At 67.5% G+C, this 54,927-nt stretch carries 52 protein-coding genes, 2 tRNA genes and 2 pseudogenes (1 of these 56 only partly in view); 23 read left to right on the top strand and 33 right to left on the bottom strand.

The window, feature by feature from the left end; all coding sequences use genetic code 11:
- Window positions 1–1,579, bottom strand: the 5' portion of a protein-coding gene (locus KBY66_RS10005; RefSeq protein WP_255089236.1) for a cation-translocating P-type ATPase. Its footprint begins 1,184 nt before the window's first position; 1,579 of the gene's 2,763 nt are visible here — the first part of the coding sequence; the start codon lies at window positions 1,577–1,579; the stop codon falls past the left edge of the window.
- 44 nt (window positions 1,580–1,623) lie between these two features.
- Between KBY66_RS10005 and KBY66_RS10000 the strand changes: the two genes are divergently transcribed.
- Window positions 1,624–2,784: a cation:proton antiporter gene (locus KBY66_RS10000; RefSeq protein ID WP_255089235.1), complete on the top strand. Its 1,161-nt coding sequence runs from the start codon at window positions 1,624–1,626 to the stop codon at window positions 2,782–2,784.
- 67 nt (window positions 2,785–2,851) lie between these two features.
- Window positions 2,852–4,258 carry a potassium transporter TrkG gene (locus tag KBY66_RS09995; RefSeq protein ID WP_255089233.1) on the top strand — a complete coding sequence of 469 codons (1,407 nt, stop codon included), beginning with the start codon at window positions 2,852–2,854 and terminating at the stop codon, window positions 4,256–4,258.
- Here the strand turns inward: KBY66_RS09995 and KBY66_RS09990 are convergent.
- From KBY66_RS09990 to KBY66_RS09980, 3 genes are read right to left on the bottom strand one after another with little or no spacing between them, the layout of a single operon-like run.
- Window positions 4,255–5,094, bottom strand: coding sequence for a metal ABC transporter permease (locus KBY66_RS09990; RefSeq protein WP_255089231.1), 840 nt, complete (start codon window positions 5,092–5,094; stop codon window positions 4,255–4,257). The genes KBY66_RS09995 and KBY66_RS09990 overlap by 4 nt on opposite strands.
- Window positions 5,091–5,873, bottom strand: a complete 783-nt coding sequence (locus KBY66_RS09985) for a metal ABC transporter ATP-binding protein (protein WP_255089229.1) — start codon at window positions 5,871–5,873, stop codon at window positions 5,091–5,093. The genes KBY66_RS09990 and KBY66_RS09985 overlap by 4 nt, the downstream gene beginning before the upstream one ends.
- Before the next feature lie 53 nt (window positions 5,874–5,926).
- Window positions 5,927–6,859, bottom strand: a complete 933-nt coding sequence (locus KBY66_RS09980; protein ID WP_255089228.1) for a metal ABC transporter solute-binding protein, Zn/Mn family — start codon at window positions 6,857–6,859, stop codon at window positions 5,927–5,929.
- 150 nt (window positions 6,860–7,009) lie between these two features.
- Between KBY66_RS09980 and KBY66_RS09975 the strand changes: the two genes are divergently transcribed.
- Window positions 7,010–7,435 carry a Fur family transcriptional regulator gene (locus KBY66_RS09975; RefSeq protein ID WP_255089227.1) on the top strand — a complete coding sequence of 142 codons (426 nt, stop codon included), beginning with the start codon at window positions 7,010–7,012 and terminating at the stop codon, window positions 7,433–7,435.
- 6 nt (window positions 7,436–7,441) lie between these two features.
- On the opposite strand, the gene KBY66_RS09970 is transcribed toward KBY66_RS09975, so the two are convergent.
- Complete coding sequence (locus KBY66_RS09970; RefSeq protein WP_255089226.1) at window positions 7,442–8,107, bottom strand: Fe2+-dependent dioxygenase; 666 nt, start codon at window positions 8,105–8,107, stop codon at window positions 7,442–7,444.
- 207 nt (window positions 8,108–8,314) lie between these two features.
- Here KBY66_RS09970 and KBY66_RS09965 point away from each other — a divergent pair, with 207 nt between their 5' ends.
- The 3 genes from KBY66_RS09965 to KBY66_RS09955 all read left to right on the top strand — a co-directional run bounded on the left by KBY66_RS09965 (window position 8,315) and on the right by KBY66_RS09955 (window position 11,424).
- Complete coding sequence (locus KBY66_RS09965) at window positions 8,315–8,542, top strand: hypothetical protein (protein ID WP_255089225.1); 228 nt, start codon at window positions 8,315–8,317, stop codon at window positions 8,540–8,542.
- A gap of 165 nt (window positions 8,543–8,707) precedes the next feature.
- A complete protein-coding gene (locus tag KBY66_RS09960; protein WP_255089223.1) occupies window positions 8,708–10,303 on the top strand; it encodes an iron uptake porin in 1,596 nt (531 codons plus the stop codon).
- Between the two features lie 221 nt (window positions 10,304–10,524).
- Window positions 10,525–11,424, top strand: coding sequence for a YdcF family protein (locus KBY66_RS09955; protein WP_255089221.1), 900 nt, complete (start codon window positions 10,525–10,527; stop codon window positions 11,422–11,424).
- Here the strand turns inward: KBY66_RS09955 and KBY66_RS09950 are convergent.
- The 3 genes from KBY66_RS09950 to KBY66_RS09940 all read right to left on the bottom strand — a co-directional run bounded on the left by KBY66_RS09950 (window position 11,319) and on the right by KBY66_RS09940 (window position 13,394).
- Window positions 11,319–12,023, bottom strand: a complete 705-nt coding sequence (locus KBY66_RS09950; RefSeq protein WP_255089220.1) for a phytochelatin synthase family protein — start codon at window positions 12,021–12,023, stop codon at window positions 11,319–11,321. The genes KBY66_RS09955 and KBY66_RS09950 overlap by 106 nt on opposite strands.
- Window positions 12,024–12,106: 83 nt before the next feature.
- A complete protein-coding gene (locus KBY66_RS09945; RefSeq protein WP_255089219.1) occupies window positions 12,107–12,427 on the bottom strand; it encodes a chaperone modulator CbpM in 321 nt (106 codons plus the stop codon).
- Window positions 12,420–13,394, bottom strand: a complete 975-nt coding sequence (locus tag KBY66_RS09940) for a DnaJ C-terminal domain-containing protein (protein WP_255089218.1) — start codon at window positions 13,392–13,394, stop codon at window positions 12,420–12,422. Before KBY66_RS09940 ends, KBY66_RS09945 begins: the two co-directional genes overlap by 8 nt.
- Window positions 13,395–13,618: 224 nt before the next feature.
- Between KBY66_RS09940 and KBY66_RS09935 the strand changes: the two are divergent.
- Window positions 13,619–14,171, top strand: a pseudogene (locus KBY66_RS09935) (class I fructose-bisphosphate aldolase).
- Window positions 14,172–14,204: 33 nt separating this feature from the next.
- Here the strand turns inward: KBY66_RS09935 and KBY66_RS09930 are convergent.
- Window positions 14,205–14,612: a thiol-disulfide oxidoreductase DCC family protein gene (locus KBY66_RS09930; RefSeq protein WP_255089216.1), complete on the bottom strand. Its 408-nt coding sequence runs from the start codon at window positions 14,610–14,612 to the stop codon at window positions 14,205–14,207.
- Between the two features lie 13 nt (window positions 14,613–14,625).
- The gene (locus tag KBY66_RS09925) at window positions 14,626–14,841 is read right to left on the bottom strand and encodes a Nif11-like leader peptide family natural product precursor (protein ID WP_255089215.1); all 216 of its coding nucleotides are present in this window, start codon (window positions 14,839–14,841) and stop codon (window positions 14,626–14,628) included.
- A 270-nt stretch (window positions 14,842–15,111) separates the two neighbouring features.
- Here KBY66_RS09925 and KBY66_RS09920 point away from each other — a divergent pair, with 270 nt between their 5' ends.
- On the top strand, window positions 15,112–16,059 hold the full coding sequence (locus KBY66_RS09920; RefSeq protein WP_255089214.1) for an SHOCT domain-containing protein: 948 nt from the start codon (window positions 15,112–15,114) through the stop codon (window positions 16,057–16,059).
- Between the two features lie 13 nt (window positions 16,060–16,072).
- Here the strand turns inward: KBY66_RS09920 and KBY66_RS09915 are convergent, their stop codons facing one another.
- From KBY66_RS09915 to folD, 4 genes are read right to left on the bottom strand one after another with little or no spacing between them, the layout of a single operon-like run.
- Window positions 16,073–17,497 (bottom strand): AAA family ATPase, encoded by a 1,425-nt coding sequence (locus KBY66_RS09915; protein ID WP_255089278.1) that lies wholly within the window; start codon window positions 17,495–17,497, stop codon window positions 16,073–16,075.
- A 20-nt stretch (window positions 17,498–17,517) separates the two neighbouring features.
- Entirely contained in the window at window positions 17,518–18,066 is a 549-nt protein-coding gene (locus KBY66_RS09910; RefSeq protein WP_255089213.1) for a divergent PAP2 family protein, read from the bottom strand.
- Window positions 18,063–18,959: a geranylgeranyl diphosphate synthase CrtE gene (gene crtE, locus KBY66_RS09905; protein WP_255089211.1), complete on the bottom strand. Its 897-nt coding sequence runs from the start codon at window positions 18,957–18,959 to the stop codon at window positions 18,063–18,065. Before crtE ends, KBY66_RS09910 begins: the two co-directional genes overlap by 4 nt.
- 52 nt (window positions 18,960–19,011) lie before the next feature.
- Entirely contained in the window at window positions 19,012–19,908 is an 897-nt protein-coding gene (gene folD / locus KBY66_RS09900; RefSeq protein ID WP_255089210.1) for a bifunctional methylenetetrahydrofolate dehydrogenase/methenyltetrahydrofolate cyclohydrolase FolD, read from the bottom strand.
- A gap of 88 nt (window positions 19,909–19,996) precedes the next feature.
- Between folD and KBY66_RS09895 the strand changes: the two genes are divergently transcribed.
- The 3 genes from KBY66_RS09895 (at window position 19,997) to KBY66_RS09885 (ending at window position 23,844) form a co-directional block, all read left to right on the top strand.
- Complete coding sequence (locus tag KBY66_RS09895; RefSeq protein ID WP_255089209.1) at window positions 19,997–22,081, top strand: HDIG domain-containing metalloprotein; 2,085 nt, start codon at window positions 19,997–19,999, stop codon at window positions 22,079–22,081.
- Window positions 22,082–22,136: 55 nt separating this feature from the next.
- Window positions 22,137–23,273: a sirohydrochlorin chelatase gene (locus tag KBY66_RS09890; protein WP_255089208.1), complete on the top strand. Its 1,137-nt coding sequence runs from the start codon at window positions 22,137–22,139 to the stop codon at window positions 23,271–23,273.
- A 328-nt stretch (window positions 23,274–23,601) separates the two neighbouring features.
- Window positions 23,602–23,844 (top strand): DUF2811 domain-containing protein, encoded by a 243-nt coding sequence (locus KBY66_RS09885; RefSeq protein WP_255089206.1) that lies wholly within the window; start codon window positions 23,602–23,604, stop codon window positions 23,842–23,844.
- 135 nt (window positions 23,845–23,979) lie between these two features.
- Here KBY66_RS09885 and KBY66_RS09880 read toward each other — a convergent pair whose 3' ends face one another.
- On the bottom strand, window positions 23,980–25,656 hold the full coding sequence (locus KBY66_RS09880; protein ID WP_255089276.1) for a GMC oxidoreductase: 1,677 nt from the start codon (window positions 25,654–25,656) through the stop codon (window positions 23,980–23,982).
- A gap of 140 nt (window positions 25,657–25,796) precedes the next feature.
- A tRNA-Met gene (locus tag KBY66_RS09875) sits at window positions 25,797–25,873 on the bottom strand.
- Window positions 25,874–25,982: 109 nt separating this feature from the next.
- Between KBY66_RS09875 and KBY66_RS09870 the strand changes: the two genes are divergently transcribed.
- Window positions 25,983–27,002: a DUF475 domain-containing protein gene (locus tag KBY66_RS09870; protein ID WP_255089205.1), complete on the top strand. Its 1,020-nt coding sequence runs from the start codon at window positions 25,983–25,985 to the stop codon at window positions 27,000–27,002.
- Between the two features lie 2 nt (window positions 27,003–27,004).
- On the opposite strand, the gene KBY66_RS09865 is transcribed toward KBY66_RS09870, so the two are convergent.
- From KBY66_RS09865 to KBY66_RS09850, 4 genes and pseudogenes are all read right to left on the bottom strand, one after another.
- A complete protein-coding gene (locus KBY66_RS09865; protein WP_255089204.1) occupies window positions 27,005–27,976 on the bottom strand; it encodes an asparaginase in 972 nt (323 codons plus the stop codon).
- 13 nt (window positions 27,977–27,989) lie between these two features.
- The gene (locus tag KBY66_RS09860; protein WP_255089202.1) at window positions 27,990–28,493 is read right to left on the bottom strand and encodes a CGLD27 family protein; all 504 of its coding nucleotides are present in this window, start codon (window positions 28,491–28,493) and stop codon (window positions 27,990–27,992) included.
- A gap of 31 nt (window positions 28,494–28,524) precedes the next feature.
- Window positions 28,525–28,881: pseudogene (gene rsfS, locus KBY66_RS09855) on the bottom strand (ribosome silencing factor); the annotation flags it as partial.
- Window positions 28,874–29,509 (bottom strand): DUF3318 domain-containing protein, encoded by a 636-nt coding sequence (locus tag KBY66_RS09850; RefSeq protein ID WP_255089201.1) that lies wholly within the window; start codon window positions 29,507–29,509, stop codon window positions 28,874–28,876. The gene KBY66_RS09850 and the pseudogene rsfS, both read right to left, overlap by 8 nt.
- Window positions 29,510–29,623: 114 nt before the next feature.
- Here KBY66_RS09850 and carB point away from each other — a divergent pair, with 114 nt between their 5' ends.
- Both carB and KBY66_RS09840 read left to right on the top strand, forming a co-directional pair.
- On the top strand, window positions 29,624–32,929 hold the full coding sequence (gene carB, locus KBY66_RS09845; protein ID WP_255089200.1) for a carbamoyl-phosphate synthase large subunit: 3,306 nt from the start codon (window positions 29,624–29,626) through the stop codon (window positions 32,927–32,929).
- A gap of 26 nt (window positions 32,930–32,955) precedes the next feature.
- A complete protein-coding gene (locus KBY66_RS09840) occupies window positions 32,956–33,678 on the top strand; it encodes a DUF3386 domain-containing protein (RefSeq protein WP_255089196.1) in 723 nt (240 codons plus the stop codon).
- A gap of 40 nt (window positions 33,679–33,718) precedes the next feature.
- Here the strand turns inward: KBY66_RS09840 and KBY66_RS09835 are convergent, their stop codons facing one another.
- Together KBY66_RS09835 and KBY66_RS09830 are read right to left on the bottom strand one after the other, a co-directional pair.
- On the bottom strand, window positions 33,719–33,949 hold the full coding sequence (locus KBY66_RS09835; RefSeq protein WP_255089194.1) for a DUF6447 family protein: 231 nt from the start codon (window positions 33,947–33,949) through the stop codon (window positions 33,719–33,721).
- A 77-nt stretch (window positions 33,950–34,026) separates the two neighbouring features.
- Window positions 34,027–35,766 carry an ABC transporter ATP-binding protein gene (locus tag KBY66_RS09830; RefSeq protein WP_255089192.1) on the bottom strand — a complete coding sequence of 580 codons (1,740 nt, stop codon included), beginning with the start codon at window positions 35,764–35,766 and terminating at the stop codon, window positions 34,027–34,029.
- A gap of 49 nt (window positions 35,767–35,815) precedes the next feature.
- Here KBY66_RS09830 and KBY66_RS09825 point away from each other — a divergent pair, with 49 nt between their 5' ends.
- The 4 genes from KBY66_RS09825 (at window position 35,816) to KBY66_RS09810 (ending at window position 38,541) form a co-directional block, all read left to right on the top strand.
- Window positions 35,816–36,001 carry an RNA-binding S4 domain-containing protein gene (locus KBY66_RS09825; RefSeq protein WP_255089191.1) on the top strand — a complete coding sequence of 62 codons (186 nt, stop codon included), beginning with the start codon at window positions 35,816–35,818 and terminating at the stop codon, window positions 35,999–36,001.
- A gap of 31 nt (window positions 36,002–36,032) precedes the next feature.
- Window positions 36,033–36,773 (top strand): triose-phosphate isomerase, encoded by a 741-nt coding sequence (gene tpiA, locus KBY66_RS09820; protein WP_255089274.1) that lies wholly within the window; start codon window positions 36,033–36,035, stop codon window positions 36,771–36,773.
- A gap of 85 nt (window positions 36,774–36,858) precedes the next feature.
- A tRNA-Ser gene (locus tag KBY66_RS09815) sits at window positions 36,859–36,943 on the top strand.
- Window positions 36,944–37,047: 104 nt separating this feature from the next.
- The gene (locus tag KBY66_RS09810; protein WP_255089190.1) at window positions 37,048–38,541 is read left to right on the top strand and encodes a bifunctional orotidine-5'-phosphate decarboxylase/orotate phosphoribosyltransferase; all 1,494 of its coding nucleotides are present in this window, start codon (window positions 37,048–37,050) and stop codon (window positions 38,539–38,541) included.
- Here KBY66_RS09810 and pyrC read toward each other — a convergent pair.
- The gene (pyrC, locus tag KBY66_RS09805; protein ID WP_255089188.1) at window positions 38,524–39,633 is read right to left on the bottom strand and encodes a dihydroorotase; all 1,110 of its coding nucleotides are present in this window, start codon (window positions 39,631–39,633) and stop codon (window positions 38,524–38,526) included. The genes KBY66_RS09810 and pyrC overlap by 18 nt on opposite strands.
- A gap of 122 nt (window positions 39,634–39,755) precedes the next feature.
- Here pyrC and KBY66_RS09800 point away from each other — a divergent pair, with 122 nt between their 5' ends.
- Genes KBY66_RS09800 through KBY66_RS09785 form a run of 4 tightly spaced genes read left to right on the top strand, consistent with a single transcriptional unit; the run spans window position 39,756 to window position 43,822 of the window.
- On the top strand, window positions 39,756–40,823 hold the full coding sequence (locus KBY66_RS09800) for an amino acid ABC transporter substrate-binding protein (protein WP_255089187.1): 1,068 nt from the start codon (window positions 39,756–39,758) through the stop codon (window positions 40,821–40,823).
- A 54-nt stretch (window positions 40,824–40,877) separates the two neighbouring features.
- On the top strand, window positions 40,878–41,864 hold the full coding sequence (locus KBY66_RS09795) for an ABC transporter permease subunit (protein WP_255089185.1): 987 nt from the start codon (window positions 40,878–40,880) through the stop codon (window positions 41,862–41,864).
- The gene (locus tag KBY66_RS09790; RefSeq protein ID WP_255089184.1) at window positions 41,864–43,075 is read left to right on the top strand and encodes an amino acid ABC transporter permease; all 1,212 of its coding nucleotides are present in this window, start codon (window positions 41,864–41,866) and stop codon (window positions 43,073–43,075) included. Before KBY66_RS09795 ends, KBY66_RS09790 begins: the two co-directional genes overlap by 1 nt.
- A gap of 3 nt (window positions 43,076–43,078) precedes the next feature.
- On the top strand, window positions 43,079–43,822 hold the full coding sequence (locus KBY66_RS09785) for an amino acid ABC transporter ATP-binding protein (RefSeq protein ID WP_315855501.1): 744 nt from the start codon (window positions 43,079–43,081) through the stop codon (window positions 43,820–43,822).
- 30 nt (window positions 43,823–43,852) lie between these two features.
- Here the strand turns inward: KBY66_RS09785 and chrA are convergent, their stop codons facing one another.
- The 7 genes from chrA to cysK all read right to left on the bottom strand — a co-directional run bounded on the left by chrA (window position 43,853) and on the right by cysK (window position 50,687).
- Complete coding sequence (chrA, locus tag KBY66_RS09780; RefSeq protein ID WP_255089182.1) at window positions 43,853–45,244, bottom strand: chromate efflux transporter; 1,392 nt, start codon at window positions 45,242–45,244, stop codon at window positions 43,853–43,855.
- The gene (locus KBY66_RS09775; RefSeq protein ID WP_255089181.1) at window positions 45,244–45,411 is read right to left on the bottom strand and encodes a hypothetical protein; all 168 of its coding nucleotides are present in this window, start codon (window positions 45,409–45,411) and stop codon (window positions 45,244–45,246) included. Before KBY66_RS09775 ends, chrA begins: the two co-directional genes overlap by 1 nt.
- 23 nt (window positions 45,412–45,434) lie before the next feature.
- Window positions 45,435–47,174, bottom strand: coding sequence for a cysteine desulfurase (locus tag KBY66_RS09770; RefSeq protein WP_255089178.1), 1,740 nt, complete (start codon window positions 47,172–47,174; stop codon window positions 45,435–45,437).
- Window positions 47,161–48,090, bottom strand: coding sequence for a family 2A encapsulin nanocompartment shell protein (locus KBY66_RS09765; protein WP_261346947.1), 930 nt, complete (start codon window positions 48,088–48,090; stop codon window positions 47,161–47,163). Before KBY66_RS09765 ends, KBY66_RS09770 begins: the two co-directional genes overlap by 14 nt.
- A gap of 113 nt (window positions 48,091–48,203) precedes the next feature.
- Window positions 48,204–48,953 carry a serine O-acetyltransferase EpsC gene (gene epsC / locus KBY66_RS09760; RefSeq protein WP_255089175.1) on the bottom strand — a complete coding sequence of 250 codons (750 nt, stop codon included), beginning with the start codon at window positions 48,951–48,953 and terminating at the stop codon, window positions 48,204–48,206.
- Window positions 48,954–49,208: 255 nt separating this feature from the next.
- Window positions 49,209–49,673: a rhodanese-like domain-containing protein gene (locus KBY66_RS09755; RefSeq protein WP_255089173.1), complete on the bottom strand. Its 465-nt coding sequence runs from the start codon at window positions 49,671–49,673 to the stop codon at window positions 49,209–49,211.
- Window positions 49,674–50,687, bottom strand: coding sequence for a cysteine synthase A (gene cysK, locus KBY66_RS09750; protein WP_261346946.1), 1,014 nt, complete (start codon window positions 50,685–50,687; stop codon window positions 49,674–49,676). It lies immediately after the preceding gene.
- A 384-nt stretch (window positions 50,688–51,071) separates the two neighbouring features.
- On the opposite strand from cysK, the gene KBY66_RS09745 reads away from it, so the two are divergent.
- Window positions 51,072–51,308: a hypothetical protein gene (locus KBY66_RS09745; protein ID WP_255089172.1), complete on the top strand. Its 237-nt coding sequence runs from the start codon at window positions 51,072–51,074 to the stop codon at window positions 51,306–51,308.
- A gap of 644 nt (window positions 51,309–51,952) precedes the next feature.
- Here KBY66_RS09745 and KBY66_RS09740 read toward each other — a convergent pair.
- From KBY66_RS09740 to KBY66_RS09730, 3 genes are read right to left on the bottom strand one after another with little or no spacing between them, the layout of a single operon-like run.
- Window positions 51,953–53,095 carry a homoserine O-acetyltransferase gene (locus KBY66_RS09740; protein WP_255089170.1) on the bottom strand — a complete coding sequence of 381 codons (1,143 nt, stop codon included), beginning with the start codon at window positions 53,093–53,095 and terminating at the stop codon, window positions 51,953–51,955.
- A 26-nt stretch (window positions 53,096–53,121) separates the two neighbouring features.
- The gene (locus tag KBY66_RS09735; protein WP_255089168.1) at window positions 53,122–54,414 is read right to left on the bottom strand and encodes a bifunctional o-acetylhomoserine/o-acetylserine sulfhydrylase; all 1,293 of its coding nucleotides are present in this window, start codon (window positions 54,412–54,414) and stop codon (window positions 53,122–53,124) included.
- Complete coding sequence (locus KBY66_RS09730) at window positions 54,411–54,743, bottom strand: rhodanese-like domain-containing protein (RefSeq protein ID WP_255089161.1); 333 nt, start codon at window positions 54,741–54,743, stop codon at window positions 54,411–54,413. Before KBY66_RS09730 ends, KBY66_RS09735 begins: the two co-directional genes overlap by 4 nt.
- Between the last annotated feature and the right edge of the window lie 184 nt (window positions 54,744–54,927).

Here is a 54,927-nt window from a genome sequence, read left to right as displayed (position 1 = left end):
AGGCGGCGAGGCTCCGCCCCTGCTCCACCCACCACTGCCGCTGGGAATCGCTGAGCCCCTCAACACCGGCGCCCCCGACCCAGCGGTCGCAGCTGCCGAGGATCACCTCCGGGGCCCCCTTGGTGATCAGCAGGGTGTGGGAACCAGTCGCCACGTCCCCGAGGGGGAGTTGGAGGGTGCCTTCGCTGTCTTGCACCCACACCGCCATCAGCTGGCGCTCCGAGCTGAAGGGAATTTCGGCCGTTCGCTTGTACTGGCTGCGCAGGGCGAAGCCATCCAGCTGGGCCTTGCCGGCGGCCACCACCAGGGCACCTTCGGTGGGATCACCCAGCACATCCCAGCTGCCGTCCTCCGCTTTCTTGAGCTCGGCGTCGCTGCAGAGCAAGCCGGCCGAGAGCAGCAGGTCCCTGGCTCCCGTGGTGATTCCCGCCGCCGCTCCCTCGGGGGGAGCGAGCTCTGCGGCGGTGAAGGAGCCATGGGGGTCGTAGCCCTGGCCGCTGACGGCGATCGACTGGCTGCCGCAGCGCAGCTCCTCCACCACCTGGCGGTTCAAGGTGAGGGTGCCGGTCTTGTCGGTGCAGATCACCGTCACCGAGCCGAGGGCCTCCACCGCCGGCAGCCGGCGGATCAGGGCGGCCCGCTGCACCATGCGCTGGGTGCCGATCGCCAGGGTCACGGTGATCACGGCCGGCAGGCCCTCCGGCACGATTGCCACCGCCATGCTGAGCGCCACCTCCAGCAGGCCCAGCAGTGGCTGGCCCAGCAGCCAGCCGCCCAGCACCACCAGGGCCACCAGCACCAGCGCTGAAACCACAAGAACATTGGCCAGGCCATCGAGCCGTTCCTGCAGCGGGGTGGTTTCACCCCCGGCGTTGTTGATCAGCTCGGCGATCTGGCCCAGCTCCGTGCCCATGCCGGTGGCGGTCACCACCGCCGTGCCCCGCCCCCGCACCACCTCGGTGCCCTGGAAAACACAGTTCTGCCTCTCCAGCACAGGCATGGAGGCCTCCAGCACCAGATCCGCCTTCTTGAACACGGCCTCGGCCTCGCCGGTGAGGGCCGCCTCACGCAGGCCCAGCTCGGCCACCTCCAGCAACCGGGCGTCGGCGGGCACCCGATCCCCCGCCTCCAGGCGGATCAGATCGCCGGGCACCAGCTCCTCGCTCGAGATCCGATCCCAATGGCCGTCACGACGCACGGTGACCAGGGGCTGGGCCATTTCGCGCAGGGCCAGCAGGGCGGTCTGGGCACGGCTTTCCTGGATGTAGCCCAGCAGGGCGTTCAACCCCACGATCAGCACGATGGCGATCGCGTCCTTCGGGAAGCGCTGGGCCTGGAAGGCGATGGCGGCCGAAACGGCGGCCACGGCCAGCAGCATGATCAGCATCACGTTGCTGAGCTGGTCCCAGAGGATGCGCAGGTTGCTGCGGCCTGGCGCCAGCTCCAGCTTGTTCGGCCCCAACCGGGCGAGCCGCTCGGCGGTCTGGGCGGTGCTAAGGCCGTCGGCGCTGGCCTCAAGCTCTCGGAGGCAGTCCTGGGGCGTGTGGCTGTGCCAGGCGGGTGAAACAGGGCGGCTCAACGGCTGATCGCTCAAATCCCGAAAACCTTAATGTCTGCCAAAAAATGCCGACGCTGCTCACCACCCTGCTGATCCTGCTCACGGGGGTGTTGATCGCCCGCGTGTCAGCCGGTCGGCTGGTGGCGTGGGCCGTGCCAGCGATCGTGCTTGAGCTGCTGGTGGGGTTCATCCTCGGCAACACGGTGTTGCCGTTTGCCGCCATCAAGCCGCTCAGCGGGCTCACCGAGCTGGGGGTGCTGACCCTCTTCTTTCAGGTGGGGCTGGAGGTGCGGGGCGATCTGCTGGCCTCGCGGCGCAACGCCATCCTGCGCACGGTGGCGATCAGCTTCCTGGCTCCCCTGCTGGCCTACTGGCCCCTGCGCCAGGGGTTTGGGATGGCCGCGCCTGAAACCCTGCTCTGCCTGGCAGTCCTCAGCGCCACCGGAACGGGGGTGACCCTGCGGGTGCTGGCCCTGGGGAATGCTCTCCAGACCCCCTCGGGCCGCCTCCTGGTGGGAGTCTCGGTGCTCGACGACCTGCCGGCGATCGCGCTCCTGTCGGTGGCGATGGCCAGCGCAGGGCAGCCGATGGGAGGAGCGGGCCTGGCAGGACCCGGACCGCTGCTGGGTCTCGCCCTGGCGGCCCTGATCTCCCTGGCCGTCGGGCTGTGGGCGCGTCACCGGCCAGAGCGGCCCACCACCCCCCTGGCGATCCTGATCGTATTGATCGCCTCCTCGTGGCTGGGGGAGGCCAGTGGCCTCACTTCCCTGTTGGGCGCCCTCTGGGGTGGAATCCTGCTGGGTCGCCTGAGTCCGCCCGAAGCGGACGTCTCCCGCACCCTCTCGGTGCTCTCGGATGTCTTCCTGCCCCTGTTCTTCATCAGCGTGGGGATGCGGATCTCGGTGGGCACGCTGCTGGAGCCGGCCGCCTGGAGCCTGGCGGCGGCCCTGGTGGTGATGGCGGTGTTCAGCAAGCTGCTCTGCGGCCTCGGGATCACGGCGGCCGATCGCGCCGCCGGTGTCGACCGCTGGCTGGTGGTGTTCGGGTTGGTCCCCCGGGGCTTGCCTGGCCTGGTGTTCGCCACCACGGCGCTGGGCGCCGGGGTGATCAACCCGACCCAGTTCTCCGCCCTGGTGATCATGGTGACCGCGACCACGGTGCTCGGCCTGCTGCTGCTGGAGCGGCGGCTGGCTGAGCGTTCGCGAGCCATGCTGATCAAGCCCTAGGCATTGAGCAACCGGGGGCCGGCCGCTCCGGTACGTTGTGCCCCGACCAATCACGATCCCCGTCCCGATGACAGCCCGGTCTCTGGATCAAATCTGGGGACGGTTGCTGTTGTGGCGCCATCGACTGTCGGTGCCCCAGTTCACGGTGGTGACCGGCGCTCTGGTGATCGCGGCGGGCACCCTCCTGCTGGCCTCCCCGCTCTGCTCCAGCGACGACGTTGGACTATGGCAGGCCCTGTTCACGGTCACTTCGGCGATCACGGTGACGGGTCTGTCGATCATCGACGTGGGCAAGGACCTCACCTTCTTCGGGCAGGTGACCCTCGCGGGGCTGATCATCACCGGTGGGCTCGGCCTGATGGCGATCACCACCTTTCTGCAGGGCTTCGTGCAAGGTCGCTCAGGCTTGCGCCAGCGCCTCGACAAGGGCCGGGCGCTTGATGAGTTCGGCGTCGGCGGCATCGGACCCACCTTCCATCGGATCCTGATCACCGCCGGCTGCGTGATGGGGCTGGGCTCGGCGGTGCTCTACGCCTTTGGATTCACCGACATCAGCAACCCCGGCGAGCGACTCTGGGCGGCGATGTTTCACTGCATCAGTGCCTACAACAATGCTGGCTTCGGGCTCTGGAGCGACAATCTGGTGGGCTACAAGGGCCATCCGATCGTCAACGGTGTGATCGGTGCCCTGATCGTCACCGGCGGGATTGGCTGGCGGGTCACCAACGACCTCTGGGAGAATCGCTCTCGGCTCCGGCGGAAGCGGTGCCTCAGCCTGCACACGCGGCTGGTGCTGCGCAGCACCCTGTTGCTGATCGTCCTTGGCGCGATCGGACTGCTGTTCACCGAACGGTTCGCCCCGGACGGGGTGATCAACACGCTCAACCTCTGGGAGAAGCTCCAGGTCACCATCTTTCAATCGATCACCACCCGCACTGCCGGCTTCAACACGGTGCCGCTCTCGATCGAAACCCTCTCGGACGCGGGGTTGTTGCTGATGATCGTGCTGATGTTCATCGGTGCCAGCCCTGGCGGCACCGGCGGTGGCATCAAAACCACCACCTTCGCGGTGCTGATGGGGGCCACCCGCTCCACCCTGGAAGATCGGCAGGAGGTGATCATCCGCCGCCATGAAATCCCTGGCACCATTGTTCTCAAGGCGGTGGGCGTGGCCTTGGCCTCCGGCCTTTTCGTGATCCTGATGACCTTGGTGCTCGGCCTCGGTCCAACGGCCGGAGGAGACGAAACCGCCCAGTCGTTCAACTTCCTCGAGAAGCTGTTCACCTGCATGTCGGCCTTCTGCACCGTGGGACTTGACGTGGGGGTGACGGCCAACCTGAACCGCTGGGGCCAGCTGGTGCTGATGGTGGGCATGTTCGTGGGACGGCTGGGGATCATGCTCCTGCTGGCGGCCGTGTACGGCAGCCGAGCACCGTCCCGGGTGGGCTACCCCCGCGGAGAAGTCTTTCTCTAGCTGGCTTCGTTTCCGGTGCTGGGCTGGGCGGCCAGGGCCAGGGCGGCCAGGAAACCGATCAGCTGCACGATCACCACGCAGGGCCCCGAGGGCAGATCAAACGCCCCCGAGACCAGCAGGCCCAGCACGGCGCAGATCCCCCCGAGGCCCGAGGCCAGGGCCACGTAGCCGTTGAAGTGGCGACTCACCAACCGCGAGGCGCAGGCAGGAATCACCACGAAGGCGCTGATCAGCAGCACCCCCACCGCCTTGATCGAGATCGCCACCACCACCGCCAGCAGCACGATGAACAGCAACCGGTGCAGCGGCACCGACACCCCGCGGGAGAGGGCCAGCGGCTCATCGAGGGTGAGCAGGATCTGGTCGCGGCGGGTGAGGCCCAGATAGGCCAGGGCGGTGAGCAGCAGGCCCACGATCAGGACCAGATCCAGCCAGGAGATGCCGAGGATGTCGCCGAACAGCAGCTGGTGGATGCCGCCCTTGTAGATGCGAACGAAGCTGAGCGCCACCACGGCAATCGCCAGCGACGAGGAGTAGATGATGTTGAGCAGGGCGTCGGTGGGCAGGCGGCTGTGCTCCACCAGGCGGCTCACCACCAGGGCGAAGAGCACCGCGAAGGGGATCAGCACCAGGGTGGGGTTGAGCCCCAGCAGGATGCCGAGGGTGATGCCGAGCAGGGCCGAATGGCCGAGGGCATCACTGAAGAAGGAGAGCTGCCGCAACACTGCGAAGCTGCCCAGCAGGCCGCCCAGGGCGCCGGTGAGCAGGCCGCCGAGCAGGGCCCGCTGCATGAACGGCAGGGCCAGCAGGTCGCCAAGCGAAGGGCCGTCGGTCATCGGCTGGGGTGGCCGCCGTGGTGGTGGTGGTAAGGCACGTAGCCGCGGCCGTAGACCCGCTCCAGCTGGGCGGAGCTGAGGGCATGGTCGGGGGGGCCCCAGCAGCGCAGGCTGCGGTTGAGGCACAGCACGCCATCGCAGGTGCGGCGCACCATCTCCAGGTCGTGCGAGACCTGGAGGATCGTCCAGCCTTCACTGCGGCGCAGGTCGAAGAGCAGGCCGTAGAACTGCTCTGCCGCCTGGCTGTCGAGGCCGGCCTGGGCCTCATCGAGCACCAGCAGCCGCCGCGGCCGCACCACACAGAACGCCAGCAGCACCCGCTTCGTCTGGCCGCCGGAGAGCTCACTGACCAGGCGGTCAGCAAGATCGGTGCAGCCGGTTTTGGCCAGGGCCTTCTCCACCGCCCGCCGCCGCCGCTCGCTACCACGCCAGGGCAGCTGCAGCCCCGGTGGATCCCAGCCCAGGCCCACGAACTCGGCAACACTCAGGGGGCAGCGGTTGCGCACCGCGAAGGTCTGGGGCAGGTAGGCCAGCTGGGCCCGCACCGAGGGTGGCAACTGGCCGCGGGGACCCAGGGGCCGCCCCAGCAGCCGTACGCCGCCGCCCTGGTGGGGAAGGATGCCGAGGATGGCCTGCACCAGGGTGCTCTTTCCGGCGCCGTTGGGCCCCACCAGGGCCGTGTCGGATTCCGCCGCCAGGGCAAAGCTGACGCCCTCCACGGCGGTGCCGCCCTCGCGCCGCACGGTGAGGTCGCTGACTTCGAGAACCATTTCCGCCATGGCTTCAGCCTACCGAGGGCATGGGAGGGCTCAACCGATGGGCTTTGGTCAGCTCATCCCCCGAACGCGTCGACCAGATCCTTGACATTGCGGCGCAGGGTGTCGGCGTACGTGCCCGGTTGCTTGGCGGCCTCTTCCGAACCGGTCTCGAGGGGATCGAAGACGCTGACCTTCACCCCCAGATCCTGGGCCAGAGCATTGAAGGAGCGGCTGCCTTCCTGGGGTTCGCTGAGCAGGGCTTTGAGGTCGGTGGCTTTCACCTCCTTGGCCACCCGTTGGAGGTCAGCGGGGGTGGGGTTGTCCTCCGGCACATCGACGAGGAAATCGACCTTGAGCCCGTAGCGCTCCGCAAAATAGGGGGCGAAATCGTGGAAGGCCACGAAGGTCTTGCCGGCAAAGGGTTGGAGCTGGGCGGCCAGCTCGGCGTCGAGGGCGCGCAGTTCGGAGGTGAAGGCGGCGGCGTTGGCGGTGAACTGCTGCTTGCAGGTGGGCTTGGCGACGATCAGGCCATCGCGGATCGTTTCCACCTGCTGCACGGCCCGGAGCGGATCGAGCCAGATGTGGGGATTGATCGCGCCGTGGTCGTGGCCGTGGTCATGGCCCTTCTCCTCCGGGTTCGCCAGGGTGGCGATGCCGGCGCTGGAGTCGATCACCCGGAGCTTGGCGTTGCCGGCGCTGGCGATCAGCTTGCCCAGGAACTCCTCGAGGCCCAGGCCGTTCTTGACCAGCACATCGGCCTTCTGGAGGCGGGCCAGATCGGTGGGGGTGGCCTGGAAGTCGTGGGGGCCGACGTTGGTGGGGATCAGGGCCTGCACCGTGGCGCAGTCGCCCGCCACCGCCCGGGTGAACGCGGTGATCGGCAGGAAGGTGGTGACCACGCTCAGGCTCTGCGCCGTGGTGGCAGCCGGCCCCTGGCCGCCACCCCCGCAGGAGGCCAGCAGGGCGGCCACGGCGAGCACGGCCGAGCGGCGCAGGATGGATTGCATGGCGGTGGGTTGGGAGAGAACGGCGCGGAGCGCGCCTGAACCGACGCATGCCTATGAGAACGATACTCATTCGTGGATGGCAGCCTCGGCCGCGGGGCGGCCCCAGCCGGCCCTCCATAGGATCAGCGTCTGTTCCCAGCGCAGAGCGCCATGGCCCCCCAGGTCGCAGATCCGGCGGCACCCCACGGCCTGCTCAATGCGAAACAGCAGCACCTGCTCGATCAGCTGCAGGAGGCCAGCGAGGAACTCACCGGCCAGGACCTCCATGCCCGGCTGCGCGGCACCCCCCATGGCATGGGTTTAGCCACGGTCTACCGGCACCTGCGCCACCTGCAGCAGCGGGGCCTGGTGCGCTGCCGCCACCTGCCAAGCGGCGAGGCCCTGTTTGCCCCCACGGAGCGGGACGAGCACCACCTCACCTGCGTGGATTGCGGCAGCACCGTGGTGCTGCGGAGCTGCCCCATGCACGAGACCCACCTGAACCCCCAGCAACTCGGTGGTTACCAGCTGCTGTTCCACACCCTGGAGTTCTTCGGGCTGTGCCCGGGCTGCCAGGAGCGCCAAGGGTCGGCCTGATCAGGTTCAATCGCCCCACATCCGCAGCAGGTTGGTGTAACTGCGGCTGAGCAGATCGAAGACCTCGCCCTTGCCCTCCTGGCTGAACACCGTCCGCCGGGCCGTGTCGAGCTCGAACAGCAGCTCCCGCTGCTCGGCGCTGCGAAGGCGGCTCTGGATCCAGCCGACGCACACGAGCCGGTCCCCCGCCGTCACGGACTCCACCCGGTGCAGGAGGGTGCTGGGATAGACGATCACATCGCCGGCGCCGAGGCGGATGGCCTCCTCGCCATGGGGGGACTCCAGCACCAGGGCACCGCCCGCGTAGGTGCCTGGTTCCGAGAGAAACAACGTGAAAGAGAGATCGGAGCGTCCTTCGGCCATGAAGGCGTTGTCCACGTGGCGGCCGTACCCCTCGCCAGCGCCCGAGCGACTGAACAGCAGGCCGTGGATCCGTGCCGGCAACGCCGCCGAGGCCAGCAGAGGATGGGCCAGCAAGGCTTGGTGAACCTGCTGCGCCAGCTCCTGGTGCAGGGCCGAAGCGCGCTCCAGCTGGCGGTTGTGCTTGACGGAGCGGGCATGCCAGCCGGCGGTTTCCTGACCGGGCCGCCACTGCACCTCCGGCGCCAGCAGCCTGCCTCGCCAGGAAGAGATCTGCTCGGTCGGCAGCAGTGATTCGATCTGAAAACGCATCGACCCGGCATGAGCGCGGTTCCCACGAACGATGACGGGTCCATGCCCCTTTCTCCAGGACACCTTCCCTGCCCGATCCCTGCCAAGCGGCGGAAGCGGAGGAGCCAGGACCGACATCTGTCACCTATGGCACGGTCGCCTGTGACCGGTGCAGGCCCATTCAGAGCAAACCCGGTCACAATCGGCAACGTTCAACCCGGATCGACCATGCCGCGCCCCAGCATCGCCCTCTTTCTCGCCGCCACCGGACTGATCGCCGGGATGGCGGGTTGCGGCAAAGCCCCCGAAACCAACGCACCGCAAACTCCAGCGGCCGGGCAGAGCGAACCCGGCTCCGCCAGTGGCATGAAGGACGGCCACGTCGACAAGGAGCAGAAAAAGGAGAAGGAGAAAGCGGGCGAAGGTGGAGAGGGCGGAGAAGGGGGCGAGGGCTGAATCCCCCAGCCCCTTGGGCCAGCAGGACAAGCGCACCGAAGCGAAAACGTCAATGGCTGGAATCATTCTCATTCTCATTCTCATTCTCATGGGCTTAGAAGATTTCCAAGCTGTTCTGGATTCGTTTGACCACGCCCTGTTCCGCCGCCTTCGGGTTCCCCGCCCATGCCTGCGCCCCTGTCCCGCCTGATCGCCCCCGCCGCCCTAGGGCTGCTCGTGCCCCTGGCCCCGCTCGGCGCCGCAGCCACCGAGCTGAACTTGGAGGGGGTCCAGCGCTACGCCATCTCCACGCCGTGGCGCAGCAGCGAGCAGGTCACCAGCATCACCCAATTCTCCGACGTTCAGCCCACCGAGTGGGCCTACCAGGCCCTCGCCAGCCTGGTGGAGCGCTACGGCTGCGTGGCCGGCTACCCCGATGGCACCTTCCGCGGCAAGAAGCCGCTGAGCCGCTGGGAAGCCGCCGCCCTGCTCAACGCCTGCCTGGATCGGATCACCGAAGTAACTGACGAGCTCCGCCGCCTGATGAAGGAGTTCGAAGCCGAGCTCGCCGTGCTCAAGGGCCGGGTTGACGGCCTGGAAGCCAAGGTGGGCGAGCTGGAGGCCAACCAGTTCTCCACCACCACCAAGCTCAGTGGCCTGGCCACCTTTGTGGTGGGGGCCAACGCCTTCGGCGGCAGCGCCGATGCCCTCCTCGACCAGACCCGTGCCGAGCTGGGCGCCGCCACCTTCACCTACGACGTGCAGCTGACTCTGGACACCAGCTTCACCAGCAAAGACCTGCTGCGCACGATCCTCAGGGCCGGCAACTTCGGCAGCTCCGCCTTTGGCGGCGCCGGTCCCACCGGCAACCTCTCCATCCTGGAGGTCGCTTTCGAGGATGAATCAGGCCCTGATGGGATAGGTATCGACAAACTCTTCTATCAATTTCCGTTCGGCAGCGGCTTCACGGCCACGGTGGGCCCCCGCGTCGGCCAGGACGACATGCTGGCCCTCTGGCCCAGCGTCTATCCAGCTGACACGATCCTGAACGTGTTGACCCTCAACGGTGCCCCCGCCGCCTACAACAAGAACCAGGGACCCGGGGCCGGCCTCTGGTGGCAGACCAACGGCTTTTCGATCAGCGCCAGCTATGTGGCCGCCAACGGCAACATCGGAGCACCGGATGCCAACTTGAACGTCTGCGGCGGCATCGGCAACGCCTGTTCAGCGGCCACCGGCACGGTCCAGATCGGCTACGGCAAGGAGCAGTGGGCCCTGGCTGCGATCTATTCCTACCTGCAATCGGGCGTCGAGGTTCCCGGCACCACGCCGCTCACCGGCAGCGCCTTCGTCGATCCCGCCGGCCCCACCAACGCCTTCGGCCTGAGCGGCTACTGGCAACCGAAGGGATCAGGCTGGCTTCCCTCGATCAGTGCCGGTTGGGGGATCAACAGCACAAGCAACGACGACAGCCAGCCCGATGGCAGCGTCAGCTCCAGCCAGTCCTGGATGGTGGGGCTGCAGTGGACCGATGTGTTCGACAAGGGCAACGTCTTGGGCATGGCGGTCGGCCAGCCGATCTTCGCCACGGCCCTAACCGGGGGTGAGCGCCCCAACGACGGCAACTACGTGTGGGAGTGGTGGTACAAGGTCCAGGTCACCGACGCCATCTCCGTCACACCGGCGTTGTTCTACCTGAGCCGGCCCCTCGGCCAGGACACCCCGTCGGGGGACAGTTTCAACCAGCTGGGTGGCCTGATCAAAACCAGTTTCAGCTTCTGAGCGGAGCAGCCGGCAGATCTGACCGGCAACCATGCCGAGCAGAACACAACCCATGATCGACCCGGAGGCATGGCCTTGCTGGCAACCATGGGCTTGCTGCAGCCCCTTGGCCAGCAGAAGCGGGAAGCCACACAGGGTTGCGGATCGTGAAGGACGATGGAGCCATCCGAATCGATCACGGTTCTGTCCGACCGATGGAGATGTCTGGTGTTCCCGATCCCATGCTCCAGTCGTCTCTGGCTTTGTCCGCCGCCCCGTTCCGTTGGACCAGTTGCCCCCAGCCGCCGTTGGTCTGGATCAGCTTTCGCGAGGCGCTGTTGCAACTTTTTTCCACCCCCGGGCTGTTCCTGCCCCTGTTGGCGGGGTTGCTCTGGATCATGACAGGCGCCTTGCCGATCGCCCGCTCCCTGCGGGCCTGGCTCATCGCTGCTGCCCTGGTGGGCGCCTCGCTCTTTTACACACCTCTCAGCACAGGCCTGCTCAGCTCCTGGCTGCTCCAGCAGCTGCCCCCGCCAACCTCCGCTCAACCTTCCGTAGCCGTGCTTGTAGGGCGCGGTTCGAAGATTGCCATCGGCAGCACCACCGTGGCAGCAGGTCTCGAGAGCCGGGGGTTGGTCGACACGATCTACGTGTCGGGGGATCAGCGGGCCACCGCCGAGCGGCTCGTTGCCCTGGGCGTGCCCCCTGACCGGGTGGCCGGCGACGACTGTGCCCGCACCACCTGGGAGAACGGCACCCGCACCACGGCCTGGTTACGCCAGCTGAATCCAGGCGCTCCGCTCCCAGCCATCACCTTGATCACCGACCCGTGGCAGCTGCCCCGCGCTTCCCTGGTGTTCAGGCACCTGGGTGTGGAGGTGAGGCCCCTGGCCACTCCCGTTGACCCCTTCTCTGCAAGGGAGCGTAACTACCTCACCGTGCGCGAGAGCGCCGGAATCCTGCTGTACCGGCTGCAAGGACGCCTCAGCAGACCGAAAGATCGGGGAGCTCAGGGTAACGATGACCACCGGTGGCCTCAGAGCCGGCGCACCACAACCACGCCGCGGCTGCGGCCGGAGGTGCTGTCGGTGGTGCGGATCGCCTCCCAGAGATCGGCCAGGGGCACCCACACCGACGGGTAGCGGTAGCGGGCCACATCAAGGATCAGCACCCGATCCGTGGGGGCGTGGTAAGCGGCCACCGGGGAGATGTGACCGCCGCCCGCCTGGCCAAGGGCCTTGCGGTCGTAATTCACCAGCAGGCGATCACCGGGCTCCCTGAGGTTGCTGCGCAGCAGCAGCCGGAACTGGGCCTGGCTGAGGCGATCGCCGTGGATGGCCCTGGCCTGCAGCCCATGGCTAGCCAGCAGGGCCCGCAGCTCCTGCAGGGTCATGCCCTGGCGGGCCACCAGCTCGGGGCTGAGCACCGCCCGGGTGCTCTCGGGCATGAACACGTTCTCCTGGGTCCAGAAGCGGTAGCTGCCATAACCCGCCACCACCGGGGCGGGCACCGCCAGGCTGTTGAGCACCATCACCATGCTGGCCACACCGCAATAGGCGAGGTTGGCCTGGGTGAGGAACTGCTCGGCCAGCGGTCCGTAGTCAGCGCGATCGACGCTCTGCAGCAACAGGGTCTGGCCCTGGGGCTCCGGCAGGGGAATGGTGCTCCCTGGCTGGGCCAGGGCGGCATGGCCCAGGGGCAGCATGGCCAGGAGCCCGCCCAGAACCAAGCGGGAGAGCATCGATCGAGCTTGGCTTTGCCCCTGAGCTTGGTTTCGCCCCATGGACACTCAGGCGCCTGCCCGTTGATCATGGCCTCCTTCGCCTAAGCCCGCTGGAGGGGCAACTGACATTCCAGCTCCTTCAGCCGCACCTCCAGGGCCTCGATGCGCTCCAGGTAGGTGAGGGCCAGGGCCATGCCGGGCCCATTGAGGCCGAAGTCGTCCCGCAGCCGGGCGGCGCGGCGGGCCAGGCTGACCGTGCGGGCGTGGAACGACCAGACCGCTCCACCGCCGCCGGCGAGCTGGAACACCCCGAACGCCACCAGTTCGCTCACTTCCTCCCGGGCCAGCCCTGAAGCCGCCAACAACTCCTCGAGCGCCACCGGGTTCTCGTCGTCGTCGGGAATCAGCAGATCGTCAGCCATGGGTGGTGGCTCCTTCGAGGGATTGGCGTGGGTTGAACGAGGAGGCCTCAGCAAGGTCGCGGTACAGCTGCAGCTCGGGCTCACCGATCTCCGGTGGCATCACGATCTGGATCACACCGTAGAGATCCCCCGCCCCTTCCTTGCGGCGCGGCAGGCCCTTGCCGGCCAGCCGCAGCTTCTGGCCATTGCGCATGCCAGCCCGCACGCTCACCTTGGCGGTGCCATCAAGGGTGGGCATCTCGATCTCGGCGCCGAGGGCCGCCTCCCAGGGGGCGATCGGCAGCTCCAGGTAGAGGTCGTGGCCCACGGGCCGGAAGCGGGGATGGGGCTTGAGACGGATCTCCAGGTAGAGATCGCCGGCGGGGGCCCCACCCATTCCAGGACTGCCCCGCCCCGGAACCCGCAGTCGCTCGCCGTCAGCCACGCCTCGGGGCACCCGGATCGTGCCCGAACGGGGCAGTTTCTCGACGCTGCCATCGGCGTTGCGGCTGGGAACGGTGAGGCTGAACGACACCTCGGCGCCCCGGTACGCCTGCTCCAGGGTCAGCTCCGTGGCCACCTCCAGATCCTGGCCACGGGCCTGGAAGCCGGCCGCTGAACGGCCGGATCGCCCGGATGAGCCAAACCCCATCCGCTCGAACAGATCGGCCAGATCCACCTCCTGCTGCCCGCCCTGGGGGCCACCCCGGGGGTCAGCGCCACGCCAGAAGCGGGATTCCCACTCCTGCGGAGGGGTGAACTCCTCGCCGCTCGGGTGGCGGCCCAGGTCGTCATAGGCCTGGCGTTTCTCGGGATCGGAGAGGGTCTGGTAGGCCTCGCCGATCTCCTTGAACCTCTCCTCGGCTCCCGACTCCTTGGCCACGTCGGGGTGGTAACGGCGGGCCAGCCGCCGGTAGGCCTTCTTGATCTCCTCGCCATCGGCGTCGCGCTCGACCTCCAGCACGCCGTAGTAGTCCTTGAACTTCATCGTCCCCTCGACCGCTGGAAACGCTGCCTCTGTGAGGCAATCCCATGGGCACGCTACTCAGCCCGTCGTGGGGGTCCTGGAGCGTTCCCGATGGCTGGCATGGCAGCGAGCCCGTTCTTGCCTCGATCCGGTCCCAGGCGGGCCAGGATCGCCGGGAAGTCGTTCCTGGAAGGCGGCCATGCCGGTGGCAAGCGTCAGAGGGCTGGTCCGTGCAGCAGGACGCCATGTCGCTTCAGGCCTTCCGCGAGGAGCTCATCGCCACCGCCACCGCCATTGCGTCCCCGGGCAAGGGGTTGCTGGCAGCCGATGAATCCACCGGCACGATCGGCAAGCGCTTCGAGGCGATCGGCCTGGAGAACACCGAGGACCATCGCCGCGCCTACCGCTCCCTGTTGGGCAGCACCAGCGGCCTTGGCCAATCCATCAGCGGCGTGATCCTCTACGAGGAAACCCTCTTCCAGGACGCCAGCGATGGGACACCCATCCTGGAGCTCTTCCGCGCTCAGGGGATCATCCCCGGCATCAAGGTGGATCAGGGCGTGCAACCGCGCGGTCAAGCGGGCCGGCCGCCGCGCCCCCTGGAACCTGGGCTTCTCCTTTGGCTGGGCCCTGCAGCACTCCTGCCTGCAGCAGTGGGCCGGTCACGACGTGGCCGCTGGCCAGGGGGCCCTGCTGGCCAGGGCTCGGGCCAACTCAGAGGCCAGCTTGGGGGCCTACCGCGCCGGTTCGCAACCATCCAACGACGCGAGCCTGTTCGTGGCGGGCTACCTCTACTGAGGCTGCCCGGCCGCCAGCCAAACAGCAGGGGCATCACTCGCCGGAAGCCTTCCGCCGATCACAGAGGGTCTCCAGGTCGTCCCTGCCGGTGAGCCGCAGCCGCCACCGGGCCCAGAGGCCATAGAGCGCGTTCACCACCGGACCGATCAGGGGCCAGGTGGTGGGGGCATACAGCCAACCCAGTCCCACCAGCCGGTAGGCCTCCCTGAAAACGGCCACATCCTTGATCACGCGGCCGTCGGCGCAGAGCCCACGCATGCGGCCCATGGCCTCCCGGTAGCTGATGCCGCCATGGGCCGACGGGTCATAGTCCGGCGCATCGATATCGACGAAACGGATCCGGCCGCGGCCTCGATCCCGGGCCCGCAGCGTGTCCACCTCCCGCAGGCAGAGGGGACAGCCCCCGTCGTAGAGGAGGGTGAGGGCGGGTTCATCAGCCATGGCTGCGACCAATTCAGTTGTATTCGCCGGGCAGATCCTGCTTCTTGACCGTGACGCGACCGACCTTCTGGCCGGAGAGGCGCAGCAATTCATCACCGGAGAACTCATAGCCCAGCCCGGCGGCGATCTGGGCGACGTCGTCGGCGGTGGAGGCCGCCAGCACCTGCTGGCGCAGGGTCGGATCGTCCTGCATCCGCACCAGGAAGGCTTTGAGTTGGTCCAGGGCCATCGCGCAGCCGGCATCCGCACCAGTCTCACCTGGGGCAGAGCGCTCCCCCGTCCAACGACAGGCGCGAACAAGATGGAACGGCGGCCGGCCATGCCAATCCATGAGAGCTGGGACAAGCTGCTCAGGTGTTAAGTTCTTTGATCGCCCAGGAATCTCTGTCCGGCTTCACACCGGACCAGTGCTGCTCCTGGGAAAAAGACGCCTGGAGACAGTTCCACCAGGACCTGGCTCCCTCCCCGCCAAGGACATCGCTCCGCAAAAGAGATCGCAATGGAAAAACTCACGGCCGCAGGGCTTGAGGTCGTCAACGACCTGGCCCAGCGTTATGGCTTCAGCCAGGACGCCGTGCTGCACATGGCCTTCGCCCTGCTCAAGGGGCGTGGTGGCATGGCCCAGTTCAACCACCCGGAATTCGCCGGCTCCGGCCAATGGATGAACGGCGGCATGATGATGCTGGGGGACATGTTCAACCACGGGCTCAAGGCCCGCGTTGATGGGCTCTGCCAGGACCTCTCCACGGCGATCTCCAGCCAGCCCGATCTCTTCCCGCGCGGAAGCTTCCAGTCCCAGAGCCAGAGCGGCGGCGCTCAGCAGATGCTGGTGGGTGGGGCCGGCCTGCAGCAGCAATCCAGCGGCGGTGGCCAGCAGATGCAGGTGAGCGGCGGCATGGCGCCGCTGAGGCCGATGAGCTTTGGCTCCGGCGCGCTGTTCACCCCCGACCCACGCGACACCTGGTGGCCCGCCGAACTGGGAGCACCCAGCTCCAGCGGCGCCCAGAACGACGTGCGCTACGCCTACTTTCCGGCTGCCGGGCGGCTGGCGGTGGAGGTCAACGGCCACATCAGCATCTACGACACCAGCGGCCACCAGATCGCCGGCATCTCCTCCCAGCAGCAGTCCTCCGCTGGCGGGCTGGTGTTCAGCACGGCCGACGGCAGCATCAGCCTCGCCCACCTCACGGCGCTGGGCACCCCGGCGGCGGCCGCCCCGTCGGCAGCACCGGCACCACCACCGGCCCCCCAGGCGAACCAGGCCGTCGCCGGGCAAGCGGCTGTTGCAGAGCCCCCAGCCGTTGCGGCCAGGCCCGAACCCGCCCCCCCGGCTGGTGGCACCGACGTGTTCGCCACCCTCGAGCGCCTCGGGGAACTCATGAAGAAGGGCATCCTCACCGAGGAGGAATTCGCCGCCAAGAAGTCCGAGCTGCTCAGCCGCCTCTAGGCCAGGACCGCAGCTACACAGCCCGCTCCAGTTCCGTCTGCCAGCAGCGGCGCTCGGCTTCGCTGCCGCCGCCTGCCACCATCCACACCCCCGTCCGGGCCCGGCTGACAGCCACATACACCAGCTGGCGACGCAGGACCAGATCGGAGGGCCGAAACACGTCGGCGTCGATGAACACCTCGCCGAAGCTGCTCCCCTGGCTGCGGTGCACGGTGAGCACCGCGGCCGGGCCGAGGGAGGCGAAGGCGTCGCGCACCAGGAAGTAGCGGCGCCAGAGGGCACGGCCATCCCGCTTGCCGGCGCCGAGGGCCTCGCTGCGCAGCCGGGCCAGCACCCCCTCCAGCTGCCGGCGCCCCGGCGATCCCGGCGGGGGGAGAAGCCGCAGGGACAGCTGGGCATCACCGCTGTCCACCGCCACGACCTGGGTCTCGATCACGGCGCCATCGCCGATCCCGAAGGCGGCCAGGTCGCAGCGCTCCGGGGTCACATCCCGCACCACCAGCTCCCGGTTGGAGGCCAGCACCATGTCGGGCTCCTCGCCCCCCTCCTCCCCCTGGGGGCAGGCCGGTGCCATCACCGCCATGCGGGTGAGCAGCACCTCTCCGGGCAGCACCGGCAGCTGGTCGGCCATCGCGCCGTGGATGGCGCGCCGGGCCAGGGGCACCAGCTGCTCCAGGGAGCGGTTTGTGTAGCAGAGGATGCGGGCCTGGTCGGGGTTGTCGCATTCGGCGGCCTGGCGCAGGGCGGCCTGGGCAGCCTGCAACCAGGCCGGCCGACTCAGCAGCGCCACCTGACCCTCCGGTTGGCGAACCGGGGGAAGCAGGGGGGGCAGGCGGCAGGGCAGGCGCTCCTCCCGCAGACCCGTGGCCAGGCGCAGCACCGGTCCCTGGTGGCGCACCACCTCGGTGAGGGCGCAGCGGCAGGCCCGCTGCAGATCGAACACCGGGCTGGAGGCGGCCCCCACCGGCGGCAGCTGGGCCGGATCCCCCACGAACACCAGGCGGGTGCCGTAGGGATGGGCACCCTGCAGGGCAATCTGCAACAGGCTGCCGTCCACCATCGAGGCTTCATCGATCAGCACCAGGCCCAAATGCTCCAGGGCCACCGCCGTCTGCCCGGTTTCTTCGCAGACCTCCCGTCCCCCTTCGCGGCGCAGCTTCAGGCGCAGCAGCCGGTGCAGGGTGGAGGGGTGCCAGGTGGGCCGCAGCCCGGCCAGCGCCAGGTGCTGCCGCAACACGCCGACGGCTTTGTGGGTGGGGGCTACAACCGTCCAGCAGAGGCCACGGGCCTCCACCGCCGCCAGGAAGGCCATCGATAGGAAGGTTTTTCCGGTGCCCGCGTAGCCGCTCAACACGAAGGGAACCCCCTGGGCCGGTGCCGTCAGCCAGGCCGTGAAGGCGTCCACCGCGTTCCGCTGACCGGCGGTGAAGCAGGCCATGGCGCCGAAGCCCGGCACGCTCAAGCGGCCGGCAACCAGCCCCAGCCCTGGGCGATCTGCAGCGGGGAGCCGGCCAAGGCGAGGCCGCAGAGGGCAACGGCCGGGCCGATCAGGCTGCCCGCCAACACCTCCAGGCGGGTGTGCCCCAGGCTCTCCTTCAGCGGTTGGGGCGGAGGTTGGGGCGGAGTGTCGGCAGGGGCCGTCGCGCCGGCCTGCCAGAGCTGCTTAGGCAGGCTGTTGAGCCGCCGCGCCTGCAGGCCGGCTGCCCGGCGCACCCCGCTGGCGTCATACATCACCACGAAGGCGATCGTGCAGGCAAAGGCAAACAACGGATCATCGAAGCCCAGCTCCCAGCCGATCCCGGCCGCCGCTCCTGTGACCAGGGCGGAATGGCTCGACGGCATGCCACCGGTTTCAAGCAGCACCGCCGGCCGCCAGCGGCCATGCTCGACCAGCTCCACCAGCAACTTGCCGAGCTGGGCCAGCCCACAGGCCGCCAGGGCCCAGGCCAGCACGCCGTTGTCGAGCAGCTGATGGAGGCCATCGGCGCCACTCGGGAGGGCGCTCATCGATCGCGGCTCGTGATGTAGTCGGCCAGGGCGAGCAGGGGCTGGGCCTCCCAGGGCTGCAGCACCGCCTTGGCTTCCTGCACCAGGTCTTCAGCGCGACGGCGGGACTCCTCCAGACCCAGCAACTTGGGATAGGTGGTCTTGTCGGCGGCCAGATCCTTGCCGGCGGTCTTGCCGAGCACTTCGCTGCTGGCAGTCAGATCCAGGATGTCGTCGATGATCTGGAAGGCCAGGCCGATGCCGCGAGCGTAGGTGCGCAGGGCGCCCAGCAGCGGCTCGGAGGCCCCGGCGATCAGGGCGCCGCTCACCACGCAGGCGCGCAGCAGGGCGCCGGTCTTGTGGAGATGGATGTACTCGAGGGTGTCGAGGTCCACCTGCTTGGCCTCGCACTCCAGATCCACCACCTGGCCGCCGACCAGGCCGGGGGCGCCGGCGGCCAGGGAAAGCTCCCCCACCACCGCCAGCAGCCGCTCGGGGGGCACGCCCGGGCTGCGCAGGGCCACCATCTCGAAGGCGCGGGTGAGCAGGGCGTCGCCGGCAAGGATCGCCTTGGCCTCGCCGTACACCTTGTGGTTGGTGGGGCGGCCGCGGCGCAGGTCGTCGTTGTCCATGGCCGGCAGATCGTCATGGATCAGCGACATGGTGTGGACCATCTCCAGGGCCACCGCCGTGGGCATCGCCAAGCTGCCGTCCCCCCCGGCCAGCTCGCAGGCGGCCAGGCAGAGAATGGGGCGCAGCCGCTTGCCGCCGGCCAGCAGGGAGTAACGCATTGCCTCCCGCAGGGATTCCGGCCGTTCCGGAGCGAGCGAGCTCTCCAGGGCCGCTTCCACCCGCTGCCGGGACGCCTCCAGATAGGCGGCGAAATTGAAGGTCGTGCTCACTGTCACGGCCATGGAAACCAGCTCGCTGGGCGGGATTCTCTCAGGCCGATGGGCCGCGCTGTGCTCAGGGCAGCAGATCCGCCAATGGATTGTCAACTGGGGCGCCGGCGGGGGTGGTGTGGGCACACCAGGCCACCACGGTGTTCACCAGCAGCATGGCCACCGTCATCGGGCCCACCCCACCGGGCACCGGCGTGATCGCCCGGGCGATCGGCTCCACCTCGTGGAAGATCACGTCACCGCAGAGCCCCCCTTCCGGGCGGCGGTGGATGCCCACGTCCACCACCACGACACCGGCGCCCACGTGCTCGGCGCCGATCAGGCCTGGCCGTCCCGCCGCCACCACCAGCACCTCGGCACGGCGGGTGAGCTCCGCCAGGTCGCGGGTTCGGGAGTGGGCGACGCAGACGGTGGCGTTGGCGGCCAGGAGCATCAGGGCCATCGGCTGGCCCACCAGGATGCTGCGGCCCACCACCACGGCGCGGCGGCCTTCCAGCTCGATCTCGGCCCGGCGCAGCAGGGCCATCACCCCGGCCGGGGTGCAGCTGCGCGGGCCGGGCTCCCCCTTCAGCAGCCGCCCGAGGTTGAGGCCGTGGAGGCCATCGGCGTCCTTGTCCGGGTCGATCGCCGCCAGCAGCAGCCCCTCGGGCAGACCGGGCGGCAGGGGCAACTGCAACAGGATCCCATCCACCTCGGGGTCGGCGTTGAGGCGTTGGATCGCTGCCAGCACCTGCTGGGGCGTGGCATCCGCCGCCAGATGGCCGCCGTGGTTGCCGATTCCCACCCGCCGGCAGGCCTTTTCCTTGTTGGCCACGTAGACGCCGCTGGCCGGGTCATCCCCCACCCGCAGCACCGCCAGCCCGGGCGGCCTCCCTGCCTGCTTCAGCCGCGCGGCGATCACCGCCGTGAGGCGCTGTTCCAGTTCCGCCGCCAGGCGGCGGCCATCGAGGAGCAGGGCCATCACAGCGGCAGATCGGGCAGCTCCAGCATGCAACCCCCAGCCCCCGACAGGGTCGTCGCTAGCGTTTTCCGGATCCCAGGCGGAAACGGTGCTGCCCCTCGCTCGCGCCCAACAGCTTTGGCGGCAATGGTTGCGCCGGGAATCGCCGCGCCAGGCCCTCTATGCCTGGCGCCAGCGCGACTGGCTGGCCGTGCTGCTGTCCTGCACCCTGGTGGCCCTGCTCTCCAGTTGGCCGTGGCTGGTGGAGCCGATCCTGCGACCCGGCATTCCGGCTCCCTTCAGCGCCAGGGCCCCCAGGGCCGCCACCGTCGTCGACAGCGATGCCCTGGAGCAGCGCCGCTCCCAGCTGGGCACCCGGACCAACGTCCAGGTGGTGGACCCCCAGGCCAATCTGGAGCTGAGGCAACGGCTTGAGCGTCAGATCCAGGAACTGGAGCAGGTGGCCGCCAGTCCCCAGGAACGGGTCGCACCGCTGAATCTCAAGCCGGCAGAACAGGCCTGGCTGAGCGCCCAGGGTCCCGCCCAGCGGGCCGCTTGGAACCAGAACATCCGGCTGGCCCAGCAGCGGATGCTCAGCCAGGGGGTGGTGGGGAGCGTGGCCAAACACCAGCTGGAGCTGGCCGCCCGGCTCCAGCTCGGCGAGCTGCCAGAACCCGCCCAGAGCCTGGGCAGCCGCCTGCTGGCGCTGAACCTGCAGGGGCACACCAACCTGCGCAACGACGCCGGCCTCAGCCAGCGGTTGATCGAAGAGCTGCTCAACCAGCAGGGCATTCCCCGCATCCAGGTGAAGCAGGGGGACCTGATCACCCGCCAGGGGGAGCCGATCAGCCCCCAGGCCTATGACGTGCTCGATTACTTCGGCATGGTGGACCGCCGGCCCCTGCTGAGGGCCTGGCTGGCCCATTTCCTCGAGGCCCTGGCCGCCTGCCTGGTGGTGGTGCTGATCATCCGTCGCTGGCGGACCAATCTCGAACCCCGCCATGCCTTGCTGGTGCTCGGCATGTTGCTGGTGGTTCAGGCCTTCAAGCTGTGGCTGGGCAACACCGCCAGCCCCCTGGCCCTGCTGGTGCCCGCCACCCTGTTGCTGGCCCAGGGACTGGGCACGATCGCCGGCCTGGCCTGGCTGGCGGCGGCCAGCTTGCTCTGGCCGGAGCCGCTCGATGATTACAGCGAAGTGCGGCTGATGGTGGCCACGGCGGTGGCTGTGGTGGCGGCGGTGCTCGCCGGACGGCAACGCAGCAGGGCCCAGCTGGTGCAGCTGGCGATCCTGCTGCCCAGTGGAGCCCTGGTTCTGCAGTGGATCACCGTCCAGGTGGTGGCCCTCTGGCATGGCCGCACGCGCTTGCCTCCCACCGGCACGGAGCTGGGCGCTGAAGCGTTGCTGATGGGGGGGCTGTTGATGGCCGGTCTGCTGCTGGGCCCCCTGGTGGAGAGCTTCTTCGGCCTGCTCACCCGCGCCCGATTGCTCGAGCTGGCCGATCTGCAACGCCCTTTGCTGCGACGGCTTTCCCTGGAAGCACCGGGCACCTTCGAGCACACCCTGATGATCTGCGGACTGGCCGAGGAGGGGGCCCGGGCGATCCATGGCGATGTGGACCTGATCCGCACCGGTTCGCTATATCACGACGTCGGCAAGTTGCATGCGCCGGAATGGTTCATCGAGAACCAGTCGGAGGGACCAAACCCCCACGATCTCCTGGATGATCCCGGCGGCAGCGCCTCCGTGCTTCAGGCCCACGTGGATGAGGGGCTGAAGCTGGCCCGCAGGCACCGGTTGCCCCGTCCCCTGGCTGATTTCATCCCCGAACATCAGGGCACCCTGCGGATGGGCTACTTCTTCCACCAGGCGCGAGAGCGAAATCCCAGGGTGCCGGAGGAGAACTTCCGGTATCGGGGCCCCAGGCCCCAGCGCCGCGAAACGGCGATCCTGATGCTGGCCGATGGCTGCGAGGCCGCCCTGCGCTCCCTGCCTCCAGGCACCTCAGAGGAGGAGGCCAGCCAGATGGTGCGACGCCTGATCGACGCCCGGCGGCTGGATGGCCAGCTCAAGGACAGCGGCCTCAGCCGCGGCGAACTCGAGCTGGTGATCCGCGCCTTTGTGCGGGTCTGGAAGCGAATGCGGCATCGTCGGATTCCCTATCCGATCCCGGCCCGCAAGGCCTACAGCGCCTGATCGCCCCAGGCCCAGCCCGGGGGGAGCGATAGGGTCCACCCAGGCAGGTCAGCCCATGGTTTCTTCCCCGCCCCTCTCCCCCCCAGAGTCAGGCCCCGATCACAAGCTTGGTGTGCTGCTCTGCGGCCACGGAAGTCGCAACCGCCAGGCGGTTGCGGAATTCGCCCAGCTCGCCGCCGGGTTGCGCCAGCGGATGCCTGCGGTGCCGGTGGAGTACGGGTATCTGGAATTCGCCCGCCCGATCCTGCGCGATGGCCTCGAGCGCCTGCGGCAGCAGGGGGTGACCCGGGTGCTGGCGGTGCCGGGGATGCTGTTCGCAGCCGGACACGCCAAGAACGACATCCCCTCGGTGCTCAACACCTACGCCGCCGAAACCGGCCTGCCCATCGACTACGGCCGTGAACTGGGCATCGACCTGAAGATGATCCAGGCCGCCGCCGCCCGCATCCGCGAGGCACTCCAGGCGGGCTCCAGCCAGGCTTCCCTGCATGAAACCGTTCTGGTGGTGGTGGGCCGGGGCTCCTCCGATCCCGATGCCAACTCCAACGTCTCGAAGGTGACGCGGATGCTGGTGGAGGGGATGGGCTTCGGCTGGGGTGAAACGCTCTACTCCGGTGTCACCTTCCCCCTGGTGGAGCCGGGTCTGCGCCATGTGGTGAAGCTCGGCTTCCCGCGGGTGGTGGTGTTCCCCTATTTCCTCTTCTCCGGCGTGCTGGTGAGCCGCATCAGGCACCATGCCGAGCGGGTGTCGGCCGATCACCCCGAGCTGGAGTTTCTCCAGGCCTCCTACCTGGGCGACCATCCCCTGGTGATCGACACCTTCCGGGAACGGGTGGCGGAAGTGGTGCGGGGTGACACCCAGATGAACTGCGCGCTTTGCAAGTACCGCGCCCAGGTGCTGGGCTTCGAGACCGAAGTTGGAGCCCCCCAGCAGAGCCACCACCACCATGTCGAGGGGCTGATCGAGGGGTGCACCCTCTGCGAGCGGGAGTGCACCGGGGCTTGCCAGCCCGACGGGGTTCCGATCCCCCTGGGCCATCAGCAATCTCACGATCACAGCCACGGCCATGGGCCGGGCCACACCCACGCGCCCTACCCCCAGGCCGACCATCCCCTGGGTCCCCGCACCCTGGCGGCGGGCGGCGCAGCCGTCTCGGTCGCCGCCGAGTCCCAAGAGACAAATGACAGATAAGTTGTTCTGATCGAGGGGCGATTTCCCCAGAGGACCGGGCTTTTCCACAGCGAAAGGTGGCTTTTTCCACAGACCGGTCGCCTGGAAGCGGCTTGAAAGCAAAGCCCCTGGGGATTTTGACCGATTCAGACGCCAGAACTTGACAGCCGCGAGCCAGGACTTTTCCGGTCCGCTCACCTCCGGGGGGACCACTGAAAACAGTGCTGGCGGCAGGCTGTCTCACTGCGGTTCTGCGTGGGCATCGCTGGGATGGCCCGTTTTGACGCCGGGCCCTGGTCTGTGGCTTGCTTGGGGCTCACGAATGCGGGACTGGGTCTTGAGCAACGGTTTGGATCAAGGCCCGGGACGGGATGGTGGGGCCGAGCTGGCTGAGCTGGTGAGCCTGGAGGCGGAGATTCCCGAGGTGCTCTTCAACGGGATGCGTGAGTTCATCCGCTGCCACCCCCATTGGGACCAGTACCGGCTGGTCAGCTCGGCATTGGCCAGCTTCCTGTTTCAGAACGGCTGCACCGATCGCAACGTCACCCAGCACTACCTGAACGGCCTGTTCCTGCGGAAGGATCCCGGCTGACGCCCATAAAAAAGCGGGGACGCAACGCCCCCGCTTTGGTTTCTCCCTTGCCCGACCCTGTGAAAGGTCGCCCCGTGATTGTGCGGTGGGGCCGTCTCGGAGGTTGTGGTCGTTGACACCAGAATCCAGGCCAGGTCAGGAGCCGCGCACAAGGTCCGCTGCCGCCCGCTCGCAGGCCCTCCAGGTGATCGCCATCTCCGTGAGCGTGGGGCTCTGCCAGCCGGAGCTGGGCCAGCAGGCCCCATCGGTGACCAGCAGGTTGGGGGCCTGCCAGCAGCGGTTCCAGCGGTCGACCACCCCCTGCTCCGGCGCGATCGCCATGCGGGCGCCGCCCAGCTCATGGATGTAGTAGCCGGGGGGGGGCGCCCCATCGGCCAGGGCCAGCCCCCGGCGCAGCAACGGCTCAGCCAGGGGAATCAGGAACAGGTCCTCCAGGGCCTGGATCCGGCCGCCGGCCGCTGCCACCACCGCCGCCATGCGGGCTTGCATGTGTTCCACCAGGCGGGTTTCGTTCTCGCCCCAGCGGCAGTCGATGTGGGGGGTGGGCAGGCCCCAGGCATCGACGGCGCCAGCGTTGAGGGTGAGCCGGTTGTGGGCCTGGGGCAGCACCTCGCCATGGCCGATCAGGAAGCCGACCGCCTCGCTGTGGCGGCGCTTGAGCAGGCCGGGGGGATCGAAGCGCTGCAGCCCCGCCCAGATCCCATAGCCCCGCAGGAACGGCAGGGGGTCCCCGTCCCCCAGGTTCACGGTGTTGGGGATGAAGGCGCTGCCGGCGGCAGAGAGTTCGGTGGGCTCCCTGGGAGCCGGCTGGTCGGGGATCGCGAAGAAGCGGCAGCTGGAGATGTGATCCATCAGGTAGCGACCCAGGCAACCTGAGGGATCCTCCAGGCCGCCGGCCCGATGCTCGCAGCTGGAGTGCAGCAGGATCCGCACCGATTCCAGGGTGGAGGCGCAGAGCACCACCAGGCCCGCCGTCGCCCGCCGCCGCTGGCCGCCGATCCGCTCGACGAACACCACGCCGCTGGCCCTGGCCTGGCCGCTTCCAGCGCTGCACGCGAGTTCGACATGGCTGACCACGGCGTTGCTGCGGAGGGTCACCCGGCCTGTCGCCAGGGCCCGGCCGAGGGCGCCGGCCTGGGCACTGGAGGGGGGCCACGGTTGGCCGTCGCTGCGGCGGCCAAGGGCGAAACCGCGGGAATGGATCAGCGGCAGACCCAGCTCCCTGCCGATCGCCCCGCGCAGATGCTGCTCCGCCGGGGTGAACGGCAAGGGCGCCAGGAAGTCCCCATCCGGCAGCTGGGCCAGGCCGTCGCGCTGGCCATGCACCCCGAGCAGCCGCTCCAGCCGGCCGTAGAAGGGGGAAAGGTCGGCGCTGCCGATCGGCCAACCGGGGCCGTGGCCGTCGCGCTCGGCCGCCTTGAACTCGTAGTCGGAGAGGCGCAGGGTGATGCCGCCCCAGGTGAGGCTTTTCCCCCCCACCTGCCGGCCCCGGCTCCAGAGGAAAGGCCGACCCTCGGGGGTCGTGTAGGGGTTCTGGCCCTCGTCGACGAACAGGTTGGGATTCGCCTTCCAGTAACCGGGGTGCTGGGCCTGCAGCCGTTGCACGCCGCTGCTCAGCTTGCTGATCCGCCGCAGGCTGTTGAGTGGTTCGCTGCCGAAGGCCCTGGCCGCGTCCAGATCTGGGCCGGCTTCGAGCACCAGCACCTTCAGCCCCGCTTCGGAGAGCACCATGGCGGCCACCCCCCCGGTGGCGCCGGATCCGACCACGACCGCGTCGAAGCCGGAGAGATCATCCCGCTGGCTGGCCGTCATCTCCAGACGATCCAGGTCCGCCAATCCGATCCACCTATCCAGATCCACCCATCCAAGCAACCAGTCCGGGCACGATGAACCGAGCAGCCCATCCAAGCAAAAAGCCCGGAAACCATGCGGTCACCGGGCTTTCTGTCGTTTGGTGGCGGGGAGGAGATTTGAACTCCTGACCTTCGGGTTATGAGCCCGACGAGCTACCAGACTGCTCTACCCCGCGTTGCAAATCACCAGGCTGGAGAACCTGGGGACTGGGATGTCACCGCTTGGCTTCACCTCGGTGATCCTATAAGCCAGGGGTACCTTCCGGCAATGGTCCGCCTCCGCCCATGGGCCGTTACCTCCCCTACATCCGGTGGCCCCTGCTCTGCTGCCTGGTCGGTCTGAGCGCCATCCTGATCAGCCGGGGCTGGCAGGCGGCCTGGATCACCCTGGTGCTGCTGGTGCTGGAGATCAGCCTCTCCTTCGACAACGCCGTGGTGAACGCCCGGGTGCTGGAGCGGCTCACACCCGGCCAGCAGCGCTTCTTCCTGACCTGGGGTCTGGTGATCCCGGTGTTCGGTGTGCGCTTCCTCGGCCCCCTGGCGCTGGTGGCCCTGGCCGGGGGGGTGGGCCTAGCCGAGGCCTGGGATGCCGCCCTGCACCAACCCGAGCATTACAAGGAGCTCCTCGAGCTCGCGGAGCCGCGCATCCTGGCCTTCGGCGGCATGTTCCTGCTGATGGTCTTCCTGCGTTACTTCTTCAATGAGGCCAAGACCCTGCACTGGTGGCAGCGGATCGAGTCGAGGCTCAGCTCGGCGGGGCGGATCGAATCCCTGGAGGCGGCCCTGGCGGTGCTGGTGCTGCTGGCGGTGGCGCTGGTGCTGCCGGCTTCCCAGCGCGCCGATGTGCTGATCAGTGGTCTGATCGGCCTGGTGCTGCAGATCATCAGCACCTCCCTGGCCCAGGCCTTCGGCGGCGAAGAGGAGGCGATGGGGCGGATCGCCGCCTCGGGCGGCCTGGCCAGTCTGGTGTACCTGGAGCTGCTCGATGCCTCCTTCAGCCTCGATGGCACGATCGGGGCCTTCGCGATCACCAATCAGCTGCCCCTGATCCTGGCGGGCCTGGGCCTCGGCGCCCTGTTCGTGCGCGGTCTCACGGTGATGCTGAGCCGCGAGAGGGCCCTCGACCAGCTGATCTACCTGGAGCATGGAGCCCATTACGCCATCGGCGCCCTGGGTCTGCTGATGCTGCTCGGCGTGGTGCTGACCCGCTGGGGGCTGCATGTGCCCGAATGGCTCAGCGGCCTGATCGGGGTGGTGCTTCTGGCCTTCTCGCTTTGGGATTCCCTCCGCCACAGCCGCCGGTGAGATCAGTCGAAGCGCAGTTCCCCCTTCACCACAAGTTCCAGGCCCAGGCCCGGCACCAGGAACTGCTGGCCCAGCTCTTCGAGGGTGAGGGGGGTGAGCCAGTCGAGCTGCCGGAGCAGGTGCAGCACCACGGCCTGCTTGGCGCGGCTGGCACCGTCCTCCACCTTGATCGCCAGGCCCAGGCCCTCGCCCATCCGGGCCAGGCACTGGATGCCTTCGGCTCCGCCTTTGCTCACCACCAGCCCATGGCTGCGGCGCATCAACTCGGTGTCGAAGCGGCCGTCACCGGCCACCAGATCGGGGTGGGCCAGCATCGCCCGGCTCAGCCGTTCCAGCTCGGGTTGCTCGGAGGCTCCGAGGTGGGCAAACAGCAGGGCCATCTGGGCGAGCTGCATCTGCAGGGTGGGGGCGCCGCAGTCGTCGCGGGCGGTGACCAGCTCGGCACCCGGCAGGCCGAGCAGTTCCCCCACCCGTTTGAGCAGTTGCTGCTGGAGGGGATGGTCGATCTGGAGGTAGGTGTCCAGCGCCCAGTTCATCCGCCGGCAGGTGGCGAGGAAGGCGGCGTGCTTGCCGGAGCAGTTGTGCTCCAGGGGGCTGGCCCCCTGCCGGGGGGGCGGACACTGCAGACGATCGGCTTCGAGATCGGCGCTCCAGAGAATCTTGAAGGCTTCGCGGGCATGGGCCGGCGTGCCGGCATGGGAGGAGCAGGCGATCGCCAGGCCCCGCTCGCCGCTGCCGGTCTGGTCGGCGGCGCCGCTGCTCACGAACATCTGGGCCTGGAAGGGCTTGAGCGCGGAGCGCACGAAGCACAGCCGCTGGGGGTCGCCGGCCCGCATCAGCACCCGCCCCCGCTGGTCGCAGACCACCGCGTGCACCCGGTGCACCGACTCGGTGATGCCGTTGCGCAGCAGCAGCACCTGGAGCGGCGGTACCCCCGGGCGCTGGGGGGCGCTGAAACTCGAAGACAGGGTCATCAACGGGGAGTTTTCAAAGAGCCTGGCAGAGCCCAGTCCCGAGCAGGATCAGGCCGGCAGCCACCGCCAGGCCGAGCTCCAGCCGCGCCAGCACCGGCCGCACCTCATGGCGGGCCACGAGCAGATCCTGCTGACGCCAGGCCAGCGGCTTCTCCCACACCTGGCCGTCGTACCAGCCCGATTCCTCGTACTCCACCCGCTCCGAGCGCAGCCGCCGGTGCACGTAGTTCCAGCCGAGCCACTGGCGCATCAACAGGAATGCCGCCGGCAGAACGGATGACACCGCCGCGGCGAGCAGGAGGCGGGGGATGTCGTGGCGCAGGGGCCAGCTTCCGCTGGCGATCAGCAGGCAGAGGGGAAGGCTCAGCAGCCAGCAAAAAGCCAGGGGGCGGATCAGCCCTTGGAGCGTGGTGGCGGGCCAGGTGAAGAACCAGGACCCGCAGAGCTGGCGATACTCCTCAAGGGGCCGCTGGTTCGTCGGCACCGGACAGGGCGATGACGGGCAGACCTGATCCATGGGCGCGCGCGGGGAGACTGTCGGCGGGCTGGGCAGTCACTGAGCTTAAGAACGGCACCTGTTCACCGTGCCCCCAGAAGGCTTCGAGGTCGTAGTACTGGCGATCCCTGGCACTCAGCACATGGACGATCAGCTCGCCGTAGTCGAGCAGCACCCAGTGGCCCTCCCGCTGGCCCTCCTTGCCTCGCGGCAACCGGGCGGCCTCCGTTTCCAACCGGTCCTCCACCGAGCGGGCGATTGCCCTCACCTGCACATCGGAGAGCCCGGAGCAGATCACGAACCAGTCGGCCAGCGACGACACCGCATCGACCCGGATCATCCGGATGTCCACCGCCTTCCGGTCGTCGCAGGCCTCGGCGGCAAGGCGGGCAAGCTGATCACTATCCATAGACGTTCTCGCTGGTGACGGACTGGCGGCTTCCCTGCTGCTGGGCCATTTCGGCCCTTGCCTTCTCCGCACTCTTGCGCAGGGCTTCGAGCCGGTCTTCGTAGAAGGAGCGCTTGCGTTTCTTGCGGGTCTGCTCCACCAGCTCCTTGAGGGCTCCGCCCAGGCTCTTGTAGGCATTGGGCAGGCTGTAGCCGAAGCGGGTGGCCAGGGAAATGGCCCGCTCATCCGCCGCGATGGCGTCCTGGAGGCGCTTCTCGGAGTTGTTCTTGAGGTAGAGCCGGTAGCCGGCGAAGCCCGAGAGGCCCATGGCCATCACCAGCAGCAGGCCGTCCTGCACCCACAGCTCGCCGATGGCACCGCCCAGGCCGATCGCCAAGGCCGCCATTTCCCAGCCATCGCGGGGGACGGCGTCGTTCTGGACCCGGCCCACCTCATGCCAGAACAGCAGATTGCGGTGATCAAGGGCGAGCTGGTCCCACTTCTCCAGATCCAGCTGGATTTCCACTTCATCCCGGCCGATTTCCTCGATCGTGATCAGGGCAGGATCGGCGGAGGCGGCGGCTTCCACGAACACCCAGCTCTGCATCTCCGGAGGGAGGAGCCCCTTCAGGCGCTGGAGTTCGCTCATGAAACCGTCGGACGTCGTGACGATCTTCCATGTTAGCGACGCCTACCACCTCAGCTGGCCAGGGAGCAGCTGAGAGCGTGAGAGGCTAAGCCCGTTTGGCCTTCGAACCACCCCATGCCCCGTCGCACGGATCTGCGTCGCATCCTGCTGCTGGGTTCCGGGCCGATCGTGATCGGCCAGGCCTGCGAATTCGACTACTCCGGCACCCAGGCCTGCAAGGCCCTGCGGGCAGAGGGATTCGAGGTGGTGCTGATCAATTCCAATCCCGCCTCGATCATGACCGATCCGGACATGGCGGATCGCACCTACATCGAGCCGCTCACCCCCGAGCTGGTGGCCCGGGTGATCGCCATCGAGCGCCCCGATGCCCTGCTGCCCACCATGGGCGGCCAGACCGCCCTCAACCTGGCGGTGGCCCTGGCGGAGAACGGCACCCTGGAGCGTTACGGCGTCGAGCTGATCGGCGCCAACCTGGCCGCGATCCAGAAGGCGGAGGACCGCAGCCTGTTCAAGCAGGCGATGGAGCGGATCGGCGTGGCGGTCTGCCCCTCCGGGATCGCCTCATCGCTGGAGGAAGCCGAATCCGTCGGTGAGCAGATCGGCGGCTATCCCCGCATCATCCGGCCGGCCTTCACCCTGGGGGGATCCGGTGGCGGCATCGCCTACAACCCGGAGGAGTTCCACGCCTTCTGCAAGAGCGGCCTGGAGGCCAGCCCCGTCTCCCAGATCCTGATCGAGCAGTCGCTGATCGGCTGGAAGGAGTTCGAGCTGGAGGTGATGCGCGATCTGGCCGACAACGTGGTGATCGTGTGCTCGATCGAGAACCTCGACCCGATGGGGGTCCACACCGGCGATTCGATCACCGTAGCCCCCGCCCAGACCCTCACCGACCGCGAATACCAGCGGCTGCGGGATCAATCGATCGCGATCATCCGGGAGATCGGCGTCGAGACCGGCGGCAGCAACATCCAGTTCGCCATCAACCCCGCCAACGGCGACGTGGTGGTGATCGAGATGAACCCGCGGGTGAGCCGGAGCTCGGCGCTGGCCTCGAAGGCCACTGGCTTTCCGATTGCCAAGATCGCCGCCCGCCTGGCGGTGGGCTACACCCTCGACGAGATCCTCAACGACATCACCGGCGCCACCCCGGCCTGCTTCGAGCCCACGATCGACTACGTGGTGACCAAGATCCCGCGCTTCGCCTTCGAGAAGTTCCGCGGCAGCCCCGCGGTGCTCACCACCTCGATGAAATCCGTGGGGGAGGCGATGGCGATCGGGCGCAGCTTCGAGGAATCGTTCCAGAAGGCGGTGCGCTCGCTGGAAACCGGCCACGCCGGCTGGGGCTGCGACCGGCCCGACCCGCTCCTCGCTGGCGCTGACCTCGACCGGCTGCTGCGCACCCCCTCGCCGGACCGGATCTTCGCGGTGCGCGCCGCCCTGGTGGCCGGCCGCAGCGACCAGGACATCCACCGGATCAGCGCCATTGACCCCTGGTTCATCGCCAAGCTGCGCCGCCTTCTGGAGGCCCAGGCCCGCCTGCTCAGCGGCCGTCCGCTCGACGCCCTCAAGGCGGCGGAGCTGCTGGAGCTCAAGCAGCTGGGCTTCTCCGATCGCCAGATCGCCTGGGCCACCGGCAGCGACGAACTGACGGTGCGCCGCACCCGCCAGGGCCTGGGGGTGAACGCCGTGTTCAAGACCGTGGACACCTGTGCCGCCGAGTTCGCTTCCACCACTCCTTATCACTACTCCACCTATGAGCGGCCCCTGGAGCGGATCGACGAGGAGGGTGGCCTTCGTCCCCTGCCGCCGGCCGACGAGGTGCAGCCGGAGAGCCGGCGCAAGGTGATGATCCTCGGCGGCGGACCCAACCGGATCGGCCAGGGGATCGAGTTCGACTACTGCTGCTGCCACGCCTCCTTCGCCCTCCAGGCCGAGGGCTTCGCCACGGTGATGGTCAACAGCAACCCGGAAACCGTTTCCACCGACTACGACACCAGCGACCGGCTCTACTTCGAGCCCCTCACCCTCGAAGACGTGCTCAATGTGATCGAGGCCGAGCACCCCGAGGGGGTGATCGTGCAGTTCGGCGGCCAGACGCCCCTGAAGCTCGCCCTGCCACTGCAGCGCTGGCTGGCCACGCCGGAGGGCCGCGCCACCGGCACCCGCCTCTGGGGCACCTCACCCGAATCCATCGACGCGGCCGAAGACCGCGAGCGGTTCGAGGCGATCCTGCGTCGGCTCGAGATCCGTCAACCCCGCAACGGCCTGGCCCGCAGCGAGTCCGAGGCCCGCAGCGTGGCGGCCCGGGTGGGCTATCCCGTCGTGGTGCGCCCCAGCTACGTGCTGGGGGGCCGCGCCATGGAGGTGGTGTTCGATGAGGCTGAACTCAACCGCTACATGGCCGAAGCCGTCCAGGTGGAACCGGACCACCCGGTGCTGATTGACCAGTACCTGGAGAACGCCATCGAGGTGGACGTGGACGCCCTGGCCGACCGGGAAGGCCGGGTGGTGATCGGCGGGTTGATGGAGCACATCGAGCCGGCCGGCATCCACTCCGGCGATTCGGCCTGCTGCCTGCCGGCGGTGTCGCTGGGCGCTGAGGCCCTGGCCACGATCCGCCGGTGGACCCGGGATCTGGCTCTGGCCCTGGAGGTGACAGGGCTGATCAACCTGCAGTTCGCCGTGCAGGGCGAGCGGGTGTTCATCATCGAGGCCAACCCCCGTGCCTCCCGCACGGTGCCGTTCGTGGCCAAGGCCACCGGCGTGGCGCTGGCCAAGATCGCCAGCCAGCTGATGGCCGGCCGCAGCCTGGCCGAGCTGGGCCTCATCGCCGAACCCCACCCACCGCTGCAGAACGTCAAGGAGGCGGTGCTGCCATTCAAGCGATTCCCGGGCTCCGACACCCTGCTCGGCCCGGAGATGCGCTCCACCGGGGAGGTGATGGGCAGCGCCGCCAGCTTCGGGATGGCCTATGCCAAGGCCGAGATCGCTGCCGGTGAGGGGCTTCCCACCGGCGGCACGGTGTTCCTCTCCACCCACGACCGCGACAAGCCTTCCCTGCTGCCGGTGGCCCGGCGCCTGCATGAGCTGGGCTTCGCCCTGATCGCCACCACCGGTACCGCCGAAGCGCTTCGGGCAGCCGGGCTGGACGTGGAGCCGATCCTCAAGGTGCACGAAGGACGTCCCAACATCGAGGACGCGATCCGCACGGGCCTCATCCAGCTGATCATCAACACGCCGATCGGTCGGCAGGCTGCCCACGACGACAAGTACCTCCGCCGCGCCGCCCTCGACTACGCCGTTCCCACGGTCACCACCCTGGCGGGGGCCCGGGCGGCAGTGGAGGCGATCGCCACCCTCCAGAGCCAGGAGCTCACGGTGGTGGCCCTGCAGGACATCCACCCCGGCTCCGCTGGGTAGGCTGCGGGAACCGCCGCAGGATCGCCTTGACCAGCACCGCCCCCGCCCCGGCCAGCAGCGCCCCGGTCTCCCCCGGCAATGCACCAGTCCCCCCCGGCACCGACCTGCGCGACCTGTTCCGGGCCGCCTACGAGAACCGCTACACCTGGGATCCCGGCTTCGGCGGCTACCAGGGTCGCTGCGTCTGGGAGCAGGGGGAGCGCCGGGTGCAGGGCCAGTTCACCGTGGGCGCCGACCTCAAGGCCAGGGTGGAGGGCGTCGAGGACGAGGCGGTGAACAAGGCGATCGGCTCCCAGCTCTGGGAGGTCTGCATCCACCGGGTGCGGCGCAGCTTCGAGCAGACCCACGGCGAGAACAGCTTCACCGCCGGCGACACCGACGCGGTGGGTGTGGAAGTGATCGTGGGGGGCAAGAACAGCGGTGATCGTTATCGCATCAACAACAACGTGGTGACGATGGTGCATCGGCACATCCACGGCACCGTGGTGACGATCTTCACCAAGGCCACCACCGACACCGGTGCCGGCTACCTGAGCCGCTGCTACACCAGCTCCTACAGCGACCCGGCCAGCGGCGCCATCAAAGGGGGCACCAGCACCTTCACCGACACCTTCGTGCCGCTTGGCGGCCAGGGGCCCTGGGTGCTCAGCGAGCGGGTGATCGAGACGGAAGCCGGCCCAGGCCCTGGCGGTGAGACCCAGGCAGCAAGCCAGCAGACTTTCCGCTTCGAGGATCTCGCCGCCCTTTGAAGCGCCGGGGCCAGGCTCCCCGGGGGGTTGTCACTCCCGTTCAGCCGCCCTCGGGGAGCGCTTCGATCGCCTTCAGCCGCTCATTGAGCTGGAAGGCCATCGACTGGCGACCGACGGCGAGCACCTTGAGGGTGTCTTCCTGGAAGCGCAGCTGGGCATCGGCCACCTGCATGCCCCGCACCAACTCCTTGACGTCGTCGGGGAGGGCATTGAGGTCGTAGCGCCTGCCCTCGAAGGTGAGCACGGGTGGCAGGGAAGAGGCGTCGGTCAAGGCGTCAGACCACAGGACGAAAGAACGTTACGGCGCAACGTTTGGCAGCCCTCAAGGCAGGCACTGAAGGGGGCCGTTCAGACCGCGACTCGGATCAACTGGCGGTCGCAGAGTTCGCGGTAGCGACCCGCCCGGGCCATCAACTGATCGTGGCTTCCCCGCTCGATGATGCGGCCGGCCTCGAGCACCAGGATCTGGTCCGCCCCCTGCACCGTGACGAGGCGGTGGGCGATCACCAGCACGGTGCGGCCAGCCATCGCCTGGCTGAGGCCCCGTTGCACCGCCTCCTCGGATTCAGCATCCAGGGCGCTGGTGGCCTCATCGAGCAGCATCACTGCCGGGTTGCCCAGCACGGCGCGGGCAATGGCCAGCCGTTGGAGCTGGCCGCCGGAGAAGTTGCTGCCCCGCTCCTCGATCCGGGCGGAGTAGCCGCCGGGCAACGCTTCGATGAAGGCGTCGGCATTGGCCAGTTGGGCCGCTTGGCGCACCTGCTCCAGCGTGGCTGGGCGCCCGAAGCGGATCGCTTCCTCCACCGTGCCGGAGAACACGCTGCTCTGCTGGGGCACCAGGGCCACCGCGCGGCGCAGGTCGCGGGCCCGCAGGCCGGCCAGATCCTGGCCGTCGAGCAATACCTGGCCCCGCTGAGCGGTGTTGAAGCGCAGCAACAGCGAAAACAGGGTGCTTTTGCCGGCGCCCGAAGGACCCACCAGCGCCACCAGCTGGCCAGGTTTGGCCGTGAGTTCGAGGTCACGCAGCACCGGCTGCTCCGGGTCGTAGCCAAACCAGACACCGTTGAGCCGCAACTCCCCCTGCACCGCCCCCAGGGGCCTGGCATCGGGATGGTCGGGGATTTCCATGGCGCCCGATTCGATCTCCTTCAGCCGCCGCAGCGAGGCCTGGCCCTGCTGGAATTCGTTGTAGTTGGTGGTGAGGTGGGAGATCGGATCGATCAGCATCAACAGGGCGGCCACGTAACTGCTGAACCCCTGGCTGTCGAGGCCCCCGGCCTGGATGCGGGCGGCGCCGATCAGCAGCACCGAGAGGATGCCGGCCGCCTCGATGAAGCCCACCACTGGATGCTGCAGGGCGAGCAGCTTCAAGGTGCGGTAGCGGGCGCGGCGGTGCAGGTCGATCTCCTGCTCGAAGCGCTTCTGCAGCCAGGGTTCAGCGGCGTAGGCCCGCACCAGGGGCAAGCCGCTGATCGCCTCCCCCAGCAGGCCGGCCAGCTCACTCACCTGTTTCTGGCTGCGCTCCGCCGCCCCCATCACCCGGGCACCGAAGCTGCTAACCAGCACGGCCACCAGAGGTGCCAGCAGCAGGGTCGCCATCGACAGCTTCCAGTCAAGGAAGACCATGAAGCCGAACACGGCCACCAGCTGCAGCAGGCTGGGGGTGCTGTCCTGAATCGTCTTGTAGATCACCTCGCCGACGCGGTCGGCGTCTTCGGTGAGGCGGTAGGTGAGATCGCCGGCCGAGAGTTTTTCGAGGGCGCCGAACTCCAGCCGCTGCAGGCGGGCGAACAGCTGGCTGCGCAGGGCCTGGCTCACCTGCAGGGCCGGGGCGGCCAGGAGCGTGTCCTGGCCGAACTGGGCCAGTTTCTGGAGCAGGAACACACCCAGGGCCAGGCCGATCACCCGCAGCACGGTGGGGAAATCGCCGGCACCGATCGCCGGAATCAGCTTCCCGGCCAACCAGGCCAGCAACGGCCAGCAGGCCACGAACACCAGCATGCAGGCTCCTCCGGCCCACAACCGGCGCCGGTGGGGCTGCAGCAGCGGCAACAGGCCACGGAAGCCGGCCGGGGAGGGTGCGAGCATCGGCAGACCTTATCAGCGCTGTTCCGGCGCCCCTTGCCCGGCTCGATTCATGCGCCTGGATCAATTTCTCAAGTGGCAGGGCGTGGTGGCCACCGGCGGCGAGGCGAAATTCCGGGTACAGCAAGGTGAGGTGCGGGTGAACGGCGAGGTGGAGCGCCGGCGGGGCCGCCAGCTCTGCCCGGGCGATCGGGTGGTGCTGGGGCGCCACAGCCTGGAGGTTCCCGCCTCGCCTTAAGTTGGCTTTCGCTCCATCGGTAGGGATTCCTGTGCACAAAGCGGTGATCGCCGGCAATTGGAAGATGCACATGACCTGCGCCGAAGCGCGGGCCTATGCCGAAGCGTTCCTGCCGTTGATCGCGAACCTCCCGGAGGACCGGGTCGTGGTGCTGGCCCCCCCGTTCACGTCGATCGAGGCCCTTGGCCAGGCGGTGGCCGGCAGCCAGGTGAAGCTCTCCAGCCAGAACGTGCACTGGGATGGCGGCGGTGCCTACACCGGCGAGATCTCCTCCGAGATGCTGCTGGAGCACGGCGTCACCTACGCGATCGTGGGCCACAGCGAACCGCGCAAGTTTCACTGCGAAAGCGACGAGCAGATCAACCTGAGGGCCCGCAGTGCCCAGGCGGCCGGCCTGATCCCGATCGTTTGCGTGGGCGAAACCGACGCCCAGCACGAGGCGGGCGAAACCGAGCGGGTGATCCGCCGCCAGGTGGAGCAGAGCCTCGAAGATCTCGACCCCAACCGGTTGGTGGTGGCCTATGAGCCGATCTGGGCGATCGGCACCGGCAAGACCTGCGGCGCCGAGGAGGCCAACCGGATCTGCGGCCTGATCCGTCGCTGGGTGGGGCACCCTGAAGTGGTGGTGCAGTACGGCGGCTCGGTCAAGCCCGAGAACATCGATCAGCTGATGGCCCAGAGCGACATCGACGGTGTTCTGGTGGGCGGCGCCTCGCTCGATCCGATCGGCTTCGCCCGCATCGCCCAATATCAGGTGCCGGTGGCGGCCTGAATCGATCCCCCTTCACCAGAGCGCCAGGAGCCGGTGGCATGGGAAAATCCGTGTACATCCCGGCCAATGGTCGTGATGTGCCCCTGGAGGGGTGGTCGAGTGGTTGATGGCTCTGGTCTTGAAAACCAGCGAGGTGCAAGCCTCCGCGGGTTCGAATCCCGCCCCCTCCGTCTGCTTGATCCCACCACCAGCCTGAGCCCGACGGCTGCCAAGCGAGTTGTTCGAAGGTCCTTCGGGCGGGCCCGCTCCGGGCGCTGGCATGCTGACGGACATCATGAGCTTCTTTGTCAAACTCACCGAGGTGATGGCCAGCCGCCAGTCGCTGCTGATCACCGGGCTGGATCCCAACCCGGAGATGCTGCAGACCTGGAGCCGGCACCATCCCGGCAGCGGCTCCTTCCTCGCCCAGGCCCGGCGCTGGATCAAGGCGGTGATCGAAGCCACCGTCGAGAACGTCTGCGCCTACAAACCCAGCCTCGGCTTCTATCAGGCCCTCGGACCGATCGGTATCGAGCTGCTCCATGAGGTGCGGGAGCTGGTACCGAGGGATGTGCCGCTGATCCTCGATGCCAAGCACAGCGACCTGAACACCTCCTCGGCCCTGGCCCACTACGTGTTCGCCGAGCTCGGTGTCGATGCCATCACCCTGTCGCCCCTGCCCGGCCAGGACATCGTGGCCCCCTTCCTGCTCTACCCCGAGCGGGGTGTGGTGGTGTCGTGCCACAGCTCCAACGCCGCTTCCAAGGTGTTCCAGCACCATCCCGGCGAGCACGATCCCCTTTATCTCAAGTTTGTGACGGAGTGCCAGCTCTGGGGCACGGCCGAGCAGCTGCTGCTTGAAGTGGGCACCAGCGATCCGGCCGTGCTGGCCCGGGTGCGCCAGGCGGCGCCGGAACGCTTCGTGATCCTGCGCAGCCTCTGGGAAGAGGAGGAACGGCTGGAGGCCCTGCTGGAGGCCGGGCTCACCGCCTCGGCCGATGGGTTGCTGCTGCCCCTGCCCCAGCACCTGCTGGTGGAGGAGGGCATGGAGCAGGGCACCGCCGACCTGCGTCGCCAGATCGAGGCGATGCGGCACCGCCTCGATGCGGGAGCCGAGGATCGTTGTTCGCTCTGGTTGCCGGCTCCCGCCGACCCCTTGCCTTCTGCTGATCCCGATCCGGATCCGGACCCCCTCGCCGAGCTGATCCTGGCGCTGTTCGATCTCGGCTGCCTGCTCTTCGGCGACTACGTGCAGGCCTCCGGTGCCGTCTTCAATTACTACATCGACCTGCGCCAGATCATCTCCGCCCCCAATGTTTTCCACCGGGTGCTCCATGCCTACGCCGGGTTGCTGGAGCCGCTGCATTTCGATCGCATCGCCGGCATTCCCTACGGCTCCCTTCCCACCGCCACCGGCCTGTCGCTGCAGCTGCACACGCCGCTGATCTATCCCCGCAAGGAGGTGAAGGCCCACGGCGCCCGCCGCCTGATCGAGGGTGATTTCAACGAGGGGGATGTGGCGGTGGTGGTCGACGACATCCTGATCACAGGCGGCAGCGTGCTCGACGGGATCGCCAAGCTCGAATCCTCCGGCCTGGTGGTGCGCGACGTGGTGGTGCTGATCGACCACGGCGGCGGCGCCATCGATCGTTTGGCAAAGGGGGGGTACCGCTGCCATCCGGTGCTGAGCATCGGCCGGATCATTGCCGTGCTCCACGCCGCCGGCCGGCTCAGCGATAGCCAGGCGTCCTTGCTGGAGGCAGGCCAACGCTCAGTGCGGGCTGTGTAACCGCCAGGGCAGGCTTTCACCGGCTTGAAAGGGCACGAGCTGGTCGGGGCCCTCGCCGATCGACCTGGGCACCTGCATGCTCTCTCTCCGCAGCTCCACCGTTGCGGTGTTGAGCGGAAGGCCATAGAAGCGGGGGCCGAACTCAGAGGCGAAGGCCTCCAGCCGCCCCAGGGCCCCCTCCTGCTCGAACACCTGGGCGTAGCTCTCCAGGGCATGGGGGGCGTTGTAGATGCCGGCGCAGCCGCAGGCCGCCTCCTTCGCACCGCGCCGGTGGGGGGCGGAATCGGTGCCGAGGAAGAACTTCGGGTTGCCGGAGGTGGCCGCCCAGCGCAACGCCAGCCGGTGCAACTCCCGCTTGGCCACGGGCAGGCAATAGGCATGGGGCCGCAGACCCCCCTGGAACATCGCGTTGCGGTTGATCTGCAGGTGGTGGGGCGTGATCGTGGCCGCCAGCCGGGGACCGGCGCTCTGCACGAAGGCCACCGCATCGGCGGTGGTGATGTGCTCCAGCACCATCTTCAGGCCCGGGTAGCTCTTCAGCAGGCCCTCGAGATGGCGATCGAGAAACACGGCTTCGCGATCGAAGATGTCCACCTCCGGATCACTCACCTCTCCATGAATCAGCAGCGGCATGCCGATCCGCTCCATGGTGGCGAGCACCGGCGCGATCCGGCCCAGATCGCTCACCCCCGCCGCTGAATTGGTGGTGGCGTGGGCCGGATAGAGCTTGGCGGCGGTGAACACCCCGGCCGCGAAACCCCGCTCCAGCTCCCGGGGATCGATCGTGTCGGTCAGGTAGGCCGTCATCAGTGGCGTGAAGGGTGCCGCTGCTGGATCACCGGCCGGCGGCCGCGTTGCCGCCAGGGCCGCCAGGATCCTGCCGCGATAGGCCTCGGCCGCCGCCACCGTGGTGATCGGCCGCGCCAGGTTCGGCATCACAATCGCCCGGGCGAACGGGCGCGCTGTCGCGCCGACCACACTGCGGAGCAGGGCACCGTCTCGAAGATGCACATGCCAGTCGTCGGGACGACGCAGAACCAGAGTGGATGCGATCTCTGCACGTACGCCCGTCTGGACTGAATCCGTGGACATGCCAGGGGTGCCGATCGGCCATCGTCGCGTTTTGCCATTATCCGGCTTGTGTTGCTGTCGGCGTTGTGACGGGCGCCGAGAGGCCCCAACTGGCAAACTGCGGCCACCCGTTGCCACCGCCGATGCCTCGACTGCGTCGCCTGCTGTTCGCCAGCCCCCTGCTTCTGGCCCTGGCCATCGGTGGATGCGCCGACGAGGGCGGCGGTGGCGGCGTCCAGAGCGAAAAGATGGAAACGATCCGCAGCCGCGGCAAGCTGGTCTGCGGTGTCGACGGCAAGCTGCCCGGCTTCAGCTTCCTCGGCCCGGATGGCAGCTACAGCGGCCTTGACGCCGACACCTGCCGGGCCGTGGCGGCGGCCCTGTTCGGCGATCCTTCCAAGGTGGAGTACCGCGACCTCAACTCCAGCGAGCGCTTCGCGGCCCTGGCCAGCGGCGAGGTGGACATGCTCGCCCGCAACACCACCATGACCCTGAGCCGGGATTCGGCCGGCGGCAATGGCCTCTCCTTCGGGCCCACCACCTTCTATGACGGCCAGGGGGTCATGGCGCCGGTGGCGAGCGGCATCAAGAGCCTCAAGGATCTGGCCGGCAAGCCGATCTGCGTGGAGAGCGGCACCACCACAGAACTCAACCTGGCCGATCGGATGAGGGAGCAGGCCATTCCCTACACCCCGCTCAAGTTCCAGACCGGTGACCAGACCTATGCCGCCTACCTGGGCGGCCGTTGCGTCGCCGTCACCAGCGACCGCTCCCAGCTCGCCGCCAAGCGCAGCAGCTTCCCCGATCCCGCTGCCCATTTGCTGCTGCCGGACGTGATGAGCAAGGAACCGCTCACCCCGGCCAGCGTCAACGGTGATCCCGCCTGGTCCGATGCGATCCGCTGGACCGTCTTCGCCCTCTTCCAGGCCGAGGAACTGGGCATCACCAAGGCCAATGTGGCCGCCAAGCTGGCCGAGGCCAAGGCCAACACCAACCAGGCCGACCTGCGCCGCTTCCTTGGCGTCGAAGGCGATTTCGGCAAGCAACTGGGGCTGCCGGCTGATTTCGTCGTGAAGGTCGTTGGTGCCGTGGGCAACTACGGCGAGATCTTCGAGCGCAATGTGGGCACGGGCTCGCCCCTCAAGCTGGAACGCGCCGAGAACCGCCAGTGGAACAAGGGAGGCCTGATCTATTCCCCCCCCTTCCGCTGAGCGCAGCTGATCTTCGCCTGATCCGGCCGGCCTTGCTGCCTGAACCCCGCCTTGATGCCTGAACCCCGAACGATTCCCTGGTGGCGCGATCGACGCGTCGTCCCCTGGCTGGTGCAGGGCGGCGTCGCGCTGGTGGTGCTGGTGGTGATCGCCCTGCTGCTCGGCAACCTGGTGCGCAATCTCACCGCCGCCGGCCTACTGCTCAGCTGGCGCTGGCTGGGCCAGCCGGCCAGCTTCGATGTGGCCGAAAGCCTCATCCCTTTCGATGCCGCCATGCCCTACTGGCGGGCCCTGCTGGTTGGGCTGGTCAACAGCCTGCGGGCGATCCTGATCGGCCTGGTCGGGGCCACCCTGCTGGGCACCGCCGTGGGCATGGCCGCCTACAGCGGCAACGGGCTGGTGCGGCGGCTGGGGCGGGTGTATGTGGAGGTGATCCGCAACATCCCCCTGCTGCTGCAGCTGTTGTTCTGGTACTTCGTGGTGTTTCTGTCCTTCCGCAACGGCACCGAGGCGTTGCAGCTGCCGGGGATCGTGCTGGCCAAGTCGGGGCTGTATCTGGCCTGGTTCGCAGAAGGCTGGCGCTGGCAAGGGCCCGCGTTGGTGAATGGGGTGTGGCAGGCCCCCTGGCGATTTTCGGTGGAATTCGCCGCCCTGCTCACCGGCCTGATCACCTACACCGGCGCCTTCGTGGCCGAGGTGGTGCGCGGCGGCATCGCGGCGGTGCCCCGCGGCCAGTGGGAAGCGGCAACCTCCCTGGGGCTGCACTGGGGGGCCAGCATGCGGACGGTGGTGCTGCCCCAGGCCCTGCCGGTGATCATCCCCGGCCTCAACAGCCAGTACATCTCCCTGGCCAAGAACTCCGCCCTGGCGGTGGCGGTGGGCTATGCCGACCTCTACTCAGTGGCTGAAACCACCCTGAACCAGACCGGCCGCGCCCTCGAGGTGTTCCTGCTGCTGCTCGGGGCCTACCTGGTGATCGACCTGCTCATCTCGCTGGTGATGAATGGTCTCAACCAGCTCGTGCAGATCCGCGAACGCTGATGGCGGCCAACTCCTTGCTGGCTTCCCTGCGTCGCGAGCTGTTCGCCAGCCGCGGCGACGCCCTGCTCAGCGCCGGCTTGCTGGCCCTGATCGCCGCGGCGGCGATCGGTTTGCTGCGCTGGGCCTTCGGCCAGGCCCAGTGGGTGGTGATCCAGGCCAACACCACCCTGTTCGCCGTGGGCCGCTATCCCCTGGATCAACAGTGGCGCCTCTGGCTGCTGGTGGCCCTGCTGGCCCTGGCCACCGGCCTCAGCTGGGGACTGCTGCGCGCCAATCCCCGAGGGGATCGCAGCGGCGTGCTCTGGCCCGCCAACGACCGGATCGCTGTGGCCGTGCTGGCCTTCCTGACGGCCTGGGCTCCAGCAGCCCTGCGGCTTGCTCTTCCGCTGCAGTTGCGCTGGTGGGGAATCACTGCCCTGCTGCTCGCCCTGCGCTGGGCGGCCGGGCGCTGGGGCCGGCGGCACCCACCCCAACTCCTGCGCTGGGTGCCTCTGATCTGGCCCCTGCTCTACCTGCTGGGCATGGTGCTGATCAGTGGCGGCCTTGGCCTGATCCGGGTGCCTCCCTCGGAGTGGGGCGGTCTGCTGCTCACGGTGCTGATGGCCAGTTTCGCCATCCTGGCCAGCTTCCCCCTCGGCGTGCTGATGGCCCTGGGGCGGCGCAGCGAGCTGCCCCTGCTGCGCTGGGGCTCGGTTCTTTACATCGAATTCATCCGCGGCGCCCCGCTGATCACCCTGCTGTTCCTGGGCCAGAACATCCTCGGCTTCCTTTTGCCCGGTGGACTGGCGCCGGATCGGGTCTGGAGGGCTGCCTGGGTGCTCACGTTCTTCTGTGGCGCCTACGTGGCCGAGGCGGTGCGGGCCGGGCTGGCCTCCGTGCCGGGCGGTCAGCAGGAGGCGGCCCGTTCCCTCGGCCTCAGCGTTCCCCAGTCGCTGCAGCACGTGGTGCTTCCCCAGGCCCTGCGCATAGCCCTGCCAGCCACCGTGGGGCAGTTCATCTCCCTGCTGCAGGACACCACCCTGCTCTCCCTGATCGGGCTGCTCGAACTGCTCGGGACGGCCCGTACCGTGATGGCCAACCCCGACTTCCTCGGCAAGAACGCCGAGGTGTACCTCACCCTGGCCGTGCTGTTCTGGTGCTGCTGCGCCGCCCTGGGGCTCGGCAGCCGGGCCCTGGAGCGGCGCCTCGATCCTTCCCACTCCCCCGCCTGAGCCATGCCCGCCAGCCAGCCGATGATCGAAGCCCGCGGCGTCGAGAAGTGGTACCCCAACGGCTTCCATGCCCTGCGGGGCGTGGACCTGAGCGTGAGCAAAGGGGAGGTGGTGGTGATCATGGGGCCGTCGGGATCGGGCAAGAGCACCTTCATCCGCACCTTCAACGCCCTCGAGGAATTCCAGGCGGGCTCGATCAGCGTTGACGGGATCGCCCTCTCCAACGACCTGCGCAACATCGACGCGATCCGCTGCGAGACCGGCATGGTGTTCCAGCAGTTCAACCTCTTCCCCCATCTCACCGTGCTGCAGAACCTCTGTCTGGCGCCGGTGCTGGTGCGCAAGCGCCGCCGCGCCGAGGTTGAGGGGCAGGCGATGGGCCTGCTCGAGCGGGTTGGCATCGCCGAGCAGGCCGGCAAGTATCCCGGCCAGCTCTCCGGTGGCCAGCAGCAGCGGGTGGCGATCGCCCGTTCGCTGTGCATGGAGCCTCGCATCCTGCTGTTCGATGAGCCCACCAGCGCCCTCGACCCCGAGATGGTGGGGGAGGTGCTGGAGGTGATGAAGGCCCTTGCCGCCGACGGCATGACCATGGTGGTGGTGACCCATGAGATGGGCTTTGCCCGGGAGGTGGCCCACCGGGTGGTGCTGATGTCGGAGGGACGGATCGTGGAGGAGGCGCCGCCGGAGATCTTCTTCACCAACCCCCAGCACGAGCGCAGCCGCCAGTTCCTGGCCCAGATCCTTTAGCCGGGCAGCCTGGATTCTCGAGCCGGCCAGTCAGGCCCCAGCCAGCAGCTGCCGCCCGAGACCGATCAGGGCGGCCACCCCGATCACCCGCAGCACCGACCAGCGCCCGCCCAGAAGGGCCAGGGTGGCCGCCGCGATCAAGGCCAGGGCGGCCCAGTCGAATGGCCCTCCGGCTGCCTCCGGCCAGAGCACGTGGCCGGCGAAGAACACGGCCAGGTTGGCGATCACCCCCACCACGGCGGCGGTGATCGCCGTGAGCGGACCGCTGAGGCGGATGTCCTCGCGGCTGGCCTCCACCAGGGGTCCGCCGGCCAGGATGAACAGGAACGAGGGCAGGAAGGTGAACCAGGTGACCGTGAGCGCCGCCGCGACCGCCAGGGGCCATGCCGATGCGACCGAACCAGGGCTGGCGGTGGCCGCGTTCCAGCCGCCCATGAAGCCCGCGAAGGTCACCACCATGATCAAGGGCCCCGGCGTTGTCTCCCCCAGGGCCAGGCCATCGATCATCTGAGCGGCGCTGAGCCATTGGTAGTGCTCCACCGCTCCCTGGGCCACGTAGGGCAGCACCGCATAGGCGCCTCCGAAACTGAGCAGGGCGACGCGACTGAAGAAGCGGGCCATGGTGGCCAGCAGCCCATCCCAGCCCCCGAACCCGCTCACCACCGCCAGCGGCACGGCCACCCCCACCAGGCCGGCCAGCAGGATCAGCGCCAGCCGGCGCCCTTCGAAGCGGGCGTGATCGGGGGTGGGTGTGGCGTCGCCATGGAGAGGGGGCTTCTCGGCAGAGACGCCGTCTCCCCCAGCTTCGGCGCTCTGGCTGCCGTGGCCTGCTCGGCTGGGAGGGCTGAACAGGTGGGGCCGCCAGCGCCCCCCCAGCCACCCCGCCAGGGCCGCCGCGCCAATGATCAGGGGAAAGGGCAGCTTGAACAGGGTGAGGCCGGCGAAGGCCAGCACCGCAATCGCCAGCAACGTGCCGTTGTGCAGGGTGCGGCGACCCAGCCGCCAGGCCGCCTGGATCACGATCGCCGTCACGGCCGCCTTGAGCGCCCAGAACACCGAGACCAGCAGCGGCAGCTCACCCCAGATCGCGTAGACACTCGAGAGCGCGAGCAAGAGCAGCAGCGAGGGCAGGATGAACAGGCCGCCGGCCACCAGGCCACCGGGGATGCCGTGCATCAGCCAGCCGATGTAGGTGGCCAGTTGCTGGGCCTCCGGCCCGGGCAGCACCATGGCGTAGTTGAGCGCATGCAGGAAACGTCGCTCCGAGAGCCACCGCCGCCGCTCCACCACCTCGCTGTGCATCAGCGCCACCTGGCCGGCGGGTCCTCCGAAGCTGATCATTCCCAGCTCCAGCCAGTAGCGGGACGCTTCGCGGAAGGAAACGGCAGTCGGCTCAATCCGCGAGGGGGACGCCAGGGTCATCACTGGCCCATTGAGGCACTGAAGGCTAGGTCTTCGATCGAAGCTTGGTCGGCGTCAACAGCGATCAGGTGCAGATCCACGTGGCGGCCAATCAGCCCCTGTTGATGAAAAGCGCAAATCATAGAGATGTCTTCATCAATGCCGCATAGCAAAGAAAGGCCATCCATTCGAGGACGTGCAACAGGTGATTTCACGCACGCAGCCGCCGCAGGGCGGCAACAAGAGCGTCAACATCAGCATGGGTGTTGTACACACCCAACGTGGCCCGTACGGTGCTTTCCACGCCAAAGCGGCGCAAAATCGGTTGGGCGCAATGGTGACCTGCACGCACAGCGATACCCTCCTGATTGAGGGCGGACCCCACCGCCTCGGGCGCAAGCCCATCGATCAAGAAGGACAGCACACCCGCCTTGTGGGCCGCAGAACCAAACAACCGCAAGCCAGGAATCCCTTGCAGGAGAGGCGTGGCATAAGCGAGCAACTCCTGCTCTGCGTGCTCGATCGCGTGCATGCCGATCCGTTCCACATAGGCAAGGGCTGTGGCGAGGCTCACGGCGTCTGCGATGTTGCCGGTGCCCGCCTCAAAGCGATGGGGTGGATCCTGGTAAAGCGTGTGCTCAAAGGTCACGTCACGGATCATGTTGCCGCCCCCCTGCCAGGGGGGCATCGAGTGCAGCAGATCCCGCTTACCATAAAGCACTCCAATGCCAGTGGGTCCATAGATCTTGTGACCCGAGAACACGTAGAAATCCACATCCAGTGCCTGCACATCCACCGGTGTGTGGGCAATGCCTTGAGCGCCATCCAACAGAACACGTGCTCCGTGCCGGTGGGCGATGTGGATCATCTCCTCTGCCGGAAGAATGGTGCCCAACGCATTGGAGACCTGGGTGAAGGCCACCAACTTCGTGCGTGAGGTGAACAGGCGCTCATAGGCTTCGAGGATCACCTGGCCGCTGTCATCCACCGGAGCGATCCGCAGCCTGGCGCCCTTCTCATGGGCCAACTGCTGCCAGGGCACGATGTTGGCGTGGTGCTCCAGGTGGGTGAGCACGATCTCATCGCCCGCCTCAATGTGGCGCCGACCCCACGACTGGGCCACCAGATTGATGCCCTCCGTGGTGCCGCGCACGAACATGATCTCCTCACTGCTGGCCGCATGGAGAAAGCGGGCCGAGGTTGCGCGGGCCTGCTCGTAGGCATCGGTGGCGCGAGCCGCCAGTTCATGGGCGGCACGGTGGATGTTGGAGTTTTCGGTGCGATAGAAACGCTCCAGCCTCTCGATCAACGCCAGCGGTTTCTGGGTGGTGGCGCCGTTGTCGAGCCACACCAGTTGCCGCCCGTTGATGCGTTCCTGCAGGATTGGGAAGTCGCGTCGGATGAAGGCAGGATCAAGGGGCTGGGCTGCCCGGGAGGGATCTGGAGCCAGCTCCAGGGGTGCGAGGGCTGGGGAGGCCAGCGAACCGGTTCCGGGGTCGATGGCTGTTGGCAGCGAAACACCGGGAGGTGGACTGACGGCGCCGACCATGAAGTAAGGCAGATCCGACGCGGCGGGGAACTGGCTGAGCACTCCCCCCAACGAGGGGAGGTCATGGGGAACCGTGATCGCTGCGGGCGTCAGGGTGCGGGGGTCAACCAGCGCCGGCTCAGCCGAGGGGGAGAGGTGGGTGGCGGAGACGTCATCGCGGAGTTGCCGGTCGACATTGAGTTCCGATCCTCCAAAACTGGCCTGGTCGAGGGGAACATCGGGCGAAAGAACCTCCTTGGAAGCCAAGGGCTGGGCCTCAGCTTCGATTCGCTGGGATCGATCCAGATGGCCGGAGAGTTCGGCGAAGATCTGGTTGGCGAGTCGACTCAGTTCGGATTCGTCGGGAAATCCCGATGGCGCTGCGGCCTCGATGCCGGCCCCGGGACGATCAGCGGTACTCATGCTTGTAGTCATGGAATTTGTCCACTTCAACGTTCTCGAGGACTGCAATGGCGTCTTCGGTGAGCACGGCCAGGGAGCAATAGAGCGAAATCAGATAGGAGGCGATCGCCTTGCGGCTGATCCCCATGAACTTCACCGACAACCCCATGCCCTGTTCGCCGGGGAGACCAGGCTGGTAAAGCCCCACCACGCCTTGGCGAGCTTCGCCGGTGCGCAACAGAAGGATGCTGCTGCGGCAATCCTCAATGGTCAGTTTGTCGCTTGGAATCAGTGGAAGTCCGCGCCAGGTGATGAAGGGTGAGCCATACAGCGTGATCGTGGCAGGGGGCACACCCCGGCGGGTGCATTCACGGCCAAAGGCGGCGATCGTGCGGGGGTGGGCCAGGAAGAACGCCGGTTGTTTCCAAACCTTTGTGATCAGTTCATCAAGGTCATCAGGGGTGGGGACCCCGATCCTCGGCTTGATTCGCTGACTGGGAGCAACGTTGCTCAACAGACCGTATTCGCTGTTGTTGATCAGCTCGCTTTCCTGACGCTCCTTGATCGTTTCAATCGCCAGCCTGAGCTGCTGCTGGATCTGATCGTGGGGGCTGCTGTAGAGATCGGAAATCCGGGTGTGGATGTCAACGGTCGTGGTGACAGCGCTGAGAAAGTATTCGCGTGGATTCTCCTCGTAGTCGACGAATGTTTCTGGAAGATCAATCTCATCACGCTGCGAACATGCCGTCAGCACCCGTGACTCGTCCTTGACCTTGTTGACGCGATAGATCCCCGCCTCAACGCCCACCCAGGAGAGCATCGGCACCAGCCAGCGCGGCGAGATGCCGAGCAGCTGGGGCACGGTCTTGGTGGCGTTCGCCAACTGGCGGGCCGCCGCATCGCCCAGAGCCAAATGGGTTGGATTGGATTTCGCCATGGTGAATCACGCAGGAAGAGGAATGGAACGGAAACAAAGAGAATCGAAAAGGCAACAAAACGAAAGCCTTCTCGGTACGATTACATCGTTACGCGAGATGTCATGGCATTTCTTCAGATGCCGCCGCCTTCCCCAAACGTCTCAGTGAGGGCTTTGGCCTGGGTGATGGTGGTACCTGGAGGAATGCTGCGGGTCAACCAGACGTTGCCGCCGATTGTGGAACCCTTTCCGATCGTGACCCGCCCCAGAATCGTAGCTCCGGAATAAATCACCACGTCATCCTCCACGATCGGATGGCGCGGCTTGCCCTTCACCAAATGGCCCTGTTCGTCGATTGGGAAGTGCTTGGCACCCAGGGTCACCGCCTGATAGAGGCGCACGTTGTTTCCGATCACCGACGTCCCGCCGATCACCACGCCCGAGCCATGATCGATGAAGAAACTCTCGCCAATCACTGCACCGGGATGGATGTCCACTCCAGTGGCTGAATGGGAAAGCTCGGCGATGATGCGCGCGACCACCGGCGCTCCAAGCTCGTAGAGCGCATGGGCAAAGCGGTGATCCGTGATTGCCTTCACGCCCGGGTAGCAGACCAGCACCTCATCGAGGCTCCCGGCGGCCGGGTCTCCCCGGAAGGCGGCCTGGAGATCGGAGTCCAGCTGAGATCGGATGAAGGGCAGCTGGTCAGCAAAGGCGGAAACAATTGCCGTTGCCTGGCGATCCAGTCCCAGATCCTGACCACCTCCGTTGCGTGAGATTTTGGAGGCTTCGATTTCGATGCGAATCTGGTCACGCAGGGCCCGCAGAGCGGTGTCGAGGGTATGGCCCACGAAGAAGTCCGTGGTAGTCACCGTCGTGGACATTCCCAGTCGATCGGGCTCCGGCAGACCGAGCCGATGGGGATAAAGGGAAGCGCTGAGGCCCTCCAGGACCTGGGTCAGGGCACGACGAGAGGGTAGGGGCACAAGGCGATTCGGATGTTGCCACCCGAGTGGTGATCGCTCGCGGATCCCACGGAGAGACTCAACGACTTCCCGAAGATTCCAGCCTGGATCGCTCAATCCCTTAGCCCCATCAAGGAATGGCTGAACCTGGGGCGGGCGCGGATCGGTCAGCATTCAGCGACCTGAAGAAACCGGACGAACCAGTGCCTCAGGCCATTGCCGCAAGCCCCCTTGCAGCGACACCACGGAGCTGTAACCCAGGGTTTGTAGTTCAAGGGCCGCTATTGCACTGCGGTTGCCACCACCACAGACCAAAGCAATCGGCTGGGACGGGTCGGGAAGGAGCGTTGGAGCCTGCTCGGAGAGGGTTGAACCCTTCACGTTCCTGGCACCGGGAATGTGACCAGCATCGAACTCCTCTTCCTCGCGGACGTCGATCAGGGTTGCACCCTCCGCCAGATGAACTTTCAATTCCTTCGGGTTGATTTCCCGGACCTGGCGGCGTGCGGCCTCTGCTCTCTGAAGGAATGCCTGACCGTGGGACGTGGTCATGGTGGGATGGATACTGTGAACATCGTCGTCGGATCCTTCCCCGGCCGACGTGGTCGCCACCACATCGATGTGTTCCTGCGGGCTCATTCAGACCGGCAACCCCTGCTCGTTGAAGAGGCCTTCAAACAACACCGTGCTCAGGTAGCGCTCGCCGGAATCCGGCAGCACCACCACGATCGTGCGGCCGGCAAAAGCCTCTTCGTGGGCCAGCTTCACCGCCACGGCAGCGGCGGCACCGCTGGAGATTCCAGAGAGGATCCCCTCCTCGCGGGTGAGGCGCCGTGCGAAGGCCACGGCCTCGGCAGTGCTGATCTGCTCAACCCGATCGACCAGGTCGAGATGGAGATTGGCCGGCACGAATCCGGCGCCGATTCCCTGGATCTTGTGGGGTCCCGGCTGGACGGGCTGACCGGCCAGAGTCTGGCTGATCACCGGACTCTCCATCGGCTCCACTGCCACCGTCACCAAGGGCTTACCGAGCGTACGCTTTATGTACTGACTGACGCCGGTGATCGTGCCCCCGGTACCGACCCCAGACACCAGAGCGTCGACCCGCCCGCCGAGGCCGCTCCAGATCTCGGGGCCTGTGGTGTCGTGGTGGATCCGGGGGTTGGCGGCGTTGGCGAATTGTTGCAGCAGCACGTAGCGCTGGGCATCCGAGGCGGCGATCTCCTGTGCCTTGGCAATCGCGCCGGGCATACCCTTGGCCCCCTCCGTGAGCACTAGCTTGGCCCCATAGGCGCTGAGCAGCTTGCGGCGCTCCAGGCTCATCGTTTCCGGCATGGCGAGGGTGATCGGAATCCCCCGCGCCGCCGCCACGAAGGCCAGGGCGATGCCGGTGTTGCCACTGGTGGGTTCGATGATTTCCTTGCCTGGCCCCAGCAGCCCATCCTTCTCCGCCTGCCACACCATGGCGGCGCCGATCCGGCATTTCACTGAATAGGCGGGATTGCGCCCCTCGATCTTGGCGTAAACGATCCCCTTCGCGTCACCGACGACGCGGTTGAGTCGAACCAGAGGGGTGTGCCCGATCGAGAGGCTGTTGTCATCGACGGCGGGAATGACCGGGTTGCTTGTCTGGGCAACGTCTGTGAAGGTCATGGGATCGCCGGCAAAATTTCATTGATAGCCAATCAACTTGGCTCAGCGGTGTCTTCGCGACTACATCAAGATGAGAGAACGAGCCAGCGCACCAGCCACCCCATCGCCTGCAGGGGTGACCGCGCTGACCCGGATCGATCTCCAGCGACATCGATGTGCCTCAGGTCATCCCCTGCGCCCACATCGGCTCCAGGAACGTGCACCGATGCAGGGAAGCGAGGATGCCGCAGATCCGCCGGCTGCTTGTCAAGGGCACCTGCCCTCCAGAACAATCTGATGGCGGCCCTGGGGCTGCTGGCGGGGTTGCTGCTGCGGTCCCTGCTGACGGCGCTGCTCAGCCGGGGCTATCCGATCCTGCTGAGCACGATCACGGCCGTGTGACAGGTGGACCCTCTGTTCATTCAGGTGGTGTGCAGTTTCGCCCCCGAGCCGATCGAGATCGTCACCCGCATCATCCTGCCGGCCATCCGGGTGGCCTTCGGTCTGATCTGGGTGGCGTTGGTTCCCGCGGAAATGCTCGAGGTCAGCTCGGGCCTGGGCTACTTGATCCTCGATTGCCGTGACCGCTTGGCCTATGGGGAGCCAAAGGGGGTGCTGTTGGTGATCGGTCTGATCGCTTGATCTCTGCAGGGGCATGCACATCCATGCGACGGTTCTGGGCTGGCTCCACACCGATCGCCATGGGCCCACTGGGCTTGACGGTAAGGACAGCGGCTGTAGCGCTGAGCACCTGATCAGCCAAATCAGCTCGGTGCTGGCTCAAGGTTGCCATCACAATTCTCACCAGTGGCAATCAACAAAAAACCACGATGGTGCCCCCCCCGCTAAACACCTTCCACGGTGAGCCCCACTCTGCGCCATTCCCCTTTCCAGCATCCTCGCCACCATGAACCTGCAACAACCCGAGAGTCCAGAGCTAACTCCAACAGAATCCCTTGGAGCCATGCCGAACGGACCCAACAACTTGGGTCCCACGTTGTTAATTAGCCTGGGCTTAATCGGGGCCCCCATCGGCCTTGGCGTACCGCTGTTGCTGCTTGGTTTAGCCCTTCTTCGAACCTCCCATGGAGCCTCGGCCTTTCCATTGCTCGCTTCAACATTGGCATCCATTCAGCAGCAGCTCCAGGCCTGGTCACCCCGCTAAGTCAATCATCCCCTCTCTTCTGGCCAATGAATTGCACCACCAAAGGTAGAAGAGCTTGACCCATAGACCACCCTTTGCAAAGAAGCTTGGGCCATCACCATGACAACCGTAAGAAATACGGTCAACTGGATGCTTCCACAGCAGGCTGTGAGCCAAGAGCCCGGCGCAGCATCGGAGCCAGCTTGTCCAGTTCCACCAGGAAACCATCATGCCCCTGGTCTGAATCCAACAGCTCGTAGGTCGCTTCAGGAATGGCCAGGGCCAGTTCCCGCTGCAATCGGGGTGGAAAAAGCTTGTCGGAGCTCACCGAAACCACCTGGGTCCGGGCTGTTACCCGCGCCAAAGCACACGCCAGCCCTCCTCTGCCCCGGCCGACGTCGTGGTGGTCCATGGCCCTGGTCAGCACCAGGTAGCTGTTGGCATCGAAACGCTCCACCAGCTCACGGCTCTGGTCCTGGAGATAGGCCTCCACGGCGTAGGTCCCGCCGTTCGGAGGTTCCTGACCGCCGAGCGGCCGGCGATGGAATCGTCGGGTCAGCTCCTGCTCGCCCCCATAGGACAGCTGGGCGATCGCCCTGGCCAGGGCAAGGCCCCGCCTGGGACCGGCGGGAGCGATCTGATAGTAATTGCCTCCATGGAAATCGTGGTCGAGCCGGATCGCCTCGGTTTGGGTGCTGTGCAACCCCAGCACCTCGGCACTGGCGTAGCCGCTGCCGGCGATCAGAACCAACCGCTCCACCAGATCGGGTGTGCCGATGGCCCACTCCAGCGCCCGCATCGCTCCCATCGAGCCGCCGATCACGGCATGCCAGCAGCCAATGCCAAGGGACTCCGCCAGGGCCCGCTCCGCTGCCACCAGATCGCGGATCGTCAGGTTGGGGAAGCGACTGCCGTAGGGCTGACCATCGGCGGCGGCGGACGCCGGTCCGGTGCTGCCCTGGCAGCCGCCGAAGGCATTGGGGGCCACCACGAAGAATCGGTCGGTGTCGATCGCCCGGCCCGGACCGATCAGTCCGTCCCACCAGCCCGGGCTCGGGTGTCCAGGCGCAGCGGATCCGGCCGCGTGGCTGTCGCGACTGAAGCCATGCAGCAGCAACACGCCGTTGGCGCCGCGCGGATCGAGCTTCCCCCAGGATTCGTAGGCCAGCGTGATCGGGCCAAAGGATGTTCCGTTCTCCAGCCTCAGGGGGGAAGCGCGGAACAGGTCCATGAACTGACGATTGCCGGGGGGATCTCCGGGCTGCCAGGCTCCTTGCCGGGCCAAAGTCTGTGGCCCACGGGCTGGAGCGATCATTCGGCCGCAGCGGTGAAGCCCCGCTCCAGGTCGGCCAGGAGATCGGCGAGGGTTTCCAGGCCCACCGAGAGACGGACCAGCCCATCGGTCACCCCGGTCTGGACCCGCTCCTCGCCGCTCAACTGGCTGTGGGTGGTGCTGGCCGGATGGATGATCAGGCTGCGCACATCGCCCACATTGGCCAGGTGGCTGAACAGCTCGGTGGCTTCCACGAACCGCTTGCCGGCCTCGATCCCGCCGGGCAGTTCAAAGGCCACGATCGCCCCCTGGCCCCGGGGCAGGTAGTGGCGGGCGCGGTTGTACCAGGGGCTGCTGGCCAGGCCGGGGTAGGCCACCCGCACCACGTCGCTGCGCGCCTCCAGCCAGCGGGCCACCGCCAGGGCGTTTTCGGAATGGCGCTCCAGCCGCAGGGAAAGGGTTTCCAGGCCCTGCAGGAAGAGGAAGGCATTGAAGGGGGACACGGCATTGCCCAGATCCCGCAGCAGGGTGACCCGGGCCCGCAGGATGTAGCGCGCCGGAAACAGGGGGGGCGGCAGCTGGCTGAACACCAGGCCGTTGTAACTGGGATCCGGGGTGGTGAACTGCGGGAAGCGGCCACTGGCTTCGTAGTCGAAGCGTCCCCCATCGACGATGACCCCACCGATCGAAGTGCCGTGGCCGCCGATGAACTTGGTGGCCGAGTGCACGACGATGTCGGCGCCATGCTCCAGGGGCCGCAGCAGGTAGGGAGTGGCCAGGGTGTTGTCGATCACCAGGGGGATGCTCGCCCCGTGGGCCACGGCGCTGACGCCTTCGAAGTCAAAGACGTCGCCCTTGGGGTTGCCGATGCTTTCGCCGAAGAAGGCCTTGGTGTTGGGCCTGATCAGCCGCCGCCATTCGTCCGGGTCGTCGGGGTTGTCGACGAAGCTCACCTCGATGCCGAACTTGGCAAAGGTGTAGTGGAAGAGGTTGTAGGTGCCGCCATAAAGGGAGCTGCTGGCCACGATGTGGCTGCCGGTTTCGGCCAGGTTGAGCAGGGCCAGGGTTTCGGCCGACTGGCCGCTGGACGTGGCCAGCGCCGCCACGCCGCCTTCGAGGAAGGCGATGCGTTCCTCGAACACCGCCTGGGTCGGATTCATGATCCGGGTGTAGATGTTACCCAGCTCCCGCAGGCCGAACAGGTTGGCGGCGTGGTCGGTGTCGCGGAAGACGTAGCTGGTGGTCTGATAGATCGGCACCGCCCTGGCGCCGGTGACCGGATCCGGCACAGCGCCGGCATGGATCTGCAGGGTCTCGAAACCTTGGCTCATGCCCGCACCCGCTGGCGCTTGATGCGGCGCGAAGCGCCTGCCACCAGAAAAGGAACCAGGGTGGGGCTCAGCACCACCACCAGCGCCGCCGGGAACAGACCCGGTGACAGCAGCTGCAGCAGGAACAGGATGCAAGCCACAGTCAGCAGAGAAATCCAGGGAAGCTTTTTCATCCGGGCCGGCAGGGGTTCGTTGAGGGCCCCTTCCACCGGCAAACCCTGGGCCAGCCAAGCCTCCAGGCCACCCGCCAGGTGGCGAATCAGCCGCGGGTAGCCCTGGGCGTGCAGACGTTCAATGGCGTTGCTGGTGTGCTGGTCGGAGTCCCCCACCAGCACCAGATCCGCCTCGGGGGGTTCGATGCTGACCAGCAGGGCCAGGGGAATGTTGTGTGTCTCGCGTCAAGCCCCTTGGCCGTTTGGCGTCAATCAAGTTGGCCGGTGAGGCCCCCTGAGCTGCTCTGCGGTTGCCTTTGACGACAACCTCTTTCCGGCGACACGAAATCTTGCCCATCTC

The organism is Synechococcus sp. Tobar12-5m-g, from assembly GCF_024345415.1.
GTDB lineage: Bacteria > Cyanobacteriota > Cyanobacteriia > PCC-6307 > Cyanobiaceae > Regnicoccus.
Note: the sequence above shows the minus strand (reverse complement) of the source record. Positions and strands in the feature narration are given on the sequence as shown.

Excerpts from the sequence above, each read along its gene's own strand:
- KBY66_RS10000 (WP_255089235.1), top strand. The coding sequence starts at position 1,624 with ATGCCGACGCTGCTCACCACCCTGCTGATCCTGCTCACGGGGGTGTTG.
- KBY66_RS09995 (WP_255089233.1), top strand. The coding sequence starts at position 2,852 with ATGACAGCCCGGTCTCTGGATCAAATCTGGGGACGGTTGCTGTTGTGG.
- KBY66_RS09990 (WP_255089231.1), bottom strand. The coding sequence starts at position 5,094 with ATGACCGACGGCCCTTCGCTTGGCGACCTGCTGGCCCTGCCGTTCATG.
- KBY66_RS09985 (WP_255089229.1), bottom strand. The coding sequence starts at position 5,873 with ATGGCGGAAATGGTTCTCGAAGTCAGCGACCTCACCGTGCGGCGCGAG.
- KBY66_RS09980 (WP_255089228.1), bottom strand. The coding sequence starts at position 6,859 with ATGCAATCCATCCTGCGCCGCTCGGCCGTGCTCGCCGTGGCCGCCCTG.
- KBY66_RS09975 (WP_255089227.1), top strand. The coding sequence starts at position 7,010 with ATGGCCCCCCAGGTCGCAGATCCGGCGGCACCCCACGGCCTGCTCAAT.
- KBY66_RS09970 (WP_255089226.1), bottom strand. The coding sequence starts at position 8,107 with ATGCGTTTTCAGATCGAATCACTGCTGCCGACCGAGCAGATCTCTTCC.
- KBY66_RS09965 (WP_255089225.1), top strand. The coding sequence starts at position 8,315 with ATGCCGCGCCCCAGCATCGCCCTCTTTCTCGCCGCCACCGGACTGATC.
- KBY66_RS09960 (WP_255089223.1), top strand. The coding sequence starts at position 8,708 with ATGCCTGCGCCCCTGTCCCGCCTGATCGCCCCCGCCGCCCTAGGGCTG.
- KBY66_RS09955 (WP_255089221.1), top strand. The coding sequence starts at position 10,525 with ATGCTCCAGTCGTCTCTGGCTTTGTCCGCCGCCCCGTTCCGTTGGACC.
- KBY66_RS09950 (WP_255089220.1), bottom strand. The coding sequence starts at position 12,023 with ATGCTCTCCCGCTTGGTTCTGGGCGGGCTCCTGGCCATGCTGCCCCTG.
- KBY66_RS09945 (WP_255089219.1), bottom strand. The coding sequence starts at position 12,427 with ATGGCTGACGATCTGCTGATTCCCGACGACGACGAGAACCCGGTGGCG.
- KBY66_RS09940 (WP_255089218.1), bottom strand. The coding sequence starts at position 13,394 with ATGAAGTTCAAGGACTACTACGGCGTGCTGGAGGTCGAGCGCGACGCC.
- KBY66_RS09930 (WP_255089216.1), bottom strand. The coding sequence starts at position 14,612 with ATGGCTGATGAACCCGCCCTCACCCTCCTCTACGACGGGGGCTGTCCC.
- KBY66_RS09925 (WP_255089215.1), bottom strand. The coding sequence starts at position 14,841 with ATGGCCCTGGACCAACTCAAAGCCTTCCTGGTGCGGATGCAGGACGAT.
- KBY66_RS09920 (WP_255089214.1), top strand. The coding sequence starts at position 15,112 with ATGGAAAAACTCACGGCCGCAGGGCTTGAGGTCGTCAACGACCTGGCC.
- KBY66_RS09915 (WP_255089278.1), bottom strand. The coding sequence starts at position 17,497 with ATGGCCTGCTTCACCGCCGGTCAGCGGAACGCGGTGGACGCCTTCACG.
- KBY66_RS09910 (WP_255089213.1), bottom strand. The coding sequence starts at position 18,066 with ATGAGCGCCCTCCCGAGTGGCGCCGATGGCCTCCATCAGCTGCTCGAC.
- crtE (WP_255089211.1), bottom strand. The coding sequence starts at position 18,959 with ATGGCCGTGACAGTGAGCACGACCTTCAATTTCGCCGCCTATCTGGAG.
- folD (WP_255089210.1), bottom strand. The coding sequence starts at position 19,908 with ATGGCCCTGCTCCTCGATGGCCGCCGCCTGGCGGCGGAACTGGAACAG.
- KBY66_RS09890 (WP_255089208.1), top strand. The coding sequence starts at position 22,137 with ATGGTTTCTTCCCCGCCCCTCTCCCCCCCAGAGTCAGGCCCCGATCAC.
- KBY66_RS09880 (WP_255089276.1), bottom strand. The coding sequence starts at position 25,656 with ATGACGGCCAGCCAGCGGGATGATCTCTCCGGCTTCGACGCGGTCGTG.
- KBY66_RS09870 (WP_255089205.1), top strand. The coding sequence starts at position 25,983 with ATGGGCCGTTACCTCCCCTACATCCGGTGGCCCCTGCTCTGCTGCCTG.
- KBY66_RS09865 (WP_255089204.1), bottom strand. The coding sequence starts at position 27,976 with ATGACCCTGTCTTCGAGTTTCAGCGCCCCCCAGCGCCCGGGGGTACCG.
- KBY66_RS09860 (WP_255089202.1), bottom strand. The coding sequence starts at position 28,493 with ATGGATCAGGTCTGCCCGTCATCGCCCTGTCCGGTGCCGACGAACCAG.
- KBY66_RS09850 (WP_255089201.1), bottom strand. The coding sequence starts at position 29,509 with ATGAGCGAACTCCAGCGCCTGAAGGGGCTCCTCCCTCCGGAGATGCAG.
- carB (WP_255089200.1), top strand. The coding sequence starts at position 29,624 with ATGCCCCGTCGCACGGATCTGCGTCGCATCCTGCTGCTGGGTTCCGGG.
- KBY66_RS09830 (WP_255089192.1), bottom strand. The coding sequence starts at position 35,766 with ATGCTCGCACCCTCCCCGGCCGGCTTCCGTGGCCTGTTGCCGCTGCTG.
- KBY66_RS09825 (WP_255089191.1), top strand. The coding sequence starts at position 35,816 with ATGCGCCTGGATCAATTTCTCAAGTGGCAGGGCGTGGTGGCCACCGGC.
- KBY66_RS09810 (WP_255089190.1), top strand. The coding sequence starts at position 37,048 with ATGAGCTTCTTTGTCAAACTCACCGAGGTGATGGCCAGCCGCCAGTCG.
- pyrC (WP_255089188.1), bottom strand. The coding sequence starts at position 39,633 with ATGTCCACGGATTCAGTCCAGACGGGCGTACGTGCAGAGATCGCATCC.
- KBY66_RS09800 (WP_255089187.1), top strand. The coding sequence starts at position 39,756 with ATGCCTCGACTGCGTCGCCTGCTGTTCGCCAGCCCCCTGCTTCTGGCC.
- KBY66_RS09795 (WP_255089185.1), top strand. The coding sequence starts at position 40,878 with ATGCCTGAACCCCGAACGATTCCCTGGTGGCGCGATCGACGCGTCGTC.
- KBY66_RS09790 (WP_255089184.1), top strand. The coding sequence starts at position 41,864 with ATGGCGGCCAACTCCTTGCTGGCTTCCCTGCGTCGCGAGCTGTTCGCC.
- KBY66_RS09785 (WP_315855501.1), top strand. The coding sequence starts at position 43,079 with ATGCCCGCCAGCCAGCCGATGATCGAAGCCCGCGGCGTCGAGAAGTGG.
- chrA (WP_255089182.1), bottom strand. The coding sequence starts at position 45,244 with ATGACCCTGGCGTCCCCCTCGCGGATTGAGCCGACTGCCGTTTCCTTC.
- KBY66_RS09775 (WP_255089181.1), bottom strand. The coding sequence starts at position 45,411 with ATGGATGGCCTTTCTTTGCTATGCGGCATTGATGAAGACATCTCTATG.
- KBY66_RS09770 (WP_255089178.1), bottom strand. The coding sequence starts at position 47,174 with ATGAGTACCGCTGATCGTCCCGGGGCCGGCATCGAGGCCGCAGCGCCA.
- KBY66_RS09765 (WP_261346947.1), bottom strand. The coding sequence starts at position 48,090 with ATGGCGAAATCCAATCCAACCCATTTGGCTCTGGGCGATGCGGCGGCC.
- epsC (WP_255089175.1), bottom strand. The coding sequence starts at position 48,953 with ATGTCCACGACGGTGACTACCACGGACTTCTTCGTGGGCCATACCCTC.
- KBY66_RS09755 (WP_255089173.1), bottom strand. The coding sequence starts at position 49,673 with ATGAGCCCGCAGGAACACATCGATGTGGTGGCGACCACGTCGGCCGGG.
- cysK (WP_261346946.1), bottom strand. The coding sequence starts at position 50,687 with ATGACCTTCACAGACGTTGCCCAGACAAGCAACCCGGTCATTCCCGCC.
- KBY66_RS09735 (WP_255089168.1), bottom strand. The coding sequence starts at position 54,414 with ATGAGCCAAGGTTTCGAGACCCTGCAGATCCATGCCGGCGCTGTGCCG.